The following is a 56,443-nucleotide window of genomic DNA, read 5'->3' as shown; positions in this document are numbered from 1 at the left end:
CACCTCGAGCGCTCGCTCCGGGTCCGCGCTGAGCTGCTGGGCCACCTCGAAGGCCAGCTTCGGCTCGACTCCGCGCTCGACGTACAGCTGCGCCAGCTCGGCCAGCTCCTCTTGCGGGTTGCGCTCGAGCTCACGCCGCTCCAGCGCCAGCTCCGCCTGGACCATCTCGCCCTGCGAGGCGACCGAGGTGTACTCCCCCGCGGCCATGGAGAACGCGCCCGCCGCAAGCCCGGCGAGGCCCGTCAGCACGATCACGCTGTGGTTCGCGCTGCCGCCGACGACACCGGACATGAGCGCGAAGTTGGACACCAGGCCGTCCATCGCGCCGAAGACCGCCGGGCGGAGCCAACCGCCGTTCACGTCACGGTGGTCGTGCTTGTAGGCCTCGGCGGTCTCGGCTATGTCCTGGGCGCTCATCGTCATCGTGGTCACGCCGAGGAAGTTAACGCTTCCGCGGTTTCGTTTCCAGCAAGGCAGGACTGCCTTACCAGGGCGCTGACCTGCGAAGTTAGGCATTCCTTGCCTAAGACGGCACTACGCGGCGACCGCCTCCGCCAGCCGCCCGTCGACCATCTCCAACACCCGGTCCGCCGCCGTGAGCTGCGCCTTGTCGTGGGTGACCATCACCGTCGCCGTGCCGTGCTCGCGGGTGATCCGCGCCAGCAGGCCGACGATCTGCTCGCCGCGCTCGTGGTCGAGGGCGGAGGTGGGCTCGTCCACCAGCAGGACCGACGGCTCCGCGAACAACGCCCGGGCGATGTTGACGCGCTGGCGCTCGCCGCCGGAGAGCTGGTGCGGACGGCGGTGCTGCTTGCCGTCGGTGAGGCCGACCGAGGCGAGCAGGCTCTCGGCCCGCGAGGCCACCGCGCGCGGCTTCTCACCGCGCAGGTGCGCGACGGCCTGGAGCTGCTCCACCGCCGTGAGCGAGGCCAGCAGGTTGGACTGCTGGAAAACGATCCCGATGCGGTCCCGCCGCAGCGCCGTCCGTTGCTTGTCGTTCAGCGCGGCGGCGTCCTGGCCGCCGATCAGGACCCGGCCCGAATCGGGCGTCAGCAGCGTGGCCGCCACGGCGAGCAGGCTGGACTTCCCGGAACCGGAAGGGCCGACGACGGCGGTGAACTCGCCGGGAGCGACCTCCAGGGAGACTCCGTCCAGCGCGGTCAGGCGACGGTCTCCGTCGGGGTAGGTGAGGACGACTTCGGAGAGGAGCAGGCTCATCGGTTGGCTCCCAGCGCGGTCAGCGGGTCGACGGAGGTGATGCGACGGACGGCGAGGGCCGCGCCGGCGAGGCCCAGCAGGACCATGACGACGACCGGGACGGCCACCGTCGCCGCGCCGAGGGTGAACGGCATGCCGCTGCCGCCGAGCACCGCGCCGCCCGCGAAGCCGATCAGGGCCCCGGTCAAGGCTCCGGCCGCCAACATGGCCACGGCCTGGGCCAGAGCGTCGCGGATCAGGTAGCCGCTGGACGCGCCGACGGCCTTCAGCACTGCGATGTCGGCCTTGCGCTGCACCGTCCACACCGTGAAGAAGGCCCCGACGACGAGCGCGCTGACGGCGAAGAGAAAGCCCTGGATCATCTGCAGGCTGCCCTGCTCGGCCGCGTACCCGTCGATCCCGGCGAGGGCCGCGTCGCGGGAGACCGTCTCGGTGTTCTGCGCCTTGTCGAGCGCGGCAAGGTCGGCGGAACCCGGGTCGACCGCAAGGGCGTTGGGCTGCCTGGCGCCGGTGACCTCGGCCCAGGTGGCGGAGGTGGTCCAGACGCTGGGCGCGTGGGCGTAGGAGCGGTCCGCGGTGATCGCCGAGACGGTCAGCGTCCGGCCGCCCACGGACACCTCGGCCCCGACGTGCAGCTTGCTGTCATCCGCGACCTTCTGACCGACCGCAACCTGCCCGGCCTGCGGGGCCGCGCCCGAGACGACGGGCGGCAGCAGATCCGCCGGCGCTCCGAACACGCTGACCGAGGTGGCGCCGCTGTCGCCGGTGAGCCGGGACATGGCCACGCCGAAGGACTCGACCCTGCCGATGCCCGGTGCGTCGGCGAAGGCCTGCTCCTGCTGGGGGCTGACCCCGCTGTTGCTGAACGACACCTCGGGAGCGGCGCCCTGCGGAGCGCCGAAGACGACGTCCTTCGCCGGCAGCTGCGCGATCGAGGACGAGGCGGCCGAGGCGAGGCCGCCGGTGAGGCCGTACAGGAAGACCACCAGCGTGGTGATGAGCGTGACGACCGCACCCATCAGGGCGAAGCGCCCCTTGGCGAAGCGGATGTCACGCAGGGCGACGAACACGGGGAGACTCCTCGGAAACGGGGACGGACCATCTGTCGTCCTCCACACTCGTCCGCGAAAGGAAGTGTTCCATCAGGGAGAGGATGGGTTCCGAATCAACCGAAAGGTTGATGGCCGGGCGGCTCCGGACGTCTGTACCGGGACGTAGGGTCGATGCCGTGACCAGCACTCTCCCCACACAGCACGACCCGGCGCGGATGCCCGCCCTCCGGGTGATGCGGGTCGCCCTGCATGCCATGTTCTACGTGCTGCTGGTCATCGGCTGCGTCGGCGGCGGCGTCACGTCCTGGGTGCTGGGCGCGGCGCTCGGCGCCACCTACGCCTTCGGCGGGTTCTTCGCCCGGCCGGAGTCCACCCGGCGGGACGCCGTGCTCTGGCTGGCGGCCGTCACCGTCCTGTGGGTGGCCCTGGCTGCGGAGTCCCCCGGCGCCGGATACGTGGCCTTCCCGCTCTACTTCCTCTACCTGCACCTGCTGCCGCCGCGCTGGTCGCTGCCCTCGGTCGCGCTGCTGACCGGCGTGGTCATCGCGGCCCAGGCCACCACCTCCGGCGGGCTGACAGCGGCCAAGGTGATAGGGCCGTGCGCGGGCGCCGCGGTCGCGGTGCTCACCGCCTACGGCTACGCGGGCCTGTACCGGGAGAGCCGCCGTCGTCAGGCCCTGATCGACGACCTGGTCCGCACCCGGGACGAGCTGGCCGAGTCGCAGCGCGAGGCCGGCCGCCTGGCGGAGCGCGCCCGGCTGGCCCGGGAGATCCACGACACGCTCGCCCAGGGGCTGTCCTCCATCGTGCTGCTGGCCCGCTCGGCGGAGTCGGCGCTGCCCGCGGGGGCGGACTCGGCGGCCGAGCGGGTGCGCGAGATCGGCGCCACCGCCGGGGAGAACCTGACCGAGGCACGCCGCTTCGTGGCCGCACTGACCCCGCCGTCGCTCCAGGACGCCACGCTGCCGGAGGCGCTGCGCCGGGTCACCGCCGGCTGCGGCCCCGTCCCCCGGGTCGCCTTCCAGGTCGATGGAGAGCCCTACCCGCTGCCGGTCGAGACGGAGGTGGCCCTGCTGCGGCTCACCCAGGAGGCGCTGGCGAACGTGCAGCGCCACGCCCGCGCCGAGCGGGCCGCGGTCACCCTCGCCTACCTCGACGACCAGGTGACCCTCGACGTCTTCGACGACGGCGTCGGCTTCGCTCCCGACGCGCCCGAGGCTGCGGCGGGTACGGCGGGTGCGTCGGGCGGGCCGCGCTTCGGCCTGCACGGCATGCGAGAGCGGATCGCCGAGCTCGGCGGCACGTTGACGATCGAGTCCGCTCCGGGCGAGGGCACGGCCGTCGCCGCCGCCATTCCGCTGCACGGCCCGTCGGTCCCCGCTTCCGCCGTCGACAGCGCCCCCGTCCAAGCCCCGGTCCGAGCCCCGGTCCAGGACCCCGTCCAGGCCCCGACCGCGGCGGCTCCCACGCCCGCCGGGCCCGCCGGGCCGCCCACGCCCGTCCGGCCCCACCCGGTGGAGCGCGCCTCGTGATCACCGTCGTCCTGGTCGACGACCACCCAGTCGTCCGGCGCGGCCTGCGGGCCCTACTGGAGGAACTGCCCGAGCTGGAGCCGGTCGGTGAGGCCGCCGACGGCGCCGAGGCGCTGCGCCTGCTGGAGCACCTCGCGGCCGAGGGCCGTCCCCGCCCCGACGTGGTGCTGATGGACCTGCAGATGGGTTCCGGCATGCACGGCGTGGAGGCCACCCGGCGGATCACCGCGCTGCCCGACGCCCCGGCGGTGCTGATCCTCACCACCTACAACACGGACGCGGACATCCTCTCCGCCGTCGAGGCCGGTGCGACGGGCTACCTGCTCAAGGACGCCCCGCCGGAGGAGCTGGCCTCGGCGATCCGCGCTGCGGCCAAGGGCGACACGGTGCTGGCGCCACCCGTCGCGGCCCGGCTGCTGGGCCGCTCCCGCCCCGGGCGGCCGGTGCTGTCGCCGCGTGAGCTGGAGATCCTGGAGCTGCTCGCCGAGGGCCTGCCCAACCGGCAGATCTCCAAGCGGCTCTTCATCAGCGAGGCCACGGTGAAGACCCATCTCGTGCACATCTACGACAAGTTGGGTGTCGACAGCCGCACCTCGGCGATCGCCGCGGCCATGCAGACGGGGCTGATCCGGGCCCGGTAGACGGCCGGGCGGCCGGATCAGCCCCGCAGGGAGCGCCTCGGGTCTCGGGTCAGGAGTGCCCGGCGCTCGCAGCCCCGGACGCGGGCGGGTTGTTGTGGGCCGTGGGCGAGGCCAGCGCCTCGGCACTGGCGGAGGGCATCGTCGCGAGCGGCTTGCCCTTGTTGGCGTTGTCCACCCACGTGGTGAAGTTGGCCGGCGAGATGTCCTTGCTGTTGTAGGTCGGGTACGCCGGGGTGCCGTTGAGCAGCACCGTCGGTGTCGAGTTGTAGCCCGACTTGTCGAAGTCCGACTGGACCGCCGTCACCCAGCTGCCGTAGGTGTTGTTGTTGACGCAGGCTTCGAAGCTCGGCGAATCGAGGCCTGGCACCTGCTTGGCCAGGCTGATCAGGATGGACCTGTCCGCCCAGGCGTCGTCCGTCTCCTGCGGCTGGTTGGCGTAGAGGACGTCGTGGTAGTCGTGGAAGCGGCCGACGTTCTGGGCACAGGCCAGCGCGTTCGCGGCGTTCTTCGACCCCTTGCCGCTGTCGTGGCGGTCGATGAACGAGGCGATGTGGTACTGGATCTGGATCTTGCCCTGAGCCAGCAGCTGGTTGATGGTGGTCTTCATGGCGGTCTCGAACTGCTCGCAGGCCGGGCAGCGCGGGTCCTCGTAGATGGTGACCGTGCTCGGCGCGGCGGTCCCGCCCACGGGGATCAGCAGCCTGGTGTTGCCGACGGTCCCGCCGGGCGCGTCGGTGGCGGCGCTGTAGCTGCTGGAGCGGCCGTTCTGCACCACGATGCCGATCACGACCGCCGCCGCGATGACGACCAGGGTGGTGACAATGACAGCGAGTTGGCGCTTCTTGCGGGCCGCGGCCTCTTCCCTGGCGCGCTCCTCCTGCATGCGCTCGCGCGCGCTGCGCTTGCCGACCTCGTTCTTAGTGCTCATCAGATCTTCTGTTCTGTCGGACTGTTGACATCGGCCGGGATCCGCCCCGGCCGTCGGGTCATGCGGCCAGCCAGCCGTCGAGCGACAGCCGCGTCTTCGGGCGCAGGATCAGCCAGCCCGACAGCAGCAGGAAGCCGCAGTCGCGGAGGATCTCCTGCCAGTACTGGGTCTGCGAGGCGGCCACCGCGCCGCCGCCGCCGAAGCAGCCGCAGTCGATGGAGATCCCGCGGGCCCAGACCGAGGCGATCGAGGCGATGTAGACGAGCAGCAGCAGCCCCGAGACGATCGCGGCGATCCGCGTCCCGAGGCCGACCAGGAGCAGCAGCGCAACCGCGAGCTCGAGGAACGGCAGGCCATAGCCGAACGGCTTGACCAGCGTCTCAGGCAGGATCCGGTAGACCCGCACGGCCTGCGCCGCCGCCTGCGGATCGGAGATCTTCGCCAGCCCCGCCCAGGCCCACACGATCGCCAGGCCGATGCGCACGGCCGTGCCGATCCAGGCCGCCACGGCGGTCCCCCTCCCTGCTCCGGGCGCTCCTCGCCCGGACCGGTCATTTGGGAGCAATCCTGCCTTATGTTCCTTAACGGGCATGCGTCATTCTCCGCGATTCGCAGCATTCTCCACATGGCGCCGGACCTGGCGCCGGAGCGCGGACGGGTCGTCAAGCAGCTTCGGATGCGCCGACAGGCCGACCTTGCCGGTTGCCGACCCACGGCTTCCAGTAGAGCGCGCGCACCCCGCAGCCGAACGCCGTCGGCTCCGGTCCGGGTACGCGCGCAGCCCGGGCCGACGGGCGATCGTCGGGTGAACGCCCTCGTGCGCCGGGTGAACGCCCTCGTGGGGGAGCGATGCGCGCCCTGTGGCGACCGCGGCCACGGCACCGGAGTCGGGCACGCGTTCGCCGGGTGAGGACGCGAGCGCGTGGTGGACACGCGGCTACTGACGGGCGATCAGTTCGCGCTGCACCGACCCCAGCCGCGCGTGCACACCCGGCAGCACGAAGGGGGCGCGGACCGAAGTCCACGCCCCCTCGCAAGAAGCCTTTCCGAGTGCGCCTCAGCGCTTGCGCACGCCCTGCGCGAGCTCTGCGGTGAGCTCGCGGACCGCCGCGTAGCCCGCCTCCGGCGAGGCCGCGTCGAGGATCCGCTGGACGAAGGCCGAGCCGACGATCACGCCGTCCGCGAAGGCGGCCACCTCCGCCGCCTGCACGGCGTTGGAGACGCCGAGGCCCACGCAGACGGGCAGCTCGGTGGTGGCCCGGGTGCGTGCGACCAGGTCCTCGGCCAGCTCGCCGACCTGGGTGCGGGTGCCGGTCACGCCCATGACGGCCGCCGCGTAGACGAAGCCGGTGCCCTTGGCGGTGATGACCGCCAGCCGCTCGTCACGGCTGGACGGCGCCACGACGAAGACCGTCGCCAGGCCCTGCTCGGCGGCCGCGGCGAGCCACTCGTCGGCCTCCTCGACGGGCAGGTCCGGCAGAATGCAGCCCGCGCCGCCGGCCGCCGCCAGGTCGGCGGCGAAGCGCGCCTGCCCGTACCGGTCGACCGGGTTCCAGTACGTCATGCAGAGCACCGGGACGGTCGGGTTGGCGGCGGTGACGGTGCGGATGGTCTCCAGCACGTCCTTGGTCCGCACGCCGCCCCGCAGCGCGATGTCGTCGGCGGTCTGGATGGTCGCCCCGTCCAGCACCGGGTCGCTGTGCGGCAGGCCGATCTCGACGACGTCCGCGCCACCGTCGATCAGCGCCTGCACCGCCTGTGCGGCGCCCGCGATGGTCGGGAAGCCGGCCGGCAGGTAGCCGATCAGGGCCGCGCGGTTCTCAGCCTTCGCGGCGGCGAGCGTCTGGTCCAGCAGGGCGTTCGTCACTTGGCACCACCAGCAGCGTCGGTCTGGTCGTCGGAGGTCGCGTCGTCGTCCAGCAGCCCGAAGTACTGGGCGGCGGTGTGCATGTCCTTGTCCCCGCGACCGGAGAGGTTCACCAGGATGACGGCGTCCGGGCCGAGCTCACGGCCCAGCTCCAGGGCGCCGGCCAGCGCGTGCGAGGACTCGATGGCCGGGATGATGCCCTCCGTGCGGGAGAGCAGCCGCAGCGCGTTCATCGCGTCCGCGTCCGTGCACGGCCGGTACTCGGCGCGGCCGGAGTCCTTCAGGTACGCGTGCTCGGGGCCGACGCCCGGATAGTCCAGACCGGCGGAGATCGAGTGCGACTCGATCGTCTGCCCGTCCTCGTCCTGCAGCACGTAGGTGCGCGAGCCGTGCAGCACGCCCGGGTCGCCCTTGGTGAGCGTGGCCGCGTGCCTCGGCGTCTCCACGCCCTCGCCGGCCGCCTCGATGCCGACCAGGCGCACGTCGGCGTCCGGGATGAAGTCGTAGAACACGCCCATCGCGTTGGACCCGCCGCCGACGCACGCGACGACGGCGTCCGGCAGCTTGCCGGTGCGCTCCAGCACCTGCGCGCGGGCCTCCTGGCCGATGACGCGGTGGAAGTCGCGGACCATCATCGGGAACGGGTGCGGCCCGGCTACGGTGCCGAAGAGGTAGTGGGTGGAGTCGACGTTGGCCACCCAGTCGCGGAACGCCTCGTTGATGGCGTCCTTCAGGGTGCGGCTGCCGGACTTCACCGGCACGACCTCGGCGCCGAGCATGCGCATCCGGGCGACGTTCAGCGCCTGGCGCTGGGTGTCGACCTCGCCCATGTAGATGGTGCAGTCCATGCCGAAGAGCGCGGCGGCGGTCGCGGTCGCGACACCGTGCTGGCCCGCGCCGGTCTCGGCGATCAGGCGGGTCTTGCCCATGCGCCGGGTGAGCAGCGCCTGGCCCAGCACGTTGTTGATCTTGTGCGAGCCGGTGTGGTTGAGGTCCTCGCGCTTGAGCAGGATCCGGGCGCCGCCGGCCTCCGCGGAGAAGCGGCGGACGTCGCTGAGCGGGCTCGGGCGGCCCGTGTAGTCCTTGAGCAGGGTGTTCAGCTCGGCCGCGAACGCCGGGTCGGCCTTGGCCTTCTCGTACTCGTCGGCGACCTGCTCGACGGCGGCGACGAGCGCCTCCGGGATGAAGCGACCACCGAACGCGCCGAAGTAGCCGCGCGCGTCGGGGACGGATGTCACGTCGGACATGGGTGTTCCCTCAGGGATGTGAACGGACGTGGGCAGGCGTACGCGAAGCGGCGCACCCGTACCGAGGCGATCGTCCGGTCAGACCATCGTCTCAGCGGTGCGCGGCGCTGCGCGTGCGCTGCCATCGCCGCCCGGGAACCTGGCCCGGCTCGGAGCCGATCACGTACCGCACGCGGCGTCCGAGGACCCGTCGAGCGGGCGCGCGACACCCGCGCGGCTTGCAGCCGCGCTGCAGACCGGCGTAGCCGGGCTGGTGGAGGGCGTCGAAGGTCACGTGTCCGATCCTAGCGTGGCGCGTGGGGCGTGATGTGTGACTACCGGCCGTGCCGCAGGGCCGGGTGGGCGCCCGCGGCGACGAGGTCGGCGACGGCGGCCTTCGGGTCCTTGCCCGTGACCAGGGACTCACCGACCAGGACCGCGTTCGCGCCGTCGTTGGCGTAGGCGATCAGGTCGTGGGGGCCGCGCACGCCCGACTCGGCGACCTTCACGATGTGCGACGGGATCGCGTGGGCCACGTTGGCGAAGGTGTTGCGGTCGACCTCGAGGGTCTTCAGGTTGCGGGCGTTCACGCCGATGATCCGCGCGCCGGCGTCGACCGCGCGGGCGATCTCCTCCTCGTCGTGGACCTCGACCAGCGGGGTGAGGCCGATGGACTCAGCCCGCTCGATCAGGGAGACCAGGGCCTCCTGGTCCAGCGCCGCGACGATCAGCAGGGCCAGGTCGGCGCCGTAGGCGCGGGCCTCCCAGAGCTGGTACGAGGTGACGATGAAGTCCTTGCGCAGCAGCGGGGTGTCGACCGCCGCACGGACCGCCTTGAGGTCGGCCAGCGAGCCGCCGAAACGGCGCTGCTCGGTCAGGACGGAGATCGCGGCGGCGCCTCCGGCAGCGTAGTCGCGGGCCAGGGCAGCGGGGTCGGCGATCGCCGCCAGCGCGCCCTTGGACGGGCTGGAGCGCTTGACCTCGCAGATGACCGAGACGCCCTCGCCGCCGAGCGCGGCCACGCCGTCCTTGGCCTCGGGGGCCTTGGCCGCGAGCTCTTTGAGCTCGTCGAGCGAGACCCGGGCCTGACGCTCGGCGAGGTCCTCACGGACTCCGGCGATGATCTCGTCGAGCACGGTCACTCGGGGCCCCCATTCGTCGGGTCGGTTGGTGGTCTCGCACAATCCGGCGTCTCTCGGAAGCCTGTCTGTCGATGACCTGGATCGATGGTATCCGTCCGGCCGCGTGGAACCTGAATCGAGAGGCCGCCGGTCTCGCTCCCCGGACAGCCCGAGGGGCCTTACGGAGCCAGAAAAGCCCCGGTGGGAAGGTTGCGCACAAGAGTGAACGCGAGGACGAGGACGGCCGCCGCCAGCAGCCACGGACGGCCCAGGCGCAGGGCCGGACGCGGGCGTCCGCGCAGGGCGCGGAGCGCCCACAGGCCCCAGAAACCGGCGGTGAAACCGCACAGGGCGACCACGAGCACGTTGTCGTGCAGGGCGGCGCCGAGGTCCCCGCGGGTCAGGGCGTGGACGGCCCGCAGTCCCCCGCAGCCGGGGCACCACCAGCCGGTCAGCGCCAGGAACGGGCAGGTGAGGTAGTGGCCTGGCCGGTTCGGGTCCACGGCGCCGACATAGGCCGTCGCCGCCGCGCCGAGGCCGAGCAGTCCGAGCGGGACGCGGGCCGACGCCGTGGCACCGGGGGCGCTGACGGCGTCGCGGGAGCCTGGGGCGGCTGTCACGACCCGATTCTGGTACCGAACAGGCGGCGTCCCGGAAGGGCGCGCCGCCGTGTCGGAAGAACTCTCCGCGAGCGCATGGCCGCAGAGCCGCGAGCAGCCGCGAGAAGGAGCGCCGGGATCAGGCCGAGACGCTGGTGGAGACCGTGTCCTTGGCGGTCGGCAGCGCGTGGTCGGACGGCTTCTTGCCGAAGCCGGCGGCCGACATCAGCTTGCCGACGACGGCGCCGGCGGCGGCCACGACCAGGCCGATGATGACGAGGACCGGAACCGAGTAGACCATCGCCACGGCGGCCAGCATGAAACCGACGAAGGAGACGGTGACACCGGTCCAGGCGGCGACGGTGTGTCCGTGGGCGTTTGCCGACATTAACTGCTCCTAGATCTGGGACTCTCCCGCCCGGGGAGAGTTCTTCCACTCCATTGTCCCGTATCGGCGAGCTCAGCTCGCAGTGGGGTCCTCGCCCCGGTCCAGGGCCTTCCACAGGTCGGCCGGGGTCGCCTGCGAGGCGGGCGCCGACGTCGGCGCACCACGGCGCGGCCCGGCGGCGGACCGCTTGCCGGCCGGGGCGTCGTAGCGGGCCGACATGCCCGGCCAGGCGCCGCCGCACAGCACGGTGAGCGCCCCCGCCGCCACGACGAGCACGCCGCCGAGCGCGGCGAACCACGGCCAGGCCGAGTGCGTCACGGAGCCGACCGCGACCTCGGTGAGGCCGACCGAGCGGGCCGCCTTGTCGTCCAGGGCACCGGTCTCCGAGCCGAGCGCGGACGTCGCGGCGAAGACCGCGCCCGCGCCGGCCAGCGCCACCAGGCCGCCCAGCACCCGGCGCGCCTTGCCGCGCACCGCGAACACGGCGACCACCGAGGCGAGGGCGACCAGCGCCATCGCGCTCGGGACGCCGCTGACCTCGCTGCCGTGGGCGGTGACGGCCCTGGTCGCGCCCTGGGCCTGGACGGTGCCGGAGACCCAGGTCTGACCGGCCGCGACCAGCAGCAGCGTCGCCCCCACCACCGAGAGCAGCAGCGTCACCGCGAGCGTGCGACGCCACGACGTGCCCGCGGCGGCGGCCGCGGGCGGCTGCTCCGCGATCTGCCCGTCGGCGGCGGGCTCGTCGGCGGTCTGCTCTGCTGCGGTCTGCGCTGCTGCGGTCTGCTCGGGGCTCACCGCTCCAGTGTGCCCTGCGCCGCCGCGTCGCCCGGACGCAGGGTCGCCGCCGGACGCAGGGTCGCCGCGGCGGCGACGGCGCGGAGCACGGCGGCTGCCTTGTTGCGGCACTCCGTGTCCTCGCTCTCGGGGTCGGAGTCGGCGACGACGCCCGCGCCCGCCTGGACGTAGGCCCTTCCTTCGCGGATCAGCGCGGTGCGGATGGCGATGGCCGTGTCGGAGTCGCCGGCGAAGTCGAAGTAGCCGACGCAGCCGCCGTACAGGCCGCGGCGGGTGGGCTCCAGCTCCTCGATGATCTGCATCGCACGCGGCTTGGGCGCCCCGGACAGCGTTCCGGCGGGGAAGCAGGCGGTCAGCACGTCGAAGGCGGTGCGGCCCTGGGCGACCCGGCCGGTGACGGTGGAGACGATGTGCATGACGTGGCTGTAGCGCTCGACGGTCATGAAGTCGACCACCTCGACGCTGCCCGGCGCGCAGACCCGGCCGAGGTCGTTGCGGCCCAGGTCGACCAGCATCAGGTGCTCGGCGCGCTCCTTCGGGTCCGCGAGCAGCTCGGCGGCGAGCTCCGCGTCGCGCTCGGGCGTGGCGCCGCGCGGGCGGGTGCCGGCGATGGGGTGCACCATCGCCTCGCCGTCCTCGACCTTGACCAGCGCCTCGGGGCTGGAGCCGACGACGTCGAACGGCTCCGCGTCCGGGCCGGGGGCGCCGAAGCGGAACAGGTACATGTAGGGGCTGGGGTTGGTGGTGCGCAGCACCCGGTAGACGTCCAGCGCGCTCGCCGGGCAGTCGACCTCGAAGCGTTGCGAGGGGACCACCTGGAAGGCCTCGCCGGCCCGGATCTTCTCCTTCACCGCCTCGACGGCGGCCCGGTAGGGCGCGCCGCCGAACGGAGAGACCGCGTCCACGGCGGCGACGGGGGTGAGCACGGCGGCTCCGGCCTCGGTCGGCCGGGCCAGGTCGTCGGTCATCCGGTCGAGCCGGGCCACGGCGTCGGCCCAGGCGGCGTCGACGCCGGTGGGCTGGTCGTCGCGGTTGACCGCGTTGGCGATCAGCAGCACCGTTCCGTCGGTGTGGTCGAGGACGGCGACGTCGTCGGCGAAGAGCATGGTGAGCTCGGGCAGCCTCAGGTCATCCGGGGCGATCTCGGGCAGCCGCTCCAGGCGCCGGACGATGTCGTAGCCGAGGTAGCCGACCAGGCCGCCGGTGAACGGCGGCAGCTCGCCGCCCGCGTGCAGGTCGCGCGGGCCGCGCAGGGCCTCGATGGTGGCACGCAGCACCTGGAGCGGGTCGCCCGTGGTGGGCACGCCGACGGGCGGGGTGCCGAGCCAGCGGGCGTCGCCCTCGGCGTCGACGGTGAGCTGGGCGCTGCTGCGGACACCGACGAAGGAGTAGCGCGACCAGTGGCGGCCCTGCTCGGCGCTCTCCAGCAGGAAGGTGTTCGGCCGCTCCCCCGCGAGCTTGCGGTAGACGCCGACGGGCGTGTCCCCGTCGGCCAGCAGCCGCCGGGTCACCGGGATCACCCGGCGGTCCACGGCGAGCTTGCGGAAGGTGTCGAGGTCGGGGGTGACGCTGCCGCTGGTCATGCCCAGGAAGCCTAGCGGCTGGGCATCGGCCCGGGCGGAACGCCTCAGCCGCCGGTGACCGGGAGCGTGCCGGCGTCGAAGCAGGTGCGGTCGCCGGTGTGGCAGGCCGCGCCGAGCTGGTCGACCTTGACCAGGACCGTGTCCCCGTCGCAGTCCAGGGCCACGGACTTGACCAGCTGGACGTGGCCGGAGGTGTCGCCCTTGACCCAGTACTCGGAGCGGCTGCGGCTCCAGTAGGTGCAGCGTCCGGTGGTGAGGGTGCGATGCAGCGCCTCGTCGTCCATCCAGCCCATCATCAGCACCTCGCCCGTGTCGTACTGCTGGGCGACGGCGGGGACCAGCCCGTGGGCGTCGCGCTTGAGGCGGGCGGCGATCGCCGGGTCGAGCTCGGTGGTGTTCGGCGCGGCGGGTGTGGCGGACATACGACCAATGCAACCACAGTGACGCACTCTGTCGCGGACACGTCTGCAGACGGCATGCTGGCCTCATGGGGCTCTCTGGGGGGTTGGGCAGGCTGCGCGGGTCTCGTTTCGGCCTGGCCGCGACGCTGGTGGCGGTGCTCGCGGCGATGGCGCTGGTCCTGGTCTTCGCGCTGCGCTCGAAACCGGCCCCGACGCCGCAGGCGAAGTCGTCGCCGTCCCCGTCGAAGGCCGCCCCCTCGCCGTCGCCCTCGCCGACGCTGCCGAACACCTTCGCCTACATCTCGCTGCAGCCGGGCGACTGCTTCGACTCGCCGGCGTTCTCCAAGCAGCTCAAGCTGCTGGCCAAGCGCTCCTGCACCGACCCGCACGACGCGGAGGTCACCCAACTCACCACGCTGCCGGACGGTCTGGCCGACTACCCGGCGATCCTGCAGAAGTCGCTGGAGCTGTGCGAGCCGCTGAACGCCGCCGCCTTCAAGAAGCAGAGCGTGACGGAGCTCCAGTACTACCAGCTCTATCCGAGCCTGGCCGAGTACAAGGGTGGGCGACACACCGTCACCTGCGCGCTTTCCGGCGGAAGTTACCAAGGTTCACGGAAGCTGACAGCGCCGCTCCGGCACTGAGCGAGGGAGAGTTGGTCTAGTCCTATTGACGCGGACTCATGAACGCTGTTTCGTAGACCCGCCAGGCCTGGACGCACGGACTCCCCCACACCCCCGCACCCTTGGGGCATCCCCGAAGGGATCACTGTCATGCGCTTGGCGAGACTCACCGGCTCAGCGTGCGCGCTCGCGCTCGCCACCGCCGGAGCGGTCGGCGTGCTGGCCCCCACCAGCAGCTCCGCCGCGACGAGCGTCTACTCCGTGGCACCGTACGTCGACATGTCGAACGGCCAGGAGGGCATGCTCGACACGGCGGTCACCGGTCACCACCTCAAGGCCTACACCGCCGCCTTCGTGCTCGGCGAGGGCTGCAACCAGATCTGGGGCGACACCCTGCCCATCGGCGCCGACTCCTACACCGACCCGGAGATCGCCAAGGCGAAGTCCGAGGGCGCCTCGGTGATCATCTCCTCCGGCGGCGCCAGCGGCGAACCGCTCGCCTGGACCTGCACCACCCAGAGCAGCATCGACGCCGGCTACCAGGCCATCATCAACGACTACGGCGTCAACCAGCTCGACTTCGACGTCGAGGGCGCGGCCGTCGCCGACACCGCCTCTGCGGCCCGCCAGATGCAGGCCATGAAGGACCTCAAGGCGTCCAACCCGGGCCTTCAGTTCTCCATGACGCTGCCGGTGCTGGCGAGCGGCCTGACCGGCGACGGCGTCAACATCCTCAAGGCGGCGAAGAACGCCGGGATCAAGATCGACGTGGTCAACATCATGACCATGGACTACTACGCGGGCAGCAGCACCGAGATGGGCCAGGGTGCGGTCTCCGCCGCGCAGGCCACGCTCGCGCAGATGCAGTCCGTGGACCCGAGCTACACCTACGCCAACCTCGGCATCACGCCGATGATCGGCAAGAACGACGACGGCTCGACCTTCACCCTCGCCGACGCGCAGACGGTGGAGAACTTCGCCGCGCAGCACGGTGTGGGCCGGCTGGCCTTCTGGTCCGTCGACCGCGACCAGGCGTGCAGCGGCAGTGCCAACTCGCTGTCCACCTGCAGCGAGATCAGCCAGAGCAGCCTCGCCTTCACCGACGCCTTCGTGCCGTACGAGGGCAGCTCGGGCGGCGGCGGTGGCGGCAGCAGCAGTGACTTCTCGCTGTCCCTCTCGCCCGGCTCCGCGTCCGTCGCCCAGGGTGGCAGCGCGAGCGCGTCCGTCGCCACGGCCGTGACCGCGGGCAGCGCCGAGAGCGTGGCCCTCGCCGCCTCCGGCGCGCCGTCCGGCGTCAGCGTCTCGTTCAGCCCGAGCTCCGTCACCTCCGGCGGCAGCTCCACCTTGACGGCCACCGTCGGCTCCTCGGTGGCCGCGGGCACCTACCCGATCACCGTGACCGGCACGGCCGCCTCGGGCAGCCACACCGCGACCTACTCGCTCACCGTCACCTCCTCCGGCGGTGGTGGCGGCGGTGGTGGCGGCGGCTCGCTGACCAACACCGGCTTCGAGAGTGGCAGCCTCAGCCCGTGGACCTGCCAGTCCGGCAGCGCCGTGGTCTCCTCCCCCGTCCACTCGGGCAGCCACGCGCTCCAGGTCACCCCCTCGTCCAGCACCACCGGCGAGTGCGACCAGAGCGTCACCCTCCAGCCCAACCACAGCTACACGCTGACCGGTTGGGTCCAGGGCCCGTACGCCTACGTCGGCGTCAGCGGTGGCGCGAGCGCCAGTACCTGGTCCAACAGGAGTAGTTGGAACCAGCTGACGGTCTCCTTCACCACCGGCTCCAGCGGCGCGGTCACCGTCTACGTCCACGGCTGGTACGGCCAGGGCAACGTGTACGCGGACGACTTCTCGGTCGGCTAGCGGGCTGCAGGGTCACGCCGGTGCCCGGCCGCTTCGGCGGCCGGGCACCGGCGCATCGCGTTCAGTCCGAGAAGTCCTGCGTCATGTAGACCGTGCCCGAGGCGGTCCGCTGCACCACGATGCCGATGTGGCGGAACGAGCTGCTCAGGATGTTGCGGCGGTGGCCGTCGTTCGGCGGCTGCTCCGCCAGCATGCTCCGGGTGAGGCCGACGGCCATCTGGGCTATCGCCGCGTCGGTGTCCGCCATGGGGCCGCCCTCGCCGATGTTCTCGCCGCACGCGCCCCAGTGCACGCCGGCGTTCGTGATCCGCGTGCCGAGGTCGGCCTCGCCGGGGCACTGGTGGGAGAGGCCGCAGCCGCCCATCATCACCGCGTTGTGCGCTCCGGCGCTGGAGGTGAGGCCGCTGGTGAGGGTGTAGGCGGGCAGACCGGCCTGGGCACGGGCCTCGTTGATCACCGCGAGCACCTGCTGGACGGCGTAGGAGGAGCCGGGGCCCGAGGCGACCGGGCCGGAGCCGCCACCCCCGGCGGGCGTCTGCGGACTGGACGGACCCGGGTTCGGCGCCCCCGTGGACCGGCTCGACCCGGAGCTCGCCTTCGGGCTCGGCTTGGGGCTGTGCTTCGGGGTCGGCCGGACCGACGGCGTCGGCGACGCGGACGGCGACGCCGCCCCGGCGCCCGGCGCCGCCGGGGACGTGCCGACGGCCGAGTCGACCGCGGCCGCGCTCACCGCGGGGGCGGCCTGCGGGTTGTCGACCGGGCTGTGGGACGCCGCCGGGTACAGCGCGACCGCCCCGACCGCGCCCGACCCGACGACGGCGGCGGCGATCACCAGCGGGGTGAAGGACCAGCGCGACCGTTTGCGGTGCCGGCTCCCGGCGTGCGCCGCGCGTCCCTGCTCCGCCCGGCGACCGGTGCGCGGCCCGGGCGCCCGCCACTCGGTCGTCTCGGGTCCCCGCTCGTCCATCTGCCAGTCCATGCGTGCCTCCGTCGTCGGTCCGGTTTCGGCCTGTCACATCGGAGACTCGTCACCGCGGCGACAGGTCACACAAAATGACGATCGAATCCGCGACAGCCGCCCGATGCCCGAACCGCCCCATCGCCGGAGGATCGCTCTAGGCTTGGTTCATGTCGAATCTGGGGCGGCGTGAGCGCCTGTTGCTGGCTGATCTGCTGGAGGGCGTCGGACCGGACGCGCCCACGCTCTGTGAGGGCTGGCGGACCACGGACCTCGCCGCGCACGTGGTCGTCCGGGAACGGCGTCCGGACGCCGCCGGTGGCATCCTGATCAAGCCGCTGGCTGCGCGGCTGGAACGGGTGCAGGCGGAGTACGCGGCCAAGCCCTACCCGGAGCTGGTCGAGGCGATCCGGGTGGGGCCGCCCGCCTATTCGCCGTTCCGACTGCCCGGCGCGGAGGACGCGGGGAACACCGTGGAGTTCTTCGTCCACGGCGAGGACGTGCGGCGCGCCCAACCGGGCTGGTCGCCACGGGTGCTGGACGAGGAGCTGAGCGAGTACCTGTGGAAGCGGCTGGCGGCATCGGCCCGCCTGAACGGCCGGCGGTCGCCGGTCGGCCTGGTGCTGCGACGACCCGACGGGCAGACCGCGGTGGCCCGCAAGGGCGCGCCGGTCGTCACGGTGACCGGAGAACCTGGCGAGCTGCTGCTGTTCATGATGGGACGTCAGGCCGAGGCGCACGTCGAGTACGACGGACCGCAGGACGCCGTCGCGCAGGTGCGCGAGGCGAAGTTCGGTATCTGAAGCAGGTCTTCAGCCTTCCCCACGGCTTTCCCCAGGGCCGTCCCACTCGCCGTCGCGGGCGCGGAGCGCGATCTCGAGCTCGAAGCGGACGTCGGCGTCGGCGAGCGCGGGGCCGAAGATGCGCTGCACCTGGTGGAGGCGCTGGCGCGCGGTCTGCGGGTGGATGCCGAGCCGCGCGGCCACATCCGGCGCGCTGCCGCGGTCGGACTGCAGCCAGGCGAGCAGGGTGTCACCGAGGCGGCGGCGCTGCTTGGGCGTCAGTTCGTCCAGCGGGCGCAGTCTTCGTGCGGCGATCAGGCGGACCAGGGCCGGGTCGGCGAGCAGCAGCAGTGCGGCGAGGTGGGTCTCGCCGTCGACCGGGCCCTCGGCCGTGCGGGGCGGGCGGGCACGCAGGGTGCGGGCCCAGCGCAGCGAGTCGCCGGCCTGCTCGGGCGGGACGGTCGGGCCGATGACCGCGCCGCGCGCCTCCAGCAGGGCGCGGACCTGGCCGTCGCGTAGGTAGAGATCGGGTTCGGGTATCACCAACCACGGCTCCGGGCCGTGCAGTTCGGCAAGCACCAGATCGGGCAGGCCCGGTCTTCGGCCGCCCGACGGCCGCGAGGCGGCCTCCGGAGCGAGCGCGACGGCGCACAGCTCCCAGGGCAGCGGCCAGTCGGCGAGGTCGGCGGCGGTCTCGAGTTCGGCGCGGGCGCCGCCGCGGGCCAGCAGGGTCAGCAGGTGCGAGCGGGAACGTCCGAGCGCCCCGGCCTCGTCGGCCTGGGCGCGGGCGTAGCCCTGGACGGAGGCGGCGGCCAGCTCGTCGATATGGGCGAAGATCGCCTCCGCCAGCACCACCAGCTGTTCGGTGCCGAGCCCGACCCGTCGGGCCACGCGCGCGTAGCGGCGCCAGGCGACGCGGGCGCCGAGCCGGTAGGCGGCCTGCAGCGCGTCGAGGCTGCGGCCCTCGGCGAGCTCGCCGCGGCCGAGCGCGCGGTACACGCGCATGCGTTCCGGATTCTCGCTCCGCGCACCCTCGATCAGTTCGGTGAATTCCGCGAGCGCGGTCTCGACTCCGTGCTGGATTCCCGCGCCGAATTGCCCGGCGAGCGGCCGGGAGAATTCCGGGACCTGCTTCCTGATCTCCCCGATGATTTCCACGGCGATCGTCTGCTGCTCCCTGCGCAGTTCTGCCGCGAGCCCTCTGGGCAGGGCGCTCCACGGGCCGCTCAAAAGCCTGCTCCCTCGTTGCCCCCCCGCCGACGTTACTGGTCAGTATGCGGCGATGTTACCGGCTGGTCAATAGCCGTGGACATGCGCGTTTCGCTAGGTTTCGTGAGTGTTTCCGACGCGCGCGCGACGAGTTGCGCACACCTGGGTGCACGATTCGCCTTCGCACTGTTTTTCTTCTTGACCCGGCCCGTGGATCCGCCCCACCATCACCGCCGAAATCCCCCACGCAATACCGGACCGGGACGGAGTCAACGATGCGCAGCAGAACCAGAAACACCACCCTGGGCATGACGACGGCAGCCCTCATCGGAATCGCCGCGTTCGCGGCGCAGCCCGCTGCCGCCGCCTGGTATCCCGTGAACTTCCACTTCGACACCGGGTTCACCGCCGGTTTCTTCTTCCCCGGCAGTGCGCCGGCCGGAGCCGACGACTGGAGCTGCCGGCCCTCGGCCGCCCACCCCGAGCCCGTGGTCCTGGTGCACGGCACGCTGGAGAACGGCAACGACAACTGGGGCGGCGCCGCACCCCTGCTCGCCGACAACGGCTACTGCGTCTACACCTTCGACTACGGCGGCCCGTCCGCCTCCTCCCCCGTCCAGGGCCTGAACTCCGTCGAGGGCGGCGCCGCCGTGCTCGCCTCGTTCGTCGATCGGGTGCGCGCCGCGACCGGCGCCGCCAAGGTCGACCTGGTCGGCCACTCCCAGGGCGGCATGATGCCGCGTTACTACATCAAGAACCTGGGCGGCGCGGACAAGGTGGCCAAGCTCGTCGCGCTCTCCCCGAGCAACAACGGCACCACGCTCGACGGCATCACCGAACTGGCGAGCAGGCTCGGCGCGTTGGAGCCGGGCAACGCGTTCCTGTCGGGTCCCTGCGACGCCTGCGTGGAGCAGGAGGTCGGCTCGTCCTTCCTCACCGCGCTGAACGCCGGCGGCGAGACCGTGCCGGGCATCCAGTACACCGTCATCACGACCAAGGACGACGAGGTGGTGACGCCCTACACCAGCGCCTTCCTCCCGGCCGCCCCGAACGTCACCGACATCACCGTCCAGGACCAGTGCGCACTCGACCAGTCCGACCACCTGGAGATCGCCTACGACCCGGTCGCCCTGACCGACGTGCTCAACGCCCTGGACCCGGCCCACCCGCAGCCGATCCCGTGCCAGATCGTGCTGCCGGTGACCGGGCCCGTGATCGGCTAGGCCCTGTCCGGCCGCCGCGACCGCGACGGCGGCTACTTCTGCGACATCTGCTGCGTCGCCTGGTGGAGCGCCGCCTCGCCCTCGGTGTCGAGGTGGGGCAGGATCCGGTCCAGCCACCGGGGCACCCACCAGGCGTGCCGCCCGAGCAGCGTCATCACGGCCGGGACCAGCAGCAGCCGGACGACGGTGGCGTCCACCAGGACGCTGACGGCGAGGCCCAGCCCCAGCATCTTGACCACGATGTTGTCACTCAGGATGAAGGCCGCGAAGACGCTGAACATGATCAGCGCCGCGCAGGTGATCACACGGGCGGTGATCTCCAGACCGTAGGCGACGCTGTCCTCGGCCCGCTTGGTCCGGATCCACGCCTCGTGGACCCGGGACAGCAGGAAGATCTCGTAGTCCATGCTCAGCCCGAAGATGATCGCGAACATCATCATCGGCACGTAGCTCTCGATCGGCACCTTCCCGGAGACGCCCAGGGCGGTCCCGCCCCACCCCCACTGGAAGACCGCGACGACGACGCCGTAGGAGGCGCCGATCGAGAACAGGTTCAGCACAGCCGCCTTGACCGCGACCAGCAGGCCCCGGAAGACCGCGAGGATGATCAGGAAGGCGAGACAGACCACGACCACGATGATCAGCGCCAGCCGGGAGCTGATGATCTCGGTGAAGTCCTGCTGGGCCGCGGTCACCCCGGTCACGTAGGTCGTGGCCGCCGTCCCCGAGGCGCCCTGCGGCAGCGAGACGTCCTTGAGGTGGTTGAACAGGTGCGTGGTGTCCGCGGCCTGCGGCCGCTGGGTCGACAGCGCTGTTCCGGTCAGCACGTTGCCGTTGCTGGTGGGCTGGAGCGGGCTGATGCTGGCCGCGTTCGGGACGCCCGTGAGTGACTTCTGCAGGTTGGCGAGCAACGTGGAGCGCTGGCTCGACGGCACGTTGGTCTGGTCGATCACGAGGGTGAACGGCCCGTTGGCGCCGGGACCGAAGCCCTGGCTGATCAGGTCGAAGGCGCGGCGGTCGGTGAAGGTGGTCGGGTCGGCGCCGTCGTCGATGTGGTCGAGCCGCATCGAGAACAGCGGGATCGCCAGGATGCCGAGCACCACCACGCCGCTGGCCAGGAACCACCACGGGCGGCGTTCGACCCGCTTGGCGTAGCGGTGCCAGAAACCGTGCTGCTCCTCCTCGGCCTTCTCCGCCTTCGCCCCGGCGTCGTCGCCGGCCACCGGGCCGCCCTCGGCCACCGGCGTCTTCAAGCAGAACCGGTCAATCTGACGCCCGATCAGCCCGGCCAGAGCCGGGACCAGGGTGAGCGCGCCGGCCACGGCGGTGATCACCGTGACCGCGGCCGCCACGCCGAGGCGCCCGATGAAGCTGAGGCCCGACACGTAGAGGCCCGCCAGGGCCACGATGACGGTGCAGCCGGAGACCAGGACCGCGCGTCCGCTGGTGGTGACGGCGATGCCCGCCGCGACGTGGGGCTCCACCCGGTCCATGATCAACTGTCGGTAGCGGGTGATCAGGAACAGCGCGTAGTCGATGCCCACGCCGAGCCCGATCATGGTCGCCAGGGTCGGCGAGACGCTGGCGAAGTCGATGGCGGCCGCGAGCAGACTGAGACAGCTGAGGCCGACGATCACGCTGATCAGCGCCGTCACCAGGGGCAGGCCGGCCGCGATCAGGCTGCCGAAGCCGATGACCAGGACGACGATCGCCACCGCGAAGCCGATGGCCTCACTGGTCAGGTCCTTGGCGTGAGGTCTGGCCGCCTCGCCGAGCGGTCCGCCGTACTCGACGTCCACGCCCGCCGAGCGCAGCGGCTGGACCGCGGCGTCGACGCTGTTGAGGTAGTCGCTGCCCAGCGCGGTGGGGTTCTCGTCGAAGCGGACGGTGATGTACCCGATCGTGCCGTCCTTGGACAGCGCGCCGGTCTGGGTCGTCCCGCCCGAGGAGTTCGGCTGCGGCAGCGGGTTCTGCACGGACAGCACGTGGTCGAGCTTCTGCAGGTTGGCGACCACCTGGTTCATCTGGGTGGTGAAGTCCGTCAGCGGCTTCGCGTCCTGCATCACCACCGTCGAGCTGGTGCCGCCGATGCTCGGGGCGTTCGCCTGGAGGACGTTGGCGCCCTTCTGCGACTGGGCGTCGGGGAGGTTGAAGTCGTCCGAATAGGTGCCGCCGAAACTGTTCTGCAGTCCGTGGAGCACGCCCAGGACCGCCAGCCACACCACGATCACGATGATCGCGTGGCGTGCGCACCATTCGCCGAGTCGCTGCAGGATTCCTTTTCGCACCTGTTCAGTATCAGAGCGCTACCATCGGGTCCCGCAATTCGGACACGGCCGTTCGGTGGTCGCTCCTGATGCCGCCTCAGAGCCGGACCGGGTGCCCGGCCTCGTGCAGGGACTGCTTCACCTCAGCGATCGTCAGATCGCCGAAGTGGAAGACGCTCGCGGCCAGCACCGCGTCCGCGCCCGCGCCGACAGCCGGGGCGAAGTCGGCGACCTTGCCGGCGCCGCCGCTGGCGATGACCGGGACGGAGACCGCCTTGCGCACGGCGGTGATCATCTCCAGGTCGTAGCCGTCCTTGGTGCCGTCGGCGTCCATGGAGTTCAGCAGGATCTCGCCCGCGCCCAGCTCGGCGGCGCGGGTGGCCCACTCCACCGCGTCGATGCCGGTGCCGGTGCGCCCGCCGTGCGTGGTCACCTCGAAGCCGGACGCCGTCTCCGTGCCCTCCCCCACCCGCCGCGCGTCCACCGACAGCACCAGCACCTGGCGGCCGAAGCGGCGCGCGATCTCGCGGATGAGCTCCGGGCGGGCGATCGCCGCGGTGTTGACGCCGACCTTGTCCGCGCCCGCGCGCAGCAGTTTGTCGACGTCGTCGACGGTGCGCACGCCGCCGCCCACGGTCAGCGGGATGAAGACCTGCTCGGCGGTGCGGCGCACGATGTCGTAGGTCGTCTCCCGGTCGCCGGAGGAGGCGGTGATGTCCAGGAAGGTCAGTTCGTCGGCGCCCTGGGCGTCGTAGAGCTTGGCCAGCTCGACCGGGTCGCCGGCGTCGCGCAGGTTCTGGAAGTTGACGCCCTTGACCACCCGCCCGGCGTCGACGTCGAGGCAGGGGATCACGCGGACCGCGAGGGTCATCAGGGAAGCTCCATATTCTTCTTGTACGCGTCGACCTCGACCTCGACGCTCATTCTCGAGTCGACGAGGGCGTTGATGACGACCATCGTGCAGGCCGGCCGGACCTCGCCCAGGATGTCCCGGTGAGCCCGGCCGACCTCGTCGGTGTCGCGCGCGTGGGTGACGTAGAGCCGGGTGCGGACCACGTCCGCCTTGCCCAGGCCGAAGCGGGAAAGCGCGTCGAGGGCGACGCCCAGGGCGGCCACGGTCTGGTCGTAGGGGGACCCCTCGAACCGGACCGAGCCGTCGTCCCAGGCGGTGCAGCCGGAGACGAAGACGAAGTCCCCTATGGCGACGGCACGTGCGAAGCCGTACTGGTCCTCCCAGGGGGAGTACCCGCCCACGTGCCGCCGATCCTGCGTCATCCCGCGACCTCCATCGGTGTCAGGACACTGCTGCGAGAGCCTCTTCGAGCGTGAACGCCTGCGCGTAGAGGGCCTTGCCCACGATGGCCCCCTCCACACCTTCGGGCACCAGCGTCGCGATGTCACGCAGGTCCTGCAGCGAGGACACGCCGCCGGAGGCGACGACCGCCCGGTCGGTGGCGGCGCAGACGTTGCGCAGCAGCTGGAGGTTGGGGCCGGTGAGCGTGCCGTCCTTGTCCACGTCGGTGACGACGTAGCGCGTGCAGCCCTCGGCGTCGAGACGCGCCAGCGCCTCGTACAGGTCGCCGCCCTCGCTGGTCCAGCCGCGGCCGCGCAGCGTGGTGCCGACGACGTCCAGGCCGACCGCGATCCGGTCGCCGTACTCGGCGATGACCTTGGCGACCCACTCCGGGGACTCCAGCGCCGCGGTGCCGAGGTTGACGCGCGCGCAGCCGGTGGCGAGCGCGGCGCGCAGCGATTCGTCGTCGCGGATGCCGCCGGACAGCTCGACCTTGACGTCCAGTCGGCCGGTGACCTCCGCGAGCAGCTCGCGGTTGTCGCCGGTGCCGAACGCGGCGTCGAGGTCGACCAGGTGGATCCACTCCGCGCCCGCGTTCTGCCACGCCAGCGCGGCCGCCAGCGGCTCGCCGTAGGAGGTCTCCGAGCCCGAGGCGCCCTTGACCAGGCGCACGGCCTGGCCGTCGCGGACGTCGACGGCGGGGAGGAGGACCAGCTTCTCGGTGGAGGAGGTGCTCACAGCGTGTCGATCCAGTTCTTGAGGAGGGCGGCGCCGGCGTCGCCGGACTTCTCGGGGTGGAACTGCGTGGCGGAGAGCGGGCCGTTCTCCACCGCGGCGACGAACGGCTCGCCGTGCTCGGCCCAGGTCACCTTGGGCGGGCGCAGCTGCTCGATCGGGTCCATCTCCCAGCGGCGGACGCCGTAGGAGTGCACGAAGTAGTAGCGGGCGTCCGCCGGCAGGTCGGCGAAGAGCACGGAGCCCTCCGCCGGGTCGACGGTGTTCCAGCCCATGTGCGGCACGACGGGCGCGCGCAGCGGCTCGACCGTGCCGGGCCACTCGTCGCAGCCCTCGGTCTCGACGCCGTGCTCGACACCGTGGGCGAAGAGGATCTGCATGCCGACGCAGATCCCCAGCACCGGACGGCCGCCGGCCAGACGGCGGCCGATCAGCCGGTCGCCCTTGACGGCCTTCAGGCCCTCCATGCAGGCGGCGAACGCGCCCACGCCGGGCACGAGCAGCCCGTCGGCGTTCAGCGCCTCGGTGAAGTCGGAGCTGATGACGGCCTCCGCGCCGACGCGCTCGAGGGCACGCTGCGCGGAGCGGACGTTGCCGGAGCCGTAGTCGAGGACGACCACGCTCTTGGCGGTCATGTCGTACGTCCCTTCCGGGTCAGATGCGGAGCAGGCCCGCGGCGAGGCTCATCACGCCGCAGATCGCGAGCAGCACGATCACGCCCTTCGGAAGCTTCTGCCTCCAGAACGAGTACGCGCCGCCGGCGAGGAACAGGCCGAGGAAGATCAGAACGAAGGAGGTGCCGCTCACAGTGCGCCCTTGGTCGACGGGATGATGCCCGCCGCGCGCGGATCCAGCTCGGAGGCGTAGCGCAGAGCGCGCGCCAGCGCCTTGAACTGTGCCTCGACGATGTGGTGGGCGTTACGCCCATACGGTACGTGGACGTGCAGGGCGATCTGCGCCTGGGCCACGAAGGACTCCAGGATGTGCCGGGTCATCGTGGTGTCGTAGGAGCCGATCATCGGCGCCATGCCCTCGGGCTCGGTGTGCACCAGGTACGGGCGGCCGGAGAGGTCCACAGTCACCTGCGCGAGCGACTCGTCCAGCGGGACCGAGGCGTCGGCGAAGCGGCGGATGCCCACCTTGTCGCCCAGCGCCTGCCGGAAGGCGGCGCCCAGCGCGAGGGAGGTGTCCTCGATGGTGTGGTGGGTGTCGATGTGCAGGTCGCCGTCGGTCTTCACGGTGAGGTCGAAGAAGCCGTGGCGGCCGAGCTGGTCGAGCATGTGGTCGTAGAAGCCGACGCCGGTTGCGATGTCGGTCTTTCCGGTGCCGTCCAGGTCTATCTCGACCTTGACGGAGGTCTCCTTGGTGGTGCGCTCGACGCGGCCCACACGGTGCTGGTCGCTGCGGGACATGGTTAGCGGTTCTCCTTGAGGACTGTACGGACGGCGTCGAGGAAGGCGTCGTTCTCGGCGGGGGTGCCCGCGGTGACCCGGAGCCGTCCGGGCACGCCGTTGTCGCGCACCAGCACGCCCTGGGCCAGGATCGCCTGCCAGATCGCGTCGGTGTCCTCGAAGCGGCCGAACTGCACGAAGTTGGCGTCGGAGTCGGTGACCTCCAGACCCATCGCGCGCAGCTCGGTGACGATGCGGTCGCGCTCGGCCTTGAGCTTGTCCACGTAGCCGAGCAGGACGTCGGTGAACTCCAGCGCGGCCAGCGCCGTCGCCTGCGTCACCGAGGAGAGGTGGTACGGGAGCCGGACCAGCTGCACGGCGTCGACGACGGCCGGTGTGGCGGCGAAATAGCCCAGCCGCAGACCGGCCGCGCCGAAGGCCTTGGACATGGTCCGGGTGACGACCATGAGCGGGCGGCCGTCCAGCAGTTCCAACAGCGAGGGCCGGTGCGAGAACTCGACGTAGGCCTCGTCGACGATGACCAGCGTCGGCTTGACCGCCTGCGCGGCGTCGTAGAGGCGGACCACCGTCTCGCGCTCCACGGCCGTGCCGGTCGGGTTGTTGGGCGAGCAGACGAAGAGCACGTCCGGACGCTCGGTGTGCAGCGTGGCCTCGGCGGCCTCGACGTCGATGGTGAAGTCGGCGCGGCGGGGACCCTCGATCCAGCGGGTGCCGGTGCCGCGCGAGATCAGATCGTGCATCTGGTACGTCGGCGAGAAGCCGAGCGCGGTGCGCCCTGAGCCGCCGAAGGTCTGCATCAGCTGCTGGATGATCTCGTTGGAGCCGTTGGCCGCCCAGACCTGCTCCCTGGTCACCGCCTGCCCGGTGGAGGTGGACAGGTACGCCGCCAGCTGCGTGCGCAGCTCGACCGCGTCGCGGTCGGGGTAGCGGTTGAGGTCCCGGGCTGCCTCCGCGACGCGCTCGGCGATACGGGCGACGAGGTCCTCGGGCAGGGAGTACGGGTTCTCGTTGGTGTTGAGCAGGACCGGCACGTGCAGCTGCGGCGCGCCGTAGGGCGACTTGCCCTTGAGCTCGTCGCGGATGGGCAGGTCGTCGATGTTCTCGATGTTCTTGACGTCACTCACTGATTGGGCACCGTCCAGTCGAAGCGGGCACGAATGGCATCGCCATGGCCCGGCAGGTCCTCCGCGTTGGCGAGCGTGACCACGTGCCCGGCCACCTCGGCCAGGGCGTCGCGGTCGTAGCTGACCACATGGATGCCGCGCAGGAAGGACTGGACGGAGAGCCCCGAGGAGTGGCAGGCGCAGCCGCCGGTGGGCAGGACGTGGTTGGACCCGGCCGCGTAGTCGCCGAGCGACACGGGCGCGAACGGGCCGACGAAGACCGCGCCCGCGTTGACCACGCGCGCGGCGACCGCCTCGGCGTCGGCGGTCTGGATCTCCAGGTGCTCGGCCGCGTAGGCGTTGACGACCTCGAGCCCCTGCTCCAGGTCGCGCACCAGCACGATCCCGGACTGCGGACCGGCCAGCGCGGTGGTGATCCGCTCGCTGTGCTTGGTCGCCTCGACCTGCGCGGGCAGCTCGGCCTCGACGGCCTCGGCCAGCGCAGCGGAGTCGGTGACCAGCACGGCGGCGGCCATCGGGTCGTGCTCGGCCTGGCTGATCATGTCGGCGGCGACGTGACGCGGGTCCGCAGTGGCGTCCGCCAGGATCGCGATCTCCGTCGGCCCGGCCTCGGCGTCGATGCCGATCCGGCCCTTGAGCAGCCGCTTGGCCGCGGCGACCCAGATGTTGCCGGGGCCGGTGACCAGGTTGACCGGACGGCACTCGCCCGCGCCGTAGGCGAACATCGCGATCGCCTGGGCGCCGCCGACGGCGTACACCTCGTCGACGCCGAGCAGCGCGCACGCCGCCAGGATCGTCGGGTGCGGCAGACCGCCGAACTCCTTCTGCGGCGGGGAGGTCACGGCGAGGGAAGCGACCCCGGCCTCCTGGGCCGGGACGACGTTCATGACGACCGAGGACGGGTAGACGGCCAGGCCGCCCGGCACGTAGAGGCCGACGCGCTCGACCGGCACCCAGCGCTCGGTGACGGTGCCGCCGGGCACCACCTGGGTGGTGTGGTCGGTACGGCGCTGCTCGCGGTGCACCAGGCGGGCGCGGCGGATCGACTCCTCCAGCGCGGCCCGGACGGCGGGGTCCAGCGTCTCCAGTGCGGCGGTGATCGTCGCCTTGGGCACGCGGATGTCGGTCGGCCGAACCCCGTCGAAGCGCTCCGTGATCTCGATCAGCGCCTCGACGCCACGATGGTGGACGTCCTCGCAGATCGGCCGCACCTTTTCCAGGGCGGCCTCGACATCGAGCTCGGCGCGCGGCAGCACGGCGCGCGGGTCCTCGGTGGAGCTGCGGAGGTCGATTCGAGAAATCACGCTGTCAAGTCTAGTGAGGCGTGGGAAAAGACTGCCGATGCATATCACTCTCTGATACGTGTCCTGAGACTCGCGGTGACATCATCATCCCGGGACCGCCCGTGACGGCCCGGGAGCGCACCGCATCGTGACCGACGACACGTTCGGCCGCGCCGGGCTCGCCGGGCCCCCGCGACGGGGGCAGCGTGGATGAGGTCTCCGGTCCCCGAACCGGAGACCCCCGGACGCCCGTACCGGCGAGCTGCCCCGAGCGCGACCCGGTACGGGCACCGAAGCCGCGGCACGGCGACCCGCCGGTAGCCCTTACGCTTGCGCACTGTGACGGAACGGCTCCCCCTCTTCCCGCTGGGCTCGGTGCTCTACCCGGGGCTGGTGCTCCCCCTCCACGTGTTCGAGGAGCGCTACCGCCGGCTGATGGCCGACCTGACCGCCCAGCCGGAGCCGCACCGCTTCGGTGTCGTCGCGATCCGCGACGGCCGCGAGGTCGCGCCGACCGGAGTCGACGCCGCCTCCCCGGCGCTGGCCGGGCTCGGGCCGGACCCGCACCGGGCGCTGTTCGAGATCGGCTGCGTCGCGGAGATCGCCCAGCTGCAGTCGCACCGCGACGGCCGCTACGAGCTGATCGCCACCGGCACGACGCGTTTCCGGGTCCTGTCCATCGACGCGACGGGCCCCTACCTGACCGCCGAGGTCGAGGACGTCCCCGAGGAGACCGGGCCCGAGGCGAAGGTCCTGGCCGCCGGGGTGGAACGGGTCTTCCGCACCTACCGCAAGCGTCTCGCCGGCGCGCAGGAGACCACCGTCGCCGGCGAGCGGGAGCTGCCGGACGACCCGAACATCCTCTCCTACCTGGTCGCGGCGGCGTCCGTGCTGGACACCGGCGACAAGCAGCGGCTGCTCGCGGCCGGCTCCGCCAGCGACCGGCTCCGCGCGGAGCTCCGCCTGCTGCGCCGCGAGGCCGCGGTCCTGGCCAAGCTCCCCTCCCTCCCGGCCGTGGAACTGACCCGCCAGGCTTTCAGCCCGAACTAGCCCGACCAGCCCCGACCAGCCCCGACCAGCCTGAACCGGCCGAACCAGGAGCGCGTGCACGTGGCGAAGAAGAGCAAGGGCGGCCAGGGCACGCCCGCGACCGTCGTCCTGGAGCGGGCCGGGGTCACCTTCGGGGTGCACGACTACGCGCACGACCCCGCCGCCGAGTCGTACGGGGGCGAGGCCGCGCAGGCGATGGGCGTGGCGCCGGAGCGGGTGTTCAAGACGCTGGTGGCCGAGGTGGACGGGGCGCTCGTGGTCGGCGTCGTGCCCGTCGCCGGCCAGTTGGACCTCAAGGCGCTGGCCGCGGCGCTCGGCGGCAAGCGCGCCGCGATGGCCGATCCGGCCGCGGCCGAACGCAGCAGCGGCTACGTGCGCGGCGGCATCTCTCCGCTCGGCCAGCGCAAGGCGCTGCCGACCGTGCTGGACGCCTCCGCCCTGGAGCACCCGACCGTCTTCGTCTCGGCCGGGCGCCGCGGCCTGGAGGTCGAGCTGGCCCCGCAGGACCTGGCGGCGCTGACCGGGGCCGTCGTCGCGCCGATCAGCAGGCGCTGATCGGGTCGGCGCCGATCACTGGACGCTGACCTGCGCCGCCGCACTGGTCACCGGCACCGACCAGTCCTTGCCCGCGAAGTACCAGGCGTAGGTGCCCGTCGTGGTGGCCTTGGTCTCGGCGCGCATGAAACCGCGCGAGTCCGTCGTGGTGCGCGCGACTATCCGCCAGGCCGAGCTGCCCGCCGGCTTGAACCGCAGCTGGACGGGCTGGTGCGGGTCCCACACCCACAGCCAGGACTTCCAGTTGGGCTGCATCAGCTGCCCCTCGATGTCCAGCAGCGTGCCGGGGGCGGCGGTGGACTGGGTACCGGTCAGGGTCGCGTAGCCGGCCTTCTTGATGAAGAACTTCCCGGCCGTGTCGGACTCGAAGCGGTCCCCGTCGTTGGCGGTCGCGGTGGCCTGGATGTACCACCGGCCCGCCATGTTGTCGTAGACGTCGTGGTTGGCCAGGCTCACCGTGAAGGAACCGGTGCAGACCGAGACGGTCTTGGTCTTCGCCACGCACGGCGCGGCGCTCGGGCGCAGCACGCCGTAGTTGCTGCCCCAGACGCCGATCTTGTCGACCGACTTGATGCCCGACTTGTCCTCGGCGGTGATCGCGAAGCTGACCGTCGCGCTCTCCTTGCTCCAGAGCACCACGGGCTTGCCGGCGTTCACCACGACGTGGGTGATCCGGGTGGAACCGCTGGACTGCTGCTCCCCGATCGAGGGCAGCACGATGCCGCCCACCGCGGCGACCACGGAGACCAGCAGGAGCACGGACCGTCTGCGCATCTTCCTCATCCTCGATCAGGCGTCGACCGGACCCATTGTCCCCGACGCCGGAGGCGTGCCGTCCGGCCCCCGGCGACACCGGGCCCCCCGGGCGGCGTAGGCTCTACGCGGTCCGGGTCTCCCCGAGCGCGCCCGGACGGTGAGGGAGCACGTGAACACGGTGGCAGCAGAACCGCAGGCGGCGAGGGCCACGCCCGCGACCGCCGTCTGCTGTGCCGTGCGCGACGTGGTGAAGACCTACCGCGTCGGCCGGGGCGACAAGGCCACGCAGGTGCGGGCCAACGACGGCATCTCACTGGAGATCGCCCGCGGCGAGGTCTTCGGCCTCCTCGGCCCGAACGGCGCCGGCAAGTCCACCCTGGTCCGCCAGCTGACCGGCTTGCTTCGACCGGACTCCGGCAGCATCGAGATCCTCGGCCACGACATCGTCCGCCGCCCGGACCTGGCCGCCCGCCTGCTCGCCTACCTCGGCCAGGAGTCGACGGCGCTGGACGAGCTGACGGTCCGCCTCGCCGTCGAGACCACCGCACGCCTGCGCGGTCTGCCGACCGCCGCGGCCCGCGCCGTCACCGCCGAGGTGATCGACGAGCTGGCGCTCGGCCCGATCGCCGCCCGTCCGCTGGCCAAGCTCTCCGGCGGTCAGCGCCGCCTCGCCTGCTTCGCTGCGGCGCTGGCCGGCCCCCGTCCGCTGCTGGTGCTGGACGAGCCCACGACGGGGATGGACCCGGTCGCGCGCCGCGCCGTCTGGTCCGCCGTCGACCGGCGTCGCCGCGAGCAGGGCGCGACGGTGCTGCTGGTCACCCACAACGTCATCGAGGCGGAGACGGTGCTGGACCGGGTCGCGGTCGTCGACGAGGGCCGGATCATCGCCTGCGACACCCCCGGCGGTCTCAAGGCGATGGTCGACGGCTCCGTCCGGCTGGACCTGGTCTGGCGCGAGGAGGCCCCGACGGGACTGCCGCTGGTCGCCGCGCTGGCCGACCGCGCCGCCGTCAACGGCCGCCGCTGGACCGTGCGCGCCGACCCGGACGAGGCCCGCGAGCTGGTCGCCCAGGTGACCGGCGGCCCCGCGTTCGCGGCGCTGGACGACTTCTCGCTCTCCACGCCCAGCCTGGAGGACGTCTACCTGCTGCTCGGCGGCAGACACGAGGGACTGGAGAAGTGAGCGTTCCCTTCGAGACCGTCCGGACCTTCGAGGCGCTGGAGCCGTTCGAGCCCGCGCCGCGCGCGGCGCTGCTGCCCTCCCTCGGCGCGGTCTACCGGGCCCAGCTCTCCCGGGCCAGGGTGGCCCGGATCCCGCTGATGTTCGTGGCGACGTTCCAGTCGCTCGGCATCCTGATCATGATGCGCGGCGTGGTCGGCGCCCACGACACCGAGGCCGCACGCGACGTGGTCGCCGGGTCCGCGGTGCTGGTCGTCGCGTTCGTCGCGCTGAACCTGTTCGCCCAGTACTTCGGCAAGCTGCGGGCCACCGGCGGACTCGACCACTACGCGACGCTGCCCGTCCCCGCCGCGTCCGTGGTGCTGGGCACGGCGGCGGCGTACGCGTCGTTCACCGTGCCGGGAACGCTGGTGACGGCGGCCGTTGGCTGCGCGATGTTCCAACTCCCGTGGGTGCACGTGTGGATCGTGCTGGCGGTGATCCCGCTCGCGGGCGCGGCGCTGGCCGGGGTCGGCGCGGCGCTCGGCCTGCTGGCGCCGAGACAGGAGATCGCGACGCTGCTGGGCCAGCTCGGCATGTCGGCCGCGCTGCTGCTCGGCGTCCTGCCGGCGAGCCACATGCCGACGGCGATCCGCTGGCTGCGCGACCTGCTGCCGTCGACCTACGGCGTCGAGGCCTTCGCCCGCACCTTCACCGCCCGGCCCGACTGGGCGGTCGTCGTGGCGGACCTCGCCGTCTGCGCGGCGGTGGGCGTGCTCTCGCTCGCGCTGTCCACCTGGGCCTACCGCAAGGCCGCGACGCGCGCCTGACCGTCGCCGGGTGCGGGTCCGTCCGCGCGGCCGCCGGACGGACGTGCGACCATGTCCCGGTGACCGCACCCAACACCCCCGAGGGCCCCAGCCGCCAGCCGTCCGCACCTCCGGCCCCGCCCGGGGACGGCCCGCACTGGGAGGCCCCGGACGATGCGGCCGACGCCGCGCGGCCGCGCCCCGACCACCGCCGCGAGATCCTCATCGGCCTCGCCCTGGTGGTCGGTTCGGCGGTCGCCGGTCTCCTCTTCGGCCTGCTGTGGCACGCGGTCGCGCCCCGTGTCCCGCTGTACTCCGACGGCACCGCGGTCTACCTGCGCGACCCCGAGGGCGAGCAGCAGATCGCCGCGGACGGCTATTTCGCCCTCATCGGCGGCTGCTTCGGCATCCTCGCGGCCGCCCTCGCCTACGTCCTCACCCGCCGCCGCGGCGCGGGCCTCGCGGTCCCGATCGGTCTCACCCTCGGCGGTCTCGCGGCGGGGTGGGTCGCCTGGCAGCTGGCCGTGAACATGGGCCAGCAGGACCTGCTCAAGCTGGCGGCCTCGGTCCCGACGAACAAGGACTTCTCCCGCCCCCTCGCCCTCGGCGCGAAGACGGCCATCGTCGCCTGGCCGATGGCGGCGCTGCTGACCTTCCTGGCGGCCACAGCCCTGTTCACGCCGAAGGAGCCGCAGGAAGAGCGCGAGTGACGTCACCGCCGTCCCCCACCGCGGCGGCCGCGCCGAGTGCGCGGTAGCGGCCGGGCGTCACACCGAACTCGCGCAGGAACGCGTGCGAGAGGGCGTACGGGGTGCCGTATCCGACCTGACGGGCGACGCTGCCGAGGGGGTCCGCGGTCTCCCGCAGCAGCGCCGCGGCCAGGGTGAGCCGCCACCAGGTGAGGTAGGCCATCGGCGGCCGGCCGACGAGCGCGGAGAACCGGCGGGCCAGCGTCGGGCGTGACACGCCCGCCTCATCGGCGAGTTGCTCGTTGGTCCACGGCGCGGCCGGGTCCGAGTGCAGCGCCCGCAGGGCCGCCGAGACCACCGGGTCCTCCAGCACGGCAGGCCAGGCGCCGCCCGTGCCCTCCTCGAGCCACGCGCGGATCATGTAGACGAGCAGCAGGTCCAGCAGGCTCGGCAGCGCGACACACCCTCCCGGCCTGCGCTCGTCCAGCTCGCGGCCCAGCAGGTCGATCGCGGAGCGCAGTTCGGGGTGGCTGCCGACCCGGTGGGGCAGGTGGACCACCTGCGGCAGCTCGGCCAGCAGCGGATGGACGCGACTGCGGTCCAGCCGGTACTTGCCGCACAGCAGCTCCACCTCGCCGGGGCCGGGCCGCGGCACCCGGGGAACGCGCCGCTCGGCCCACTCCTCGAACGGCACCGCCCGCTGGGCGCGGGCCGCGTCCGCGTCGGAGTCCGCCAGCACGTGCCCCGCGCCGTGGGGCAGCAGCACCGCGTCGCCGGCCCCCAGCACGATCGTCCGGCCGTCTTCGGTGAGCAGCCGACAGCCGCCCTCCAGCACCACGTGGAATCCCGCGCCGTCGTAGGGCGCCAGCCGCGTGCACCAACTCCCGCCGACCCGGACCCGGTTGGAGGAGGGCCGGCCGATGCGCACGGTGGAGATCGCGTCGCTCACCACGTCCATACGCCCAGCCTACGCGCCTGCGCTCAGCCTTGAGCGTCCTGCGTATCCGATTAAGCCAGTCACGCATTGAGAGGCTCAACCGGGCGCCCTAGCGTCAAGGGCATGAACAGTGAGCGCATACCCGGCACGAAGCTGGGCGAGGTCGAGATCCTCCGTGTCGTCGAGTGGCAGGGCGCGTTCCTTCCCGCCCGCCAACTGGTCCCGGAGTCAACGGAGGAGGAGTGGCGCGAGAACGCCGACTGGCTGGCCCCCGACCACTGGCTGCCGGACACCGACCAGGCCGTCGGCACCCTCCAGACGTGGGTGCTGCGCAGCGCCGGACGGACGGTCCTGGTGGACGCCGGTGTCGGCAACGGCAGGGAACGCCCCGGCTCCCCGTTGTTCCACCGCCGTGAGGGCGACTTCCTCGCCCGGCTGGCCGAGGCGGACGTCCGGCCGGAGGAGGTGGACGTCGTGGTGAACACCCACCTCCACGCCGACCACGTCGGCTGGAACACCCATGACGTCGACGGGGAGTGGGTGCCGACCTTCCCCAACGCGCAGTACCTGCTGCCCGCCGCGGACGACGCCTTCTTCGGCCCCGCGGGCGGCTACGCCGGCGGGCGCCGGGAGGACGACCGGCTGCTCTACGAGGACAGCATCGCGCCGGTCCACCGGGCCGGACTGCTGACGCTGTGGCAGGACGCCCACCGCATCGACGAACACCTCACCCTGGAGCCCGCCCCGGGCCACAGCCCAGGCTCCTCCGTGCTCCGGCTCGCCTCGGGCGACGACCGCGCGGTCTTCGTCGGCGACCTCCTGCACAGCCCGGTCCAGATCCTCGACCCCACCCACAACAGCTGCTTCTGCCTCGACCCGGCAAAGGCGCAGGCCAGCCGCCGCCGCATCCTGGAGCGCGCGGCGGACCAGCACGAACTGGTCATCCCGGCCCACTTCGGCGGCACGGGAACAGCGGAGGTCCGGCGCGCGGGCCAGGGAGGGTTCAGCCTCGTGCGCCGGACCACCGCCTGACGCTTACAGCGTCGCCCAGGCGCCGGCGCCCAGCATGCCCTTGATGTCGCTCGCGAAGCCGTTGTCCGGGTCCACCAGGAAGCCGAGCTCGAAGAGGACGCTGCGCGAGTGGCCCTCCATCAGCAGGCGGACGGGAACGTCTCCCGGGTGGGCCCGGAGCGCGCGCTTGAGCTCGGAGACCAGCTGGGCGTTGATCTTCCGCTCGTTGATGTTCAGCTGGATCGGCGGCTTGCCGCCGTGCTCCGCGGCGGAGATGTCGAGCATCTGCATCTCGGAGCCGAAGATGCTCAGGGCCCCGTCGCGCTCGTTCAGGCGGCCCTTGACCGCCACGACGTTGTCCTCCACCAGCATCTCGCTGAGCAGCAGGTACGTCTTCGGGAAGAACAGCACCTCGACCGAGCCGTCACGGTCGGCGAGGGTGATCAGCGCCCAGGCGTTGCCCGCCTTGTTGATGCGGCGGTCCACCGACGTGATCAGGCCGGAGAGCTTGACCTCGCCCTCCGTCCGGCCCGACCCCAGCAGCTCGGCGATCGAGGTGTCGCGGTTGCGCGCGAGGATGTGCTCCGCGCCGTCCAGCGGGTGGCTGGAGACGTACAGGCCCAGCATCTCCCGCTCGGTGGAGAGCAGGTGCTTGCGCGGCCACTCCTTGTCGTCGAGCTGGAAGTCCAGACCGATCGTCGGGCCGTCGCCGCCGTCGTCGATCGCGCCGAACAGGTCGTCCTGGCCGATCGCCGCCTGCTTCTTGACGCCGATGACGGCGTCGATCGCGTTCTCGGCCACCGCGACGAGCCCGCGCCGGGTGTGGCCGAGCGAGTCGAACGCGCCGGCCTTGATCAGCGAGTCGACCGCGCGCTTGTTGCACACCGGCAGCTCGACCTTGTCCAGGAACTCCGCGAAGGTGGCGTACTTGCCCTTGGACCTGCGCGTCGCCACCAGCGAGTCGATGACGTTCTCACCGACGTTGCGGATCGCCTTCAGGCCGAAGCGGACGTCCTCGCCGACGGCGGTGAAGTCGGTGACGGACTCGTTGATGTCCGGGGAGAGCACCTTGATGCCCTGGGCACGCGCGTCGGCCAGGTAGATGGCCATCTTGTCCTTGTCGTCGCCGACGGACGTGAGCAGCGCGGCCATGTACTCGGCCGGGTAGTTGGCCTTCAGGTAGGCGGTCCAGTAGGAGACCAGCCCGTACGCGGCGGAGTGCGACTTGTTGAAGGCGTAGCCGGCGAACGGGACCAGCACGTCCCACACCGCCTGGATCGCCTCGTCCGAGTAGCCGCGCTCCTTGCAGCCCGCGTGGAAGGGGACGAACTCCTTCTCCAGGACCTCCTTCTTCTTCTTGCCCATGGCGCGGCGGAGCAGGTCGGCCTGTCCCAGGCTGTAGCCGGCCAGCACCTGCGCGGCTCGCTGCACCTGCTCCTGATAGACGATCAGACCGTAGGTGGGGCCGAGGACGTCCTTGAGCGGCTCCTCCAGCTCCGGGTGGATCGGGGTGATCTCCTGCTGGCCGTTCTTGCGCAGGGCGTAGTTGGTGTGCGAGTTCATGCCCATCGGGCCCGGCCGGTACAGCGCCGAGACGGCGGAGATGTCGGCGAACTCGGTGGGCTTCATCAGGCGCAGCAGCGCGCGCATGGGACCGCCATCGAGCTGGAACACGCCCAAGGTGTCGCCGCGCTGGAGCAGCTGGAAGGTGACCGGGTCGTCCAGCGGGATCTCGTCGCAGTCGACGTCGATGCCCCGGTTGGCCTTGATGACCTTGATGCAGTGATCGATGATGCCCAGGTTCCGCAGACCCAGGAAGTCCATCTTGATCAGGCCCATGGCTTCGCACGACGGGTAGTCGAAGCCGGTGATGATCGTGCCGTCCTTGTCCCGCATGTGCAGCGGGATCAGGTCGAGCAGCGGGGTCGAGGAGAGGATGACCGCCGCCGCGTGCACGCCGGTGCCGCGGATCAGGCCCTCGATGCCGATGCCGGTGTCGATGATCTTCTTGACGTCCGGCTCGTTCTCGTAGAGGGCACGGATCTCGGTGCCCTCGTTGTAACGCGCGTGCTCGGAGTTGAAGAGGTCCTTGAGCGGGACGCCCTTGCCCATCACGTCCGGCGGCATCGCCTTGGTGATCTTGTCGCCCATGGCGAAGGGGTAGCCCAGGATGCGCGAGGAGTCCTTGACGGCGGCCTTGGCCTTGATGGTGCCGAAGGTGTTCACCTGCGCGGTGTACGCGGCGCCGTACTTCTCGCCGACGTAGCGCACCATCTGGTCGCGCTGGCGGTCGTCGAAGTCGATGTCGACGTCCGGGGGGTTGATGCGCTCGGGGTTGAGGAACCGCTCGAACAGCAGGTCGTGCTCGATCGGGTCGAGCTGGGTGATGCCGGTGAGGTAGGCGATCATCGACCCTGCGGCGGAGCCACGGCCCGGGCCGACCGGGATGCCGTTGTCACGGGCGTACTGGCAGATGTCCGCGACCACGAGGAAGTAGGAGGAGAAGCCCATCGGGTCGATGACGGACATCTCCAGCTCGATCCGGTCGAGCACGTCCTGGCCCGGACTGTCGCCGAAGCGCTTCTTGAGGCCCTCGCCGATCTTCTGCCGCAGGTAGCTGACCTGCGTCTCACCCTCGGGCACGTCGAACTGGGGCATCCGGTCGACGAAGTCGAAGACCTCGTCGTACGGCTCGATCATCGACTCGACGAGGAGCGTGTTGTCGCACGCCTCCGGCAGCTCGGCGAAGAGCGCGCGCATCTCCTCGGCGGTCTTGAGGTAGTAGCCGGAACCGTTGAACTTGAAGCGGTTCGGGTCGTCCTTGTTCTTGCCGACGCCGATGCAGAGCAGGTTGTCGTGCGCGTCCGCCTGGTCGGCGGTGACGTAGTGCGAGTCGTTGGTGGCCAGCAGCGGGATGTCCAGCTCCTTGGCCAGCCGCAGCAGGTCGAGACGGACGTCGCGCTCGATGTCGAGCCCGTGGTCCATCAGCTCCAGGAAGTAGTTCTCCTTGCCGAAGATGTCCTGGTACGCGGAGGCGGCCTTGACGGCCTCCTCGTACTGGCCGAGGCGGAGCCTGGTCTGCACCTCGCCGGAGGGGCAGCCGGTGGTGGCGATGATGCCCTCGGAGTGCTGCGAGATCAGCTCGCGGTCCATCCGGGGCTTCATGTAGTAGCCCTCGATGGAGGCGAGGGAGCTCAGCCGGAACAGGTTCCGCAGGCCGCCCGCGTTCTTCGCCCACATCGTCATGTGGGTGTAGCGGCCACCGCCCGAGACGTCCTTGCCGCCCTCGCCGCTGGCGTCGCCGCCGGCCATCCGGCCACCCTGCTGGCCCCAGAAGGTCTGCTTCTTGTGGGTGCGGCTGCCGGGCGCGACATAGGCCTCGATGCCGATGATCGGCTTGACCGGGTGCTTCTTGGCGATCTGGAAGAACTCGTACGCGCCGAACATGTTGCCGTGGTCGGACATCGCGATCGCGGGCATGCCCTGCCGCTCGACCTCGGCGAACATCTTGCCGTTCTTCGCGGCCCCGTCCAGCATCGAGAACTCAGTGTGAACGTGCAGGTGAACGAAGCTGTCGGCCACGGCGGACGGCACTCCTCACGAGGGCGGCGACTGGGGTAGAGAACAACCCTAGGGACCCGTGAGCCCGAAGGCAAAGCAGCACGCGGGACCCTATGATGCCGGGAGGATTTCCGGCTAAGCAGACATATCGAGACAGGTCCGAAGCCCCGCATGTCGTGGAACGTGATCGGCCAGCTGATCGCCCTCGCGCTGACCATCGGCCTGACCCTGCTCATCGGCTGGCTGGTCGACAAGGCGCTGCAGCGCGTCGCCGCGCGGCACCCCGAGACGACCGTCTGGCCGATGCTGCGGCGGTGTCGCATCCCCCTGCAGTTCGTGGTCTGCCTCGCCCTGCTGCTGGCCAACGCGCCGCTCGCGCAGCTCTTCGACCGGCATGCGGGCGACGTCCGGCACGGCCTGCTGCTGGCCCTGATCGCCTCCGTCGGCTGGCTGGCCGAGCGGGTCGTCGCGGCCGTGCTGACGGCCTTCTTCTCCCGCTACCAGGAGGTCGCCGACGACCCCTCCCGGGTCCAGCGGGTCCGGACCCAGATCAGCCTGCTGCGGCGGACGGCCAGCGCCCTGGTGATCCTGGTCACCGTCGGCGCGATGCTGCTCACCTTCTCGGAGATGCGCGCCGTCGGCGCCTCGCTGCTGGCCTCGGCCGGGCTCATCGGCATCGTCGCGGGCATCGCCGCACAGAGCACCCTGGGCAACTTCTTCTCCGGCCTGGTCATCGCCTTCGGCGACCTGGTCCGCATTGGCGACATCGTGGTGGTCGAGCAGCAGCAGGGCACGGTGGAGGAGATCACCCTCTCCTACCTCGTCGTGCGCCTCTGGGACCAGCGCCGGCTCGTCGTCCCCGTCTCCTACTTCGTCAGCCGGCCCTTCGAGAATTGGACCCGCGCCGACCCGCATACCACCGGCTGGATCCTGCTCCACCTCGACCACACCACGCCGGTCCCCGAGCTCCGCGAGCAGTTCCACCGACTGCTGCTCGACAGCAAGGAGTGGGACGGCCGTGACTGGGGCCTGGTCGTCTTCGACACCACCCCGTCCGCGATCGTGATCCGCGCGACCATGACCACGCGTAACCCCGACGACGCCTTCATCCTCAAGTGCGCGACCCGCGAACACCTCCTGGCCTGGCTCCGCGATCACCACCCCGAGGCCCTCCCGCGCGTCCGGACGGCGGGGTAAGGGGACAGGCCCGCAAGACCGGGGCACACTTTCGGGTGAGACCTCCACCGATCACCTCGACCTGTCAGTGCCGGGGGCTAGCTTCCTTGCTGTACGAAGCAGCGCAACGGACCGACCGATCGGGGGGAAGGCATGGCGCTGATGACCGCCGCGGAACGACCTGCTGTCACCTCGGACAGCGACGGCCTGCTTGAGGCGTTTCTGGACCTGTCCGTCCCGGATGGCTTTCGGGCTCAGCTGATCGAGGGCGAGATCATCGTGACCCCACCACCGGACGGCGCCCACGAGACTCTCATCAGCGTGGTGGCGAAGCAGCTTTACCGACACGCTGGTCTCGACGTCGACGTCCTTCAGACCAAGGGCCTCCGTGTTCCTGGAGGCCGGTTCATCCCGGATGCCACGGTGATCGCGGCCGGAGGCTTCATGGAGGCCGAGCCCTGGGCCGAGCCTGCGGGCGTGCTGCTGGTGCTGGAGGTCACGTCGTCGCGCCCCGACAAGGACCGTGAGGCCAAACGCCTCGGCTACGCCAAGGCAGGTATCCCCTGCTACCTGTTGGTCGACCGCAGCGAGGGCAAGGTCACCCTGTTCGCCGACCCGGAGAAGGGCGACTACCAGACCGCCACCCGCGCGAGCTTCGGGAAGCCGCTCGACCTGCCCGCGCCCTTCGGCTTCACGCTCGACACGACGCTCTTCACCTGACGGCGCGTCGATTGGCCAGCATCACGCCCGCCGCGACGAGCGCGGTGCCGGCCAGGACGGGGAGAGTCAACCGCTCCCCGAGCAGCGGCACGGCGGCTGCGGCCGTGAGGACGGGGCTGAGGCTGCCGACGGTGGTGCAGCGTTCGGGGCCGAGGCGGCGGATGGCCGTGGCGTAGAAGAGGCCGGAGCAGATGCCGGTGCCGACGCCTTGGACGAGGAGGAAGACCAGCACGTCGCGCGGCGCGGCGTGGGTGAGCAGCGTGCTGGGCAGCACGCCGAACAGGGCCAGCAGGGCGATGACGGCGAAGGTGGGGACGCAGAGCAGCCCCATGGACGCGACGGGGTCGAGCGAGATCTCGCGCAAGCCGACGGTGTAGACCGCCCAGAGCCCGCTGGCCAGCAGCAGCAGGCCGACCCCGGCGAGGGTGTGCCCGCCGACGCCCGCCACATCGGGCCCGACCAGGGCGAGTGCGCCCAGACCGATCAGGCCGAGGCCCGCGCCCTGCAGCCCGCGCGGCACCCGGCCGGCGCGGACCGCCAGGGCGGCGACGAAGAGCGGGACCATCCCCGGCACCAGCGCGCCGACGAACGCCGCCGAGGTGAGCGCGCCACCGTAGGTCGCGGCCAGATAGAAGGGGACGCCGCCCCCGAGGACGATCTTCAGTGCGGGCGCCCAGCGCAGGCCCGCCGCGCGGGTGAACTGCCCGCGCCGACGCCAGAGCGCCGGGGCCAGCGCCAGCGCCGGGAGCCCGAAGCGGATCAGCGCCGCATCCGCCGGGCGCAGCGAGGAGGAGGCGAGCGCCCGGTCGCTGAGCGCGAACGCACTCCACAGGCACACCGTCGCCACCAGCGCGGCGACACCGAGGGGGTCGGCCAGCCGCCGACCGACCGGGCGGCGGGCCGAGGACTCGGCGGTCGCCGCCTGCTCGACGGCGGGCACGGTCGTCAGGGGCGTGGCGGGCATCGGGGGCATGGCGGCGTGACTCCACTGGCTGCCGAAACGGCGGGAACGCCCGCAATGCTATGGCGACAGGCGCGGCATGCGATTGCTAAAAATGTCTCCAGAGACCACTCAAGAGGCAGAATCTGCCACGATCAGCCACACAGGAGGCAGGACAACCATGGACGCCGTCGACCGGTCGATCATCCGCGAGCTGCAACAGGACGGCCGACTGACCAACCAGGAGCTGGCCGACCGCGTCCGGCTCTCCCCCTCGCCCTGCCTGCGCCGGGTGCGCCGGCTCGAGGAGGCGGGGGTGATCGAGGGCTACACGGCCCTGGTGGACCAGTCCGTCTTCGGCCTGCCGGTCACCGCCTTCGTGCGGGTCGGGCTGGAGCGGCACAACGCGGCCAGCGTGGAGGCCTTCGAGGAGCACGTCCAACGGATCGACCACATCCAGGACTGCTACCTGATGGCGGGCAGCACCGACTACCTGCTCCGCATCGTGGTGGAGGACCTCCAGGCCTACGAACGCCTGGTCCGCACGCGCCTGCACGCGATCCCAGGCATCGCCTCCATCGAGTCCGAGTTCGCCTTCGGCAGTGTCAAGCACACCCGGGTCTTCCCGCAGCCGGCCCCCTCCCGACCGGCTGCGGTGGAGTGACCTCGCGTCAGGCGCGTCAGGCCCGTCAGTCGCGTCGGCGTCAGGCGCGGCGCCGGATCGCGTACCAGCCGGTCGTGAGGGCCGCGGCGATCGGGACGATCAGCAGGACCGTCCAGCGGCCGACCGTGCCGCCGGAGACGCCCATCTCGACCACGACGAAGAGCAGGAACGCGATCGTCAGCAGCTCGATCCACGGCGAGAAGCCCAGACGGTAGCTGGGGCGCTCGGCGTGCCCTGCACGCGCCCTGCGGACGAAGAGGGCGTGGCAGACCATGATCATGATCCAGGTCGAGATGACGCCCAGCGAGGCGATGTTGACGACGATCTCGAAGGCCTCGCCAGGAAGCCAGGCGTTGAGCGCGACGCCGATCAGCGCCGCCGTCGCGGTCAGCAGGATGCCGCCGTAGGGGACCTGGGTGCGGCTCATGCGCCCGGTGAAGGAGGGCGCCGAGCCGGCCGCGGCCAGCGAGCGCAGAATCCGGCCGGTCGAGTAGAGGCCGGAGTTGAGGCTGGACATGGCGGCGGTCAGCACGACCGCGTTCATGATGCCGCCGATGCCCGGGACGCCCAGCTTGGAGAAGACGGTGACGAACGGGCTCTCGCCGGCCGAGTACGCGGTCCACGGCAGCAGCAGCACCAGCATGATGATCGAGCCGACGTAGAAGACCAGGATGCGCCAGGAGATCGAGTTGATCGCCCTCGGGACGATCTTGGCCGGGTCCGCCGTCTCACCCGCGGTGACGCCGACCATCTCGATCGCGGCATAGGCGAAGACCACACTCTGCAGCACGACGATCATCTGCAGCACACCACGCGGGAACCAGCCGCCGTTGTCGCTGATCATGTGCAGACCGGGGGTCTGTCCGGCGATCTGGTGCTGGGTCCCCAGCAGCACGATGCCGACGACGAGGAACAGCACGATCGCGGCGACCTTGATGATCGCGAACCAGAACTCCATCTCCCCGAAGAGCCGCACCGAGATCAGGTTGATCGACAGCACCACCGCCAGCGCGACCAGCGCCAGCACCCACTGCGGGACCGACGAGAAGACCGACCAGTAGTGCACGTAGAGGGCGACGGCGGTGATGTCGGCCATGCCGGTGGTCGACCAGTTCAGCACGTACATCCAGCCCGCGACGTACGCGCCCTTCTCCCCCAGGAACTCGCGCGCGTAGGAGACGAACGAGCCCGACGAGGGACGGTGCAGCACCAGCTCGCCCAGCGCCCGCACCACGAAGAAGGCGAAGACGCCGGCGACCGCGTAGGAGATGGCCAGCGACGGCCCGGCCTTGGCCAGGTTGCCGCCGGCGCCCAGGAAGAGGCCGGTGCCGATCGCCCCGCCGATGGCGATCATGCTGATATGACGGGGCGCCAGGGTCTTGGCATAGCCGGCGTCCCCGGAGTCGTCGAGTGCGACGTCGGACTGCTGCGCTGCGATGTCGGACGTCGTCCGCGGGTCGGTGCTCACACGTGCCTTTCGTGACAGGGATTCAACGTTCGCTGCGCAGGTCCAGCGTGCGGATCACGCGGTCGACCAGCTCCGGATCGGCGCCCGGCTCGATCCGCGCGGTCTGCATCTCCTCGCGGGAGGCCGCGAGCATCTCGCCCTCGACCCGGCGCAGGGTCTTGACGACCTTGACCCGCTTCTTCCACTCCTCGCGCTGCTGCTCGTCGTAGAGGTCGGGGCGGCTGCGGGCCAGCCGGTCGACCTGACGCTGCTTGAGCCGGTCGACCAGCTCCTCGGGCAGCTCCTCGTTCGCGGCCATCTCCTTGAGCCGCATCAGTCCGGCCCGGGAGGCCCGGTACCACAGGCGGCGTTCCTCGTGGTCCTCGGCGCTCTGGTCCCGGCTCAGGCCCGCCCAGCGCACCACCAGCGGCAGCGTCATGCCCTGTACCACCAGCGTGAAGATGACGACGGAGAAGGCGATGAAGACGACCTCGTACCGCAGCGGGAAGGCGCCGCCGCCGTCCACGGTGAAGGGGATGGCCAGCGCCAGCGCCACCGACGCCACGCCGCGCATCCCCGCCCACCACAGCACCACCGACTCCCGCCAGCCGAGCGGCGTCACGTCCTCGCGGCGGCCGAGGCGCCGGTCCAGCCAGGCGGCGAACCACGAACCGGGCAACAGCCACAGGAAGCGGACCCCGACCACGACGACGATGACCAGGGCCGCGTCCCCGATCATCGAGGGCCAGGTGCGGCCGGCCTCGTGCAGCACGGTGGACCACTCCAGGCCGATCAGGCCGAAGGCCATGCCGGAGATGAGCAGCTCGACCACGTCCCAGAACGCGGAGCCGACCAGCCGGAAGGCGACGTCGTCCGCGCCGACCGCCCGGTCGTTGATCCACAGGGCGCAGACCAGCACCGCCAGCACCCCGGAGCCGTGCAGCTGGTCGGCGAGCACGTACGCCGCGAACGGGACCAGCAGGCTGAGGCCGACCTGGAGGGTGGCGTCACTGAGCAGCGCCATCAGCTTGCCGCTGAGCCAGCCGATGCCGATGCCGAAGACGAGGGCCAGCACCGCCGACAGCAGCAGCCGCAGCGCCGCGTGCGCGGTGGAGAAGTGACCCGTCACCACGGCGTCGATGGCGAGCGCGTAGACGACCAGCGCGGTGACGTCGTTGAACAGCCCCTCGGTCTCCAGGATGCCGAGCAGGCGCCGCGGCAGGCCGACGCTCTGCGCGACCGCGGCCGCAGCGATCGGGTCGGGCGGGGAGATCAGCGCGCCGAGCGCGACGGCGGCGGCCAACGGCATGGCCGGGGTGATCCAGTGCATGGCGCCCGCGACCGCTGCGGTGGTGAGCAGCACCAGAGCCACCGCCAGCAGCAGGATGACGCGCGCGTTCTGACGGTAGTAGCGGGCCGTGGAGCGCTGCGCGGAGGCGTAGATGAGCGGCGGCAGCACGAGCGGCAGGATCAGTTCCGGCTCGATGCTGATGTTCGGCACGAAGGGCAGCAGCGCCAGCACGATGCCGATCACGGTCATCAGCACGGGCTGCGGGACCCGGATCCGCTCGGCGAGCGGGGTGGTGATGATGGCGCAGAGGAAAACCGTGAAGAGAAGGGTCAGCTGCGCCACATAAGCATCATGCCAGACGCTTCACCATGCTCCGGTGCGGAATACCCGCGTCAGGGTATTCCTCTCCAAAAGCGACATAACCCAGCCGTTCGTAGAAGCCGAGCGCCTGCACCTGGGCGTGCAGTTCCAGTTCCACCCCGCCGTGTTCGCGCCCCGCGGCCTCGATCTCGCGCACCAGCGCGGCCCCCAGCCCGGTGCCGCGCGCGGGCTGACGGACCGCCAGGCGACCGAGCAGCACACGGCCCTCGCAGCCGGTCGCGGCCAGCGCCTGCGGGCCGTGGATGAGGCGGCCGGTGCCGAGCGGCGTCCCGTCCTCGGCGCGGGCGAGCACGTGGACGCTGGTCGCGTCCAGCTCGTCGTACTCCAGCTCGACGGGGACCCGCTGCTCCACGACGAAGACCTCGTGCCGCACGGCGCGGACGTCCGCCATGTCCGCCTCGGTGGCGACGGCGATGGTCACGCCGCCGGGGGCCTCAGCTCTCGGCACTGATGATCTCCAGAGCGCGGGCCAGGTCGGCCGGGTACTCGCTGCGGAACTCGACCCACTCCCCCGTCGCCGGGTGCTCGAAGCCGAGCGAGACGGCGTGCAGCCACTGGCGGGTCAGGCCGAGGCGCTTGGCCAGCGTCGGGTCGGCACCGTAGGTGGTGTCGCCGACGCAGGGGTGGCGCAGCGCCGACATGTGGACGCGGATCTGGTGGGTACGGCCCGTCTCCAGCTTGATGTCCAGCAGCGAGGCCGCGCGGTAGGCCTCGATCAGGTCGTAGTGGGTGACGGACGGCTTGCCGCCCGCGACCACGGCCCACTTCCAGTCGTGGCTGGGGTGACGGTCGATCGGGGCGTCGACGGTGCCGGACAGCGGATCCGGGTGGCCCTGGACCAGGGCGTTGTAGCGCTTCTCCGGGACCCGGTCGCGGAACTGCTGCTTGAGCGAGGTGTAGGCCTGCTCGGACTTGGCGACGACCATCAGGCCGGAGGTGCCGACGTCCAGGCGGTGCACCACGCCCTGGCGCTCGGCGGCGCCGGAGGTGGAGATGCGGTAGCCGGCCCCGGCGAGGCCGCCGATGACGGTGGGGCCGGTCCAGCCCGGGCTCGGGTGCGCGGCGACGCCCACCGGCTTGTCGACGAGGACGAAGTGCTCGTCGTCGTAGACGATCTTCATGTCGTCGATCTTCTCGGCGACGACCTGCACCGGCGCCGGCGGGGCGGGGATCTCGACCTCCAGCCAGGCCCCGGCGGTGACCCGCTCGGACTTGCCGACCTCGGCACCGTCCACGGTGACCTTGCCCTCGGCGGCCAACTCGGCAGCCTTCGTGCGGGAGAAGCCGAACATGCGGGCGATCGCGGCGTCGACACGCTCGCCCTCGAGGCCGTCGGGCACGGGCAGGGCGCGGATCTGGGGAACGGTGCTCACCGTCACGAGTATGCCGTATCGACGAAGGGCGCCCGGCCGAGCCGGACGCCCCTTCCTACCTGCTCATGCCCGTCGGTGCGGGCGTCGCCTGCGGCCGCTCACTTGTCGCGGTGGACCGTGCCGTCCGGGTTGGTGCCCAGGAAGGAGAGGAGCACCACCAGGATGCCGCCGCAGACGATCGCCGAGTCGGCCAGGTTGAAGACCGCGAAGTGCTTGACCGAGATGAAGTCGACGACCGCGCCGCGGAACAGGCCCGGCGAGCGGACGATGCGGTCGGTCAGGTTCCCGAAGGCGCCGCCGAGCAGCAGGCCGAGCGCGATCGCCCAGGGCAGGCTGTAGAGGCGTCGCGACAGCCGGATGATCACGACGATGACGGTGGTCGCGATGAGCGTGAACACCACGGTCAGCGCCGCGCCCATGCCGAAGGCCGCGCCGGGGTTGCGGATGACGGTGAGCTGGACCCAGTCGCCGATCAGCCGGATGGCGTCCTTGTGCTCCAGCTGGGACACGACCAGCAGCTTGCTGCCGAGGTCGAGCAGGTAGGCGAGCAGCGCGACGCTCAGCAGGACGCCGATACGGCGCTTCTTCACGACCGGCGTCGGCTCCACCGTCTCGACCGTCTCGTCCTCGCCCGAGGCGGGAGCGGCAGCCTCGGCGTTCTGGTGACCCTGGGTACTGATGATGCGCTCCGCGTGACCGTATCGGTTGGGCTGTCGCCGTCGAGGGTACGGCACGCGACGCCCCGGGCGCGGTGTGGGGCCGCACCCGGGGACGGCGCCTTACCGCTCAGTAGCGGCGTTCCTGCTTCTGCTTGCACTCGACGCAGAGAGTGGCACGCGGGAAGGCCTGCACGCGCGCCTTGCCGATCGCCTTGCCGCAGGACTCGCAGAGCCCGAACTGCGGTCCGGCCATGCGCAGCAGCGCGCGCTCGGTCTGGGCGAGCATGTCGCGGGCGTTGGCGGCCAGCGACAGCTCGTGCTCGCGCGAGATGTTCTTGGTGCCGGCGTCGACCTGGTCGTCGCCCGCGCCGTCGCCGGAGTCCCGCATCAGGCCGCTGACGGCCTCCTCGGCCGTGTGGATCTCGGCCCTCAGCTCGGCCGCCTCGGCGGTGAGCTCGGACTGGAGCTCCATCACCTCCTCGGCCGTCCACGGGTCCTCGCCGGGGCGGACCGGGAGCGCGGCCGGGTCCAGACGCGCGCCCGTGGCCTGGTGCGTCGTCCGGGTGGCGGCGGTGGTCTTGTTGCGCGTCACGATGCTCTCCCCCGGGTCGCCCACGGACACTCCGGCGCGGCGTGTCCCGCCAGCTCGGCTGCTTGCCTTGTCCGCCATTCCCTCGACCCCTTCGTGCATGACTGACCGGCCTTCTGTCGGTGCCGGAACGATAAACCGTGGCGAATGCCACCACAACGGGACATACCGGAGTACGCCTTTCCACTCGCCTGGCTGCACCAGTGCGGTTGCCCGGGCCGCGTGGTTCTGCAGCATGTAGGACGACTGGACGAAAGGAGTTGTGCCCAGAACGTGACGCGATAATCGCCCGGTGTGTCCGTTACCGGCGCGTCACCTCACAGGGGGCGCGCGGGGGCGCGCGTGTATGGGGCGCGCAATCACGGCGGCGATCCCTATAGACTTCTTCCGCAGCAAGGCGTGGATGGGGACGAGTACCGCCGAACGCAGCCAGGAGAGACCCGGGGACGGTGGAAGCCCGGGGGCGTGCGCAGCGGGAAGATCACCCCGGAGCCGTCGGAGGAAACACCGGGCCGTCGGCCAGGTGGAGTAGAACCGGCCGCTGACCCCAATGAGGGGGCCGCATGCCCGTACGTGCGGCCAAGGAGGGTGGTACCGCGGGGCGCACGTCGCCTCGTCCCTCCGTCGGAGACAGCTGTTTCGCAGTTCCGCCGGAGGAATCATGACCGCGCAGTACCGCGCCGTACCCGCCCAAGTCGACCTGCCCGCGCTCGAGCACCAGATCCTCTCCTTCTGGCAGGACCACAAGATCTTCGAGCGGAGCCTCGACCAGTCCGAGGGCCGCCCCGAGTGGGTGTTCTACGAGGGCCCGCCGACCGCCAACGGCATGCCGGGCGCGCACCACATCGAGGCCCGCGTCTTCAAGGACGTCTTCCCGCGCTACCGGACCATGAAGGGCTACCACGTCGCCCGCAAGGCCGGCTGGGACTGCCACGGCCTGCCGGTCGAGCTGGCCGTCGAGAAGGAGCTCGGCTTCTCCGGCAAGCAGGACATCGAGGCCTTCGGCATCGCCGAGTTCAACGCCAAGTGCCGCGAGTCCGTCACCCGGCACACCGACGCGTTCACCCGCCTGACCCAGCGCATGGGCTACTGGGTCGACCTCGACGACGCCTACCGCACCATGGACCCGGACTACATCCAGTCCGTGTGGTGGTCGCTGAAGCAGATCTTCGACAAGGGCCTGCTGGTCCAGGACTTCCGCGTCGCCCCCTGGTGCCCGCGCTGCGGCACCGGCCTGTCCGACCACGAGCTGGCCCAGGGCTACGAGACGGTCGTCGACCCCTCCGTCTACGTCCGCTTCCCGCTGACCGGTGGCCCGCTGGCCGGCCGGGCCTCGCTGCTGGTGTGGACGACGACCCCGTGGACGCTGGTCTCCAACGTCGCGGTCGCCGCCCACCCCGAGGTGGCCTACGTCGTCGCGACCGACGGCACCGAGCAGGTCGTCGTCGCCGAGCCGCTGGTCGAGAAGGCGCTCGGCGAGGGCTGGACCACGACCGGCGAGCGCTTCACGGGCAAGGAGATGGAGCGCTGGACCTACCGGCGCCCCTTCGAGCTCGTGGATGTGGACGGCGAGGCGCACTACGTCGTCAACGCCGAGTACGTGACCACCGAGGACGGCACGGGTCTGGTCCACCAGGCCCCCGCGTTCGGCGCCGACGACCTCGCCACCTGCCGCACCTACGGCCTGCCGATGGTCAACCCGGTCCGCTCCGACGGCACCTTCGAGGAGGGCGTCCCGCTGGTCGGCGGCGTCTTCTTCAAGAAGGCCGACGAGGCGCTGACCACCGACCTCAAGGACCGCGGCCTGCTCTTCCGGCACGTCGCCTACGAGCACAGCTACCCGCACTGCTGGCGCTGCCACACCGCGCTGCTCTACTACGCGCAGCCGTCCTGGTACGTGCGCACCACCGCGGTCAAGGACGCGCTGCTGCGCGAGAACGAGCGCACCAACTGGCACCCGGAGACGGTGAAGTACGGCCGCTTCGGCGACTGGCTGAACAACAACATCGACTGGGCGCTCAGCCGCAACCGCTACTGGGGCACCCCGCTCCCGATCTGGCGCTGCGAGGACGACCACCTCACCTGCGTCGGCTCGCTGGCGGAGCTCTCCGAGCTCACCGGCGCCGACCAGAGCGGCCTCGACCCGCACCGCCCGTTCATCGACGACGTCACCTTCGCCTGCCCGGCCGACGGCTGCGGCGGGACGGCCGTGCGGGTGCCCGAGGTCATCGACGCCTGGTACGACTCGGGCTCGATGCCGTTCGCGCAGTACGGCTACCCGCTGAAGAACAAGGAGCTGTTCGAGAAGCGCTACCCGGCGCAGTTCATCTCCGAGGCCATCGACCAGACCCGCGGCTGGTTCTACACCCTGATGGCCGTCGGCACGCTGGTGTTCGACCGCAACTCCTACGAGAACGTCGTCTGCCTCGGCCACATCCTGGCCGAGGACGGCCGCAAGATGTCCAAGCACCTCGGCAACATCCTCGAGCCGATCGAGCTGATGGACACCAACGGCGCGGACGCGGTGCGCTGGTTCATGGCCGCCGGCGGCTCCCCGTGGTCGGCGCGGCGCGTCGGGCACGGCACGATCCAGGAGGTCGTCCGCAAGACGCTGCTGACCTACTGGAACACCGTCGCCTTCCAGGCCCTGTACGCGCGCACCGCCGGCTGGGCGCCGTCCGCCTCCGACCCCGCGCCGGCCGACCGTCCGATGCTGGACCGGTGGGTGCTGAGCGAGCTGGGCGCCCTGGTCCGGGACGTCGACGCGGCGCTTGAGGCGTACGACACCCAGCGGGCGGGCAAGCTGCTCTCCTCCTTCGTCGACGACCTCAGCAACTGGTACGTCCGCCGTGGCCGCCGCCGCTTCTGGCAGGGCGAGCCCGCCGCGCTGGCCACTCTGCACGAGGCGCTGGAGACGGTCACCCGGCTGATGGCCCCGCTGACCCCGTTCATCACCGAGCGGGTCTGGCAGGACCTGGTCGTCCCGGTCGTCCCGGACGCCCCCGAGTCGGTCCACCTCGCCACCTGGCCGGTCGCGGACGAGACGCTGATCGACCCGGCGCTCTCCCGGCAGATGGCGCTGGTGCGCCGCCTGGTCGAGCTCGGCCGCGCGACCCGCGCCGACTCCGGCGTCAAGACCCGCCAGCCGCTGTCGCGCGCGCTGGTCTCCGCGCAGGGCTACGAGGAGCTCCCGGCGGAGCTGCTCGCGCAGATCGCGGAGGAGCTGAACGTCACTGCGATCGAGTCGCTGGCCGAGGTCGGCGGTTCGCTCGTCGACACCACGGCCAAGGCCAACTTCCGTGCCCTGGGCAAGCGCTTCGGCAAGGGCGTCCAGGACGTCGCCAAGGTGGTCGCCGCCGCCGACGCCGCCGCGCTGTCCGCGTCGCTGCGCGCGACCGGCACCGCCTCGGTCGAGGTGAACGGCGAGACGGTGGAGCTCACGCCGGAGGAGGTCGTCATCACCGAGACCCCGCGCGAGGGTTGGGCCGTCGCCAACGAGTCCGGCGCGACCGTCGCCCTGGACCTGCACATCACCCCGGAGCTGCGCCTCGCGGGCGTCGCCCGCGACGCCATCCGCCAGGTGCAGGAGGCCCGCAAGAACTCCGGCCTCGAGGTCTCCGACCGCATCGTCCTGCGCTACGTCGCCGCCACCGACGAGACCGCCGAGGCGCTCGAAGCCCACGGCGCGCTCCTCGCGGACGAGGTCCTCGCCACGGACTTCTCCTCCGGCGAGCCGGACTGGGCCGACGCCGCGCCCTTCGCGGACGAGACGCTCGGCCTCACGTTCTGGCTGCGCAAGGCCTGAGGATGACGACTCTTCAGGTACTGCGCGCGGCCGACCGTGTGGCCAGTCCCTGGAAGAACGGCGGCGGCGTGACCCGCGAGGTCGCGTCGTCGCCGTCAGGGGCGGGCACCGCGGACTTCGACTGGCGGGTCTCCCTCGCCGACGTCGCCTCCGGCGGGCCGTTCTCGACCTTCGAGGGCATCGACCGCGTCATCTCCGTCGTCCAGGGCGAGGGCATGGCCCTCACCGTCGACGGCGCCCTGACCGTCGTCGCGGAGCGGTTCCGGCCGTTCGCCTTCTCCGGCGACGCGACGACGGGGTGCCGCCTCCTCGGCGGCCCGCTGGTCGACTTCAACGTGATGACCCGCCGCGGCCTGGTCTCCGCGGACGTCACGTTCGTGACGGACCCGACCCCGCTGACCGGCACCACTCTCGCGATCGTCTTCGAGGGCAGCGCCACGCTGGACGGCGCCCGCCTCGGCCCCCTCGACGCGGTACTCGTCACCGACGGTTCGGCCGTCCTTGACGTGGACGGCTTGGCAGGCGTGGTGGTTTTCCACCAGGGGCGCGGGGAACTGCGCGCCCGACCAGGCACGAGGTAGAGCGCCGAACCAGGACCGTCCGCCCGCACAGGGTGGAGCGGAAAGGCAAAGGCCCCTGCACCGGTTTCCCGGTCCAGGGGCCTTCCGCTGGTCGGCGAGACTCTAGTTCTCGTCGTCCTGGTCGATCAGGAACCCGCGCATCGGCTGGGGCGCCTGCTGCAGCGGGGGCTGCGGACGGACCGCGGCCATCGGCTGCGTCATCGCCGCCGGAGGCGTCGGCTGGCCGCCGGCCGGCTGGAACGCGTTGCCGCCGAACGACGGGCCGTTCTGGCCGCCGCCGAAGGACTGCTGGCCACCGAACGTCTGGTTGCCACCGAAGGAGGGGCCACCCGCACTCATCGGGGAGGCGCCGACCGGGCTCATCGCGGGCTGGGGCAGGGGAGCAGCCGGCGGGAGCGAGGCCGTGGCCGGGGTCCGCGGCGGCGCGAGGCTGTCGTCCGCCTGGGACTCCAACTGGCGCAGCTGCGTCTCCAGGTAGGACTTCAGACGCGTGCGGTACTCACGCTCGAACGCCCGCAGGTCCTCGACCTTGCGCTCCAGCGTGGCACGCGCGGACTCCAGGGAGCCCATCGCGACGCGGTGCTTCTCCTGGGCGTCCCGCTCCAGCGCGTCCGCCTTGGCGCGGGCGTCGCGCTCCAGACCCTCGGCGCGGCTGCGGGCCTCGCCGACGATCTTGTTGGCCTCGGAACGGGCCTCGGCGATCGCCTGGTCGGCGGTCTGCTGGGCCAGGGCGAGGACGCGCGCAGCGGAGTCGTTGTTCTGCTGCTGCGGCATCATCGGCTGCGGCTGCTGCATGGGGGCGAGACCGCCGCCCATGGTGTGGCCGCCCATGGGGCCGCCCATCTGCGGAGCCGGCTGCAGCTGCGGGCCGCCCGGGCCACCGGGGCCGGGGAGCGCGGGCTGACCGGGGTGACCGCCCATCTGCTGCTGCATGTGCGGCGGCATGCCCTGCTGCGGCATACCGGGCTGCATGCCCTGCATGCCGGGCTGCATGCCCTGCGGCATACCGGGCTGCGGCATCCCCTGCGGCGGCATGCCCTGCTGGGGCATCCCCTGCTGCGGAACCGGCGGGCCGGATATGGCAGCGGGCACGGGCGCGCCGGGGCGCTGCTGCTGCGGACCGTCCTGCGGGCCGGGCAGCTCCTTGCGCATGTTCTGCTGGTTCTGCGCCTGGGCGGCGGCACGGGTCGCCGCGGCCAGCTTGGCGCGCAGGTCCTCGTTCTCGCGCAGGAGGCGGGTCAGCTCGCCTTCCACCTCGTCGAGGAAGGCGTCGACCTCGTCCTCGTCATAGCCTTCGCGGAGGCGGACGGTCGTGAACTGCTTGTTCCGAACGTCCTCGGGGGTCAATGCCATTTCTTCACCTCAACGTGATCGTCGGACAGCCGGGCGTCTGCGTCGGTCACAGCGCCCCCACGACCTGGATCAAGATCAACACAATGATGATCAGCAGCATGAAGGCAAGATCGAGGGCCGCTCCCCCGATCCGCACCGGAGGGATCCACCGCCGCAACAACTTGAGCGGCGGATCCGTGACGGTGTAGATGCTCTCGAGCAGGACGACCATGGCCCGCCCTGGCCGCCAGTCGCGAGCGAAGAACTGGACCCAGTCCATCACCATGCGGGCCAGGAGCAGGACGAAGAAACACATCAGCACGATGTACAGCACCTGCCATACAACGCTCACCGTGTCTCCCCTCGCCCTTCATGCCTGTCAGCTCTGGTTGAAGAACCCGCCTTCGGCGATCCGTGCCTTGTCCTCCGCCGTTACATCGACGTTAGCAGGAGACAGCAGGAACACCTTCTGCGTCACGCGCTCGATGCTGCCGTGAAGCCCGAAGACGAGTCCAGCCGCGAAGTCTACGAGGCGCTTGGCGTCCGTGTCGTCCATCTCCGTGAGATTCATGATCACAGGGGTGTTCTCGCGGAAGTGTTCCCCGATGGTACGGGCCTCGTTGTAGGTTCGCGGATGCAGCGTGGTGATGCGGTACGGCTCCCGCTCCGACGCGGTCTTGGACGTGATCACCGGGGCGCTCTTCTCGACGAGACGACGTTCGGGTGTGATGGACGCCACTGGCGCGATGCGCGGTTCGGGCGCCCGCATCGGGGCGACGACCGCCGAGGCGGCCACCGGAGCGGCGGCGACCGGGGCGGCCACGGGCGCGGCCGGACGACGGACCTCCTCGGTCTGTCCGGTCCTCAGCGGCTCGGGCTCGTGGTCGTAGTCGTCGTCCGGGTCGTAGCCCTGGGCGTCGTAGCCATCGTCCTCCACGAGACCGAGGTAGACCGCCATCTTGCGCATTGCGCCGGCCATACTCCTGTCCTCCGCTCTGTGGTGGATCGGTCCGGGAGGTACTACGATCCACGGTTCCCCTCCGGTCGCCCGGAGAGTTTCTGGAATGTCCGGATTTGTTCTCCGGTCTGATCTTCTAACCGGTGACGTTACCGGAGCGTCGGCCGCGCACCCAGTACCGCCGTACCGATGCGTACGTGTGTCGCACCCGCAGCAATGGCTTCTTCCAGGTCTCCTGACATCCCGGCAGAGACCATCGTGGCAGCAGGATGGGTCTCGCGTACGCGGGATGCGATTTCCGCGAGACGGCCGAAGGCACGGCGTGCGTCGCCTGCGAACGGCCCCACCAGCGGCGCCACCGCCATCAGACCGTCAAGTCGCAGGCCAGGAGCGGACGCTACGGCCTCCGCCAGCGCCTCGACCTCACTCGGCGCGACCCCGCCCCGATGGGCGCCCTCCGGCGTCTCCGACTCCAGCCCGACCTGGATCAGGCAGCCGAGGTCGGCCCGTCCGGATTTGACCACTTCCGCGGAGAGGGCGTCGACAAGCCTGGGCCGGTCCACGGAATGCACACGGTCGGCGTACCGGAGAACGGAACGGACTTTGTTGGTCTGCAATTGACCGACGAAATGCCAAGCAAGTGGCAGATCCCGGCATTCCTCCGCTTTTGGCGCCGCATCCTGATCGCGGTTCTCGGCGACGTCGGTCACCCCGAGTTCGGCCAGCAGCCGGGTGTCGGAGGCCGGGTAGGTCTTCGTGACCACCACCAGGGTGACCTCCTCGCGCCGGCGCCCGGCGGCCGCGCAGGCCGCGCCGATGCGCGCCTCCACTGCGGCGAGGTTTGTCCGGAGTTCAGCCAGGCGATCCGAAAAGCCCAGACGCTCCGCTGATGTCAGATTTGTCACTTGGAATCCAGCCAGACGTAGCTCGCCAGGCGCCCGGTCCGCGACGCCCGCCGGTAGGAGAAGTGGTCCTCGGACTCGAGGGTGCAGATGTGCTGGTCCCTGCGCACGGTCACCCCGCGAAGGGCAAGTTGGGCGCGGACCCCGGCGGGGATGTCGAGGGCCGGCGTCCCCCGGCTGGTCTCGGCGTACGCCTCCGGCGTCCCGGCGGCCACCTCGGCCCGGAGCGCCGCCGGCACCTCGTAGCACCGTCCGCACACGCTCGGCCCGATTGTCGCCTCGATGCGGGTGGCTCCGAGTTCGCGCATCAGCGCGACGACGGTGTCGGCGACCCCCTTGGCGAGCCCCGGCCGCCCGACGTGCGCGGCGCCGATGACGCCGGCCTCGGGGTCGGCGAGGAGGATCGGCGCGCAGTCCGCGGTGAGCACCGCGAGAGCGAGTCCGGGCACCCGGGTCGCCACGGCGTCGACGCTCGGCGCCTCGCCGTCCGCCTGGCGCCCACCCGCGATGAAGCCTTCGGCGCCGTGGACCTGGTTCATCCAGACCACGTCCGCCGGGTCGATCCCGAGCGCGTTCGCTGCGAGCTTCCGGTTCTCCCGGACCGCGAGCGGGTCGTCGCCCACCGCGCCCCCGAGATTCAACTCGGCGTAGGGCTCCGCACTCACCCCGCCCCACCGGTCGGTGAAGGCGACGTGGACTCCATGCCCCAGGTCAATCCGCTGGCCGATCATGGGATCAGCCTATGGCACAGCCCAGGGGCGCGAGGAACTGCGCGACAGGCCACCGTGTGCGGCGATTCGCCGAACGAGCAGGGCCATCCGCAGCGGGTGGTTGCTCGCGCCCCTGGAGGTGCGACTACAGCAACGACATCACTTCAGGAAGTCCGGCACGTCCAGCTCCTCCGCCGCCGAGTCGACGTACGGCGGGCGGGGCGGGGCCTGCTGCGGGACCGGGGGGAGGTGGGTCCCGGG

57 protein-coding genes (1 of these 57 running past the window's edge) are annotated in these 56,443 nt (G+C 71.5%); 17 read left to right on the top strand and 40 right to left on the bottom strand.

Features of this window, described 5'->3' with window-relative positions; all coding sequences use genetic code 11:
• From TR49_RS20935 to TR49_RS20925, 3 genes are all read right to left on the bottom strand, one after another.
• On the bottom strand, positions 1–417 hold the 5' portion of the coding sequence (locus tag TR49_RS20935; protein WP_042383816.1) for a VIT1/CCC1 transporter family protein. It extends 306 nt beyond the left edge of the window; only the first 417 of its 723 coding nucleotides appear in the window; the start codon lies at positions 415–417; the stop codon falls past the left edge of the window.
• Between the two features lie 117 nt (positions 418–534).
• Positions 535–1,218 (bottom strand): ABC transporter ATP-binding protein, encoded by a 684-nt coding sequence (locus TR49_RS20930; protein WP_042383729.1) that lies wholly within the window; start codon positions 1,216–1,218, stop codon positions 535–537.
• Entirely contained in the window at positions 1,215–2,288 is a 1,074-nt protein-coding gene (locus TR49_RS20925; RefSeq protein ID WP_042383727.1) for an ABC transporter permease, read from the bottom strand. The genes TR49_RS20930 and TR49_RS20925 overlap by 4 nt, the downstream gene beginning before the upstream one ends.
• Positions 2,289–2,446: 158 nt before the next feature.
• Here TR49_RS20925 and TR49_RS20920 point away from each other — a divergent pair, with 158 nt between their 5' ends.
• Positions 2,447–3,802 carry a sensor histidine kinase gene (locus TR49_RS20920; protein WP_369405331.1) on the top strand — a complete coding sequence of 452 codons (1,356 nt, stop codon included), beginning with the start codon at positions 2,447–2,449 and terminating at the stop codon, positions 3,800–3,802.
• A complete protein-coding gene (locus tag TR49_RS20915; RefSeq protein ID WP_042383726.1) occupies positions 3,799–4,443 on the top strand; it encodes a response regulator in 645 nt (214 codons plus the stop codon). The genes TR49_RS20920 and TR49_RS20915 overlap by 4 nt, the downstream gene beginning before the upstream one ends.
• A 49-nt stretch (positions 4,444–4,492) precedes the next feature.
• Here the strand turns inward: TR49_RS20915 and TR49_RS20910 are convergent, their stop codons facing one another.
• The 11 genes from TR49_RS20910 to hisI all read right to left on the bottom strand — a co-directional run bounded on the left by TR49_RS20910 (position 4,493) and on the right by hisI (position 13,372).
• A complete protein-coding gene (locus TR49_RS20910; protein ID WP_042383724.1) occupies positions 4,493–5,371 on the bottom strand; it encodes a DsbA family protein in 879 nt (292 codons plus the stop codon).
• A gap of 58 nt (positions 5,372–5,429) precedes the next feature.
• The gene (locus tag TR49_RS20905) at positions 5,430–5,879 is read right to left on the bottom strand and encodes a MauE/DoxX family redox-associated membrane protein (protein WP_236653466.1); all 450 of its coding nucleotides are present in this window, start codon (positions 5,877–5,879) and stop codon (positions 5,430–5,432) included.
• 549 nt (positions 5,880–6,428) lie between these two features.
• Positions 6,429–7,238 (bottom strand): tryptophan synthase subunit alpha, encoded by an 810-nt coding sequence (gene trpA, locus TR49_RS20900; RefSeq protein WP_042383722.1) that lies wholly within the window; start codon positions 7,236–7,238, stop codon positions 6,429–6,431.
• Entirely contained in the window at positions 7,235–8,485 is a 1,251-nt protein-coding gene (gene trpB / locus TR49_RS20895) for a tryptophan synthase subunit beta (RefSeq protein WP_042383720.1), read from the bottom strand. Before trpB ends, trpA begins: the two co-directional genes overlap by 4 nt.
• Before the next feature lie 91 nt (positions 8,486–8,576).
• Positions 8,577–8,759, bottom strand: coding sequence for a tryptophan biosynthesis modulator TrpM (trpM, locus tag TR49_RS20890; RefSeq protein ID WP_174501593.1), 183 nt, complete (start codon positions 8,757–8,759; stop codon positions 8,577–8,579).
• 40 nt (positions 8,760–8,799) lie between these two features.
• Entirely contained in the window at positions 8,800–9,606 is an 807-nt protein-coding gene (gene trpC, locus TR49_RS20885; protein WP_042383717.1) for an indole-3-glycerol phosphate synthase TrpC, read from the bottom strand.
• A gap of 158 nt (positions 9,607–9,764) precedes the next feature.
• Positions 9,765–10,205, bottom strand: coding sequence for a DUF2752 domain-containing protein (locus TR49_RS20880; RefSeq protein ID WP_042383716.1), 441 nt, complete (start codon positions 10,203–10,205; stop codon positions 9,765–9,767).
• A 118-nt stretch (positions 10,206–10,323) separates the two neighbouring features.
• Complete coding sequence (locus tag TR49_RS20875; protein WP_042383715.1) at positions 10,324–10,572, bottom strand: HGxxPAAW family protein; 249 nt, start codon at positions 10,570–10,572, stop codon at positions 10,324–10,326.
• A gap of 72 nt (positions 10,573–10,644) precedes the next feature.
• Positions 10,645–11,367: a TIGR02234 family membrane protein gene (locus TR49_RS20870; protein WP_236653465.1), complete on the bottom strand. Its 723-nt coding sequence runs from the start codon at positions 11,365–11,367 to the stop codon at positions 10,645–10,647.
• Positions 11,364–12,950: an anthranilate synthase component I gene (locus TR49_RS20865; protein WP_042383714.1), complete on the bottom strand. Its 1,587-nt coding sequence runs from the start codon at positions 12,948–12,950 to the stop codon at positions 11,364–11,366. The genes TR49_RS20870 and TR49_RS20865 overlap by 4 nt, the downstream gene beginning before the upstream one ends.
• Before the next feature lie 44 nt (positions 12,951–12,994).
• A complete protein-coding gene (hisI, locus tag TR49_RS20860; protein WP_042383712.1) occupies positions 12,995–13,372 on the bottom strand; it encodes a phosphoribosyl-AMP cyclohydrolase in 378 nt (125 codons plus the stop codon).
• 65 nt (positions 13,373–13,437) lie between these two features.
• Between hisI and TR49_RS20855 the strand changes: the two genes are divergently transcribed.
• Complete coding sequence (locus TR49_RS20855) at positions 13,438–13,995, top strand: hypothetical protein (protein WP_152627377.1); 558 nt, start codon at positions 13,438–13,440, stop codon at positions 13,993–13,995.
• A 129-nt stretch (positions 13,996–14,124) separates the two neighbouring features.
• Positions 14,125–15,840 (top strand): carbohydrate binding domain-containing protein, encoded by a 1,716-nt coding sequence (locus TR49_RS20850; RefSeq protein WP_042383708.1) that lies wholly within the window; start codon positions 14,125–14,127, stop codon positions 15,838–15,840.
• A 61-nt stretch (positions 15,841–15,901) separates the two neighbouring features.
• On the opposite strand, the gene TR49_RS20845 is transcribed toward TR49_RS20850, so the two are convergent.
• Positions 15,902–16,819, bottom strand: coding sequence for a CAP domain-containing protein (locus tag TR49_RS20845; protein WP_052434477.1), 918 nt, complete (start codon positions 16,817–16,819; stop codon positions 15,902–15,904).
• A 149-nt stretch (positions 16,820–16,968) separates the two neighbouring features.
• On the opposite strand from TR49_RS20845, the gene TR49_RS20840 reads away from it, so the two are divergent.
• Positions 16,969–17,601 carry a TIGR03085 family metal-binding protein gene (locus tag TR49_RS20840; protein WP_042383706.1) on the top strand — a complete coding sequence of 211 codons (633 nt, stop codon included), beginning with the start codon at positions 16,969–16,971 and terminating at the stop codon, positions 17,599–17,601.
• 9 nt (positions 17,602–17,610) lie between these two features.
• On the opposite strand, the gene TR49_RS20835 is transcribed toward TR49_RS20840, so the two are convergent.
• Positions 17,611–18,810 (bottom strand): PucR family transcriptional regulator, encoded by a 1,200-nt coding sequence (locus tag TR49_RS20835; protein WP_042383705.1) that lies wholly within the window; start codon positions 18,808–18,810, stop codon positions 17,611–17,613.
• Between the two features lie 254 nt (positions 18,811–19,064).
• Here TR49_RS20835 and TR49_RS20830 point away from each other — a divergent pair, with 254 nt between their 5' ends.
• Complete coding sequence (locus TR49_RS20830) at positions 19,065–20,012, top strand: esterase/lipase family protein (protein ID WP_152627376.1); 948 nt, start codon at positions 19,065–19,067, stop codon at positions 20,010–20,012.
• A gap of 32 nt (positions 20,013–20,044) precedes the next feature.
• On the opposite strand, the gene TR49_RS20825 is transcribed toward TR49_RS20830, so the two are convergent.
• The 9 genes from TR49_RS20825 to hisD all read right to left on the bottom strand — a co-directional run bounded on the left by TR49_RS20825 (position 20,045) and on the right by hisD (position 28,148).
• Complete coding sequence (locus tag TR49_RS20825; RefSeq protein WP_174501592.1) at positions 20,045–22,300, bottom strand: MMPL family transporter; 2,256 nt, start codon at positions 22,298–22,300, stop codon at positions 20,045–20,047.
• Between the two features lie 76 nt (positions 22,301–22,376).
• Positions 22,377–23,150: an imidazole glycerol phosphate synthase subunit HisF gene (gene hisF, locus TR49_RS20820; RefSeq protein ID WP_042383702.1), complete on the bottom strand. Its 774-nt coding sequence runs from the start codon at positions 23,148–23,150 to the stop codon at positions 22,377–22,379.
• Complete coding sequence (locus TR49_RS20815; protein ID WP_042383699.1) at positions 23,150–23,554, bottom strand: RidA family protein; 405 nt, start codon at positions 23,552–23,554, stop codon at positions 23,150–23,152. Before TR49_RS20815 ends, hisF begins: the two co-directional genes overlap by 1 nt.
• Before the next feature lie 19 nt (positions 23,555–23,573).
• Positions 23,574–24,311: a bifunctional 1-(5-phosphoribosyl)-5-((5-phosphoribosylamino)methylideneamino)imidazole-4-carboxamide isomerase/phosphoribosylanthranilate isomerase PriA gene (priA, locus tag TR49_RS20810; RefSeq protein ID WP_042383697.1), complete on the bottom strand. Its 738-nt coding sequence runs from the start codon at positions 24,309–24,311 to the stop codon at positions 23,574–23,576.
• Positions 24,308–24,943, bottom strand: a complete 636-nt coding sequence (hisH, locus tag TR49_RS20805; protein WP_042383691.1) for an imidazole glycerol phosphate synthase subunit HisH — start codon at positions 24,941–24,943, stop codon at positions 24,308–24,310. Before hisH ends, priA begins: the two co-directional genes overlap by 4 nt.
• Positions 24,944–24,962: 19 nt before the next feature.
• On the bottom strand, positions 24,963–25,115 hold the full coding sequence (locus TR49_RS44570) for a CG2302 family histidine operon protein (protein WP_042383690.1): 153 nt from the start codon (positions 25,113–25,115) through the stop codon (positions 24,963–24,965).
• Positions 25,112–25,720: an imidazoleglycerol-phosphate dehydratase HisB gene (gene hisB, locus TR49_RS20795; RefSeq protein ID WP_042383689.1), complete on the bottom strand. Its 609-nt coding sequence runs from the start codon at positions 25,718–25,720 to the stop codon at positions 25,112–25,114. Before hisB ends, TR49_RS44570 begins: the two co-directional genes overlap by 4 nt.
• 2 nt (positions 25,721–25,722) lie before the next feature.
• Positions 25,723–26,826, bottom strand: a complete 1,104-nt coding sequence (locus TR49_RS20790; protein ID WP_042383806.1) for a histidinol-phosphate transaminase — start codon at positions 26,824–26,826, stop codon at positions 25,723–25,725.
• Between the two features lie 14 nt (positions 26,827–26,840).
• On the bottom strand, positions 26,841–28,148 hold the full coding sequence (gene hisD, locus TR49_RS20785; RefSeq protein ID WP_042383688.1) for a histidinol dehydrogenase: 1,308 nt from the start codon (positions 28,146–28,148) through the stop codon (positions 26,841–26,843).
• Between the two features lie 309 nt (positions 28,149–28,457).
• Here hisD and TR49_RS20780 point away from each other — a divergent pair, with 309 nt between their 5' ends.
• Together TR49_RS20780 and ybaK are read left to right on the top strand one after the other, a co-directional pair.
• Complete coding sequence (locus TR49_RS20780) at positions 28,458–29,177, top strand: LON peptidase substrate-binding domain-containing protein (RefSeq protein WP_439654119.1); 720 nt, start codon at positions 28,458–28,460, stop codon at positions 29,175–29,177.
• A gap of 60 nt (positions 29,178–29,237) precedes the next feature.
• Positions 29,238–29,732 (top strand): Cys-tRNA(Pro) deacylase, encoded by a 495-nt coding sequence (ybaK, locus tag TR49_RS20775; RefSeq protein ID WP_042383684.1) that lies wholly within the window; start codon positions 29,238–29,240, stop codon positions 29,730–29,732.
• A 15-nt stretch (positions 29,733–29,747) separates the two neighbouring features.
• On the opposite strand, the gene TR49_RS20770 is transcribed toward ybaK, so the two are convergent.
• Positions 29,748–30,506 carry a hypothetical protein gene (locus TR49_RS20770; RefSeq protein ID WP_042383682.1) on the bottom strand — a complete coding sequence of 253 codons (759 nt, stop codon included), beginning with the start codon at positions 30,504–30,506 and terminating at the stop codon, positions 29,748–29,750.
• 160 nt (positions 30,507–30,666) lie between these two features.
• Here TR49_RS20770 and TR49_RS20765 point away from each other — a divergent pair, with 160 nt between their 5' ends.
• Genes TR49_RS20765 through TR49_RS20755 form a run of 3 tightly spaced genes read left to right on the top strand, consistent with a single transcriptional unit; the run spans position 30,667 to position 33,166 of the window.
• Positions 30,667–31,671: an ABC transporter ATP-binding protein gene (locus TR49_RS20765; RefSeq protein ID WP_042383805.1), complete on the top strand. Its 1,005-nt coding sequence runs from the start codon at positions 30,667–30,669 to the stop codon at positions 31,669–31,671.
• Complete coding sequence (locus TR49_RS20760) at positions 31,668–32,477, top strand: ABC transporter permease (RefSeq protein WP_042383680.1); 810 nt, start codon at positions 31,668–31,670, stop codon at positions 32,475–32,477. Before TR49_RS20765 ends, TR49_RS20760 begins: the two co-directional genes overlap by 4 nt.
• Positions 32,478–32,536: 59 nt before the next feature.
• Positions 32,537–33,166, top strand: coding sequence for a hypothetical protein (locus tag TR49_RS20755; protein ID WP_042383678.1), 630 nt, complete (start codon positions 32,537–32,539; stop codon positions 33,164–33,166).
• On the opposite strand, the gene TR49_RS20750 is transcribed toward TR49_RS20755, so the two are convergent.
• Positions 33,132–34,103, bottom strand: a complete 972-nt coding sequence (locus TR49_RS20750; RefSeq protein WP_042383677.1) for an AraC family transcriptional regulator — start codon at positions 34,101–34,103, stop codon at positions 33,132–33,134. The genes TR49_RS20755 and TR49_RS20750 overlap by 35 nt on opposite strands.
• Positions 34,104–34,205: 102 nt before the next feature.
• On the opposite strand from TR49_RS20750, the gene TR49_RS20745 reads away from it, so the two are divergent.
• Positions 34,206–35,114 carry an MBL fold metallo-hydrolase gene (locus tag TR49_RS20745; RefSeq protein WP_042383675.1) on the top strand — a complete coding sequence of 303 codons (909 nt, stop codon included), beginning with the start codon at positions 34,206–34,208 and terminating at the stop codon, positions 35,112–35,114.
• 3 nt (positions 35,115–35,117) lie between these two features.
• Here the strand turns inward: TR49_RS20745 and dnaE are convergent, their stop codons facing one another.
• On the bottom strand, positions 35,118–38,675 hold the full coding sequence (gene dnaE / locus TR49_RS20740) for a DNA polymerase III subunit alpha (RefSeq protein ID WP_042383673.1): 3,558 nt from the start codon (positions 38,673–38,675) through the stop codon (positions 35,118–35,120).
• Positions 38,676–38,825: 150 nt separating this feature from the next.
• Here dnaE and TR49_RS20735 point away from each other — a divergent pair, with 150 nt between their 5' ends.
• Together TR49_RS20735 and TR49_RS20730 are read left to right on the top strand one after the other, a co-directional pair.
• Positions 38,826–39,851: a mechanosensitive ion channel family protein gene (locus tag TR49_RS20735; protein ID WP_042383672.1), complete on the top strand. Its 1,026-nt coding sequence runs from the start codon at positions 38,826–38,828 to the stop codon at positions 39,849–39,851.
• Positions 39,852–39,983: 132 nt separating this feature from the next.
• Positions 39,984–40,550: a Uma2 family endonuclease gene (locus TR49_RS20730; RefSeq protein ID WP_369405330.1), complete on the top strand. Its 567-nt coding sequence runs from the start codon at positions 39,984–39,986 to the stop codon at positions 40,548–40,550.
• On the opposite strand, the gene TR49_RS20725 is transcribed toward TR49_RS20730, so the two are convergent.
• Complete coding sequence (locus TR49_RS20725) at positions 40,543–41,514, bottom strand: DMT family transporter (protein ID WP_084725160.1); 972 nt, start codon at positions 41,512–41,514, stop codon at positions 40,543–40,545. The two genes, TR49_RS20730 and TR49_RS20725, sit on opposite strands and share 8 nt — an antisense overlap.
• Before the next feature lie 157 nt (positions 41,515–41,671).
• Here TR49_RS20725 and TR49_RS20720 point away from each other — a divergent pair, with 157 nt between their 5' ends.
• Positions 41,672–42,154, top strand: a complete 483-nt coding sequence (locus TR49_RS20720) for an Lrp/AsnC family transcriptional regulator (protein ID WP_042383670.1) — start codon at positions 41,672–41,674, stop codon at positions 42,152–42,154.
• Positions 42,155–42,194: 40 nt separating this feature from the next.
• Here TR49_RS20720 and TR49_RS20715 read toward each other — a convergent pair whose 3' ends face one another.
• From TR49_RS20715 to TR49_RS45735, 6 genes are all read right to left on the bottom strand, one after another.
• Positions 42,195–43,622 (bottom strand): amino acid permease, encoded by a 1,428-nt coding sequence (locus TR49_RS20715; protein WP_042383668.1) that lies wholly within the window; start codon positions 43,620–43,622, stop codon positions 42,195–42,197.
• Between the two features lie 22 nt (positions 43,623–43,644).
• Positions 43,645–45,234, bottom strand: coding sequence for a Na+/H+ antiporter (locus TR49_RS20710; RefSeq protein ID WP_042383667.1), 1,590 nt, complete (start codon positions 45,232–45,234; stop codon positions 43,645–43,647).
• 7 nt (positions 45,235–45,241) lie between these two features.
• Positions 45,242–45,664 carry a GNAT family N-acetyltransferase gene (locus TR49_RS20705; RefSeq protein ID WP_042383799.1) on the bottom strand — a complete coding sequence of 141 codons (423 nt, stop codon included), beginning with the start codon at positions 45,662–45,664 and terminating at the stop codon, positions 45,242–45,244.
• A 43-nt stretch (positions 45,665–45,707) separates the two neighbouring features.
• Positions 45,708–46,646, bottom strand: a complete 939-nt coding sequence (locus TR49_RS20700) for an RluA family pseudouridine synthase (protein WP_042383797.1) — start codon at positions 46,644–46,646, stop codon at positions 45,708–45,710.
• Between the two features lie 98 nt (positions 46,647–46,744).
• Complete coding sequence (gene lspA / locus TR49_RS20695; RefSeq protein WP_042383665.1) at positions 46,745–47,380, bottom strand: signal peptidase II; 636 nt, start codon at positions 47,378–47,380, stop codon at positions 46,745–46,747.
• 52 nt (positions 47,381–47,432) lie between these two features.
• Positions 47,433–47,897, bottom strand: a complete 465-nt coding sequence (locus TR49_RS45735; protein ID WP_236652156.1) for a TraR/DksA family transcriptional regulator — start codon at positions 47,895–47,897, stop codon at positions 47,433–47,435.
• Between the two features lie 658 nt (positions 47,898–48,555).
• Here TR49_RS45735 and ileS point away from each other — a divergent pair.
• Together ileS and TR49_RS20680 are read left to right on the top strand one after the other, a co-directional pair.
• Complete coding sequence (ileS, locus tag TR49_RS20685) at positions 48,556–51,699, top strand: isoleucine--tRNA ligase (RefSeq protein ID WP_042383663.1); 3,144 nt, start codon at positions 48,556–48,558, stop codon at positions 51,697–51,699.
• A 2-nt stretch (positions 51,700–51,701) separates the two neighbouring features.
• A complete protein-coding gene (locus TR49_RS20680; protein ID WP_042383662.1) occupies positions 51,702–52,280 on the top strand; it encodes a HutD/Ves family protein in 579 nt (192 codons plus the stop codon).
• A gap of 102 nt (positions 52,281–52,382) precedes the next feature.
• On the opposite strand, the gene TR49_RS20675 is transcribed toward TR49_RS20680, so the two are convergent.
• From TR49_RS20675 to TR49_RS20655, 5 genes are all read right to left on the bottom strand, one after another.
• Complete coding sequence (locus tag TR49_RS20675) at positions 52,383–53,633, bottom strand: DivIVA domain-containing protein (RefSeq protein WP_042383660.1); 1,251 nt, start codon at positions 53,631–53,633, stop codon at positions 52,383–52,385.
• A gap of 46 nt (positions 53,634–53,679) precedes the next feature.
• Positions 53,680–53,964: a YggT family protein gene (locus tag TR49_RS20670; RefSeq protein ID WP_042367122.1), complete on the bottom strand. Its 285-nt coding sequence runs from the start codon at positions 53,962–53,964 to the stop codon at positions 53,680–53,682.
• Positions 53,965–53,991: 27 nt separating this feature from the next.
• Positions 53,992–54,591, bottom strand: coding sequence for a cell division protein SepF (locus tag TR49_RS20665; protein WP_042383658.1), 600 nt, complete (start codon positions 54,589–54,591; stop codon positions 53,992–53,994).
• Positions 54,592–54,719: 128 nt separating this feature from the next.
• Positions 54,720–55,475: a YggS family pyridoxal phosphate-dependent enzyme gene (locus tag TR49_RS20660; protein WP_236653464.1), complete on the bottom strand. Its 756-nt coding sequence runs from the start codon at positions 55,473–55,475 to the stop codon at positions 54,720–54,722.
• On the bottom strand, positions 55,472–56,203 hold the full coding sequence (locus TR49_RS20655; RefSeq protein WP_042383655.1) for a purine nucleoside phosphorylase YfiH/LACC1 family protein: 732 nt from the start codon (positions 56,201–56,203) through the stop codon (positions 55,472–55,474). Before TR49_RS20655 ends, TR49_RS20660 begins: the two co-directional genes overlap by 4 nt.
• Between the last annotated feature and the right edge of the window lie 240 nt (positions 56,204–56,443).

The organism is Streptacidiphilus melanogenes (genome assembly GCF_000787835.1).
GTDB lineage: Bacteria > Actinomycetota > Actinomycetes > Streptomycetales > Streptomycetaceae > Streptacidiphilus > Streptacidiphilus melanogenes.
The sequence above is the reverse complement of the archived record's forward strand: the minus strand, read 5'-3'. Positions and strand labels throughout refer to the sequence as shown.

Coding starts and splice junctions, on each gene's coding strand:
- TR49_RS20865 (WP_042383714.1), bottom strand. CDS start 12,950: ATGACCAGCGGCAGCGTCACCCCCGACCTCGACACCTTCCGCAAGCTC.
- TR49_RS20840 (WP_042383706.1), top strand. CDS start 16,969: ATGTCGAATCTGGGGCGGCGTGAGCGCCTGTTGCTGGCTGATCTGCTG.
- TR49_RS20745 (WP_042383675.1), top strand. CDS start 34,206: ATGAACAGTGAGCGCATACCCGGCACGAAGCTGGGCGAGGTCGAGATC.
- ileS (WP_042383663.1), top strand. CDS start 48,556: ATGACCGCGCAGTACCGCGCCGTACCCGCCCAAGTCGACCTGCCCGCG.
- TR49_RS20720 (WP_042383670.1), top strand. CDS start 41,672: ATGGACGCCGTCGACCGGTCGATCATCCGCGAGCTGCAACAGGACGGC.
- TR49_RS20830 (WP_152627376.1), top strand. CDS start 19,065: ATGCGCAGCAGAACCAGAAACACCACCCTGGGCATGACGACGGCAGCC.
- TR49_RS20665 (WP_042383658.1), bottom strand. CDS start 54,591: ATGGCCGGCGCAATGCGCAAGATGGCGGTCTACCTCGGTCTCGTGGAG.
- TR49_RS20680 (WP_042383662.1), top strand. CDS start 51,702: ATGACGACTCTTCAGGTACTGCGCGCGGCCGACCGTGTGGCCAGTCCC.
- TR49_RS20730 (WP_369405330.1), top strand. CDS start 39,984: ATGGCGCTGATGACCGCCGCGGAACGACCTGCTGTCACCTCGGACAGC.
- TR49_RS20750 (WP_042383677.1), bottom strand. CDS start 34,103: ATGGACGTGGTGAGCGACGCGATCTCCACCGTGCGCATCGGCCGGCCC.
- TR49_RS20850 (WP_042383708.1), top strand. CDS start 14,125: ATGCGCTTGGCGAGACTCACCGGCTCAGCGTGCGCGCTCGCGCTCGCC.
- TR49_RS20910 (WP_042383724.1), bottom strand. CDS start 5,371: ATGAGCACTAAGAACGAGGTCGGCAAGCGCAGCGCGCGCGAGCGCATG.
- TR49_RS20735 (WP_042383672.1), top strand. CDS start 38,826: ATGTCGTGGAACGTGATCGGCCAGCTGATCGCCCTCGCGCTGACCATC.
- trpB (WP_042383720.1), bottom strand. CDS start 8,485: ATGTCCGACGTGACATCCGTCCCCGACGCGCGCGGCTACTTCGGCGCG.
- TR49_RS20655 (WP_042383655.1), bottom strand. CDS start 56,203: ATGATCGGCCAGCGGATTGACCTGGGGCATGGAGTCCACGTCGCCTTC.
- TR49_RS20725 (WP_084725160.1), bottom strand. CDS start 41,514: ATGCCCGCCACGCCCCTGACGACCGTGCCCGCCGTCGAGCAGGCGGCG.
- TR49_RS20675 (WP_042383660.1), bottom strand. CDS start 53,633: ATGGCATTGACCCCCGAGGACGTTCGGAACAAGCAGTTCACGACCGTC.
- TR49_RS20855 (WP_152627377.1), top strand. CDS start 13,438: ATGGGGCTCTCTGGGGGGTTGGGCAGGCTGCGCGGGTCTCGTTTCGGC.
- TR49_RS20845 (WP_052434477.1), bottom strand. CDS start 16,819: ATGGACTGGCAGATGGACGAGCGGGGACCCGAGACGACCGAGTGGCGG.
- hisI (WP_042383712.1), bottom strand. CDS start 13,372: ATGTCCGCCACACCCGCCGCGCCGAACACCACCGAGCTCGACCCGGCG.
- hisF (WP_042383702.1), bottom strand. CDS start 23,150: ATGACCCTCGCGGTCCGCGTGATCCCCTGCCTCGACGTCGACGCCGGG.
- TR49_RS20770 (WP_042383682.1), bottom strand. CDS start 30,506: ATGCGCAGACGGTCCGTGCTCCTGCTGGTCTCCGTGGTCGCCGCGGTG.
- hisH (WP_042383691.1), bottom strand. CDS start 24,943: ATGACCGCCAAGAGCGTGGTCGTCCTCGACTACGGCTCCGGCAACGTC.
- TR49_RS20705 (WP_042383799.1), bottom strand. CDS start 45,664: ATGGCGGACGTCCGCGCCGTGCGGCACGAGGTCTTCGTCGTGGAGCAG.
- TR49_RS20815 (WP_042383699.1), bottom strand. CDS start 23,554: ATGACGCAGGATCGGCGGCACGTGGGCGGGTACTCCCCCTGGGAGGAC.
- TR49_RS20875 (WP_042383715.1), bottom strand. CDS start 10,572: ATGTCGGCAAACGCCCACGGACACACCGTCGCCGCCTGGACCGGTGTC.
- hisB (WP_042383689.1), bottom strand. CDS start 25,720: ATGTCCCGCAGCGACCAGCACCGTGTGGGCCGCGTCGAGCGCACCACC.
- TR49_RS20930 (WP_042383729.1), bottom strand. CDS start 1,218: ATGAGCCTGCTCCTCTCCGAAGTCGTCCTCACCTACCCCGACGGAGAC.